The sequence below is a fragment of the Mesorhizobium sp. f-mel genome, assembly GCF_053850215.1.
Map to the genome: position 1 here is coordinate 54,334 of NZ_JBSPTO010000011.1, position 54,587 is coordinate 108,920.

Annotated in this window: 57 protein-coding genes and 2 pseudogenes (2 of these 59 only partly in view); 20 read left to right on the plus strand and 39 right to left on the minus strand. The window is 63.4% G+C overall.

Going from position 1 to position 54,587, the window contains the following annotated elements:
• On the plus strand, positions 1 to 311 hold the 3' portion of the coding sequence (locus ACWUKX_RS15860; protein WP_456007859.1) for a DNA recombination protein RmuC. It extends 964 nt beyond the left edge of the window; only the last 311 of its 1,275 coding nucleotides appear in the window; its start codon lies off the left edge, out of view; its stop codon occupies positions 309 to 311.
• Positions 312 to 315: 4 nt separating this feature from the next.
• On the opposite strand, the gene ACWUKX_RS15865 is transcribed toward ACWUKX_RS15860, so the two are convergent.
• Entirely contained in the window at positions 316 to 720 is a 405-nt protein-coding gene (locus tag ACWUKX_RS15865; protein WP_029347257.1) for a GFA family protein, read from the minus strand.
• A 611-nt stretch (positions 721 to 1,331) separates the two neighbouring features.
• Between ACWUKX_RS15865 and ACWUKX_RS15870 the strand changes: the two genes are divergently transcribed.
• Complete coding sequence (locus tag ACWUKX_RS15870) at positions 1,332 to 2,918, plus strand: adenylate/guanylate cyclase domain-containing protein (RefSeq protein WP_287337254.1); 1,587 nt, start codon at positions 1,332 to 1,334, stop codon at positions 2,916 to 2,918.
• A gap of 71 nt (positions 2,919 to 2,989) precedes the next feature.
• Positions 2,990 to 3,109, plus strand: a pseudogene (locus tag ACWUKX_RS15875) (IS5/IS1182 family transposase); the annotation flags it as partial.
• A 13-nt stretch (positions 3,110 to 3,122) separates the two neighbouring features.
• Here the strand turns inward: ACWUKX_RS15875 and ACWUKX_RS15880 are convergent.
• Complete coding sequence (locus ACWUKX_RS15880) at positions 3,123 to 3,932, minus strand: transglutaminase-like domain-containing protein (RefSeq protein WP_456007860.1); 810 nt, start codon at positions 3,930 to 3,932, stop codon at positions 3,123 to 3,125.
• 210 nt (positions 3,933 to 4,142) lie between these two features.
• On the opposite strand from ACWUKX_RS15880, the gene ACWUKX_RS15885 reads away from it, so the two are divergent.
• Positions 4,143 to 4,268: a hypothetical protein gene (locus tag ACWUKX_RS15885; RefSeq protein ID WP_082982715.1), complete on the plus strand. Its 126-nt coding sequence runs from the start codon at positions 4,143 to 4,145 to the stop codon at positions 4,266 to 4,268.
• 189 nt (positions 4,269 to 4,457) lie between these two features.
• On the plus strand, positions 4,458 to 4,772 hold the full coding sequence (gene sugE, locus ACWUKX_RS15890; protein WP_456007861.1) for a quaternary ammonium compound efflux SMR transporter SugE: 315 nt from the start codon (positions 4,458 to 4,460) through the stop codon (positions 4,770 to 4,772).
• A gap of 191 nt (positions 4,773 to 4,963) precedes the next feature.
• Here sugE and ACWUKX_RS15895 read toward each other — a convergent pair whose 3' ends face one another.
• Positions 4,964 to 5,392 carry a DUF6481 family protein gene (locus ACWUKX_RS15895; RefSeq protein WP_023801556.1) on the minus strand — a complete coding sequence of 143 codons (429 nt, stop codon included), beginning with the start codon at positions 5,390 to 5,392 and terminating at the stop codon, positions 4,964 to 4,966.
• 231 nt (positions 5,393 to 5,623) lie between these two features.
• Here ACWUKX_RS15895 and ACWUKX_RS15900 point away from each other — a divergent pair, with 231 nt between their 5' ends.
• From ACWUKX_RS15900 to ACWUKX_RS15915, 4 genes and pseudogenes are all read left to right on the plus strand, one after another.
• Positions 5,624 to 6,685: an LLM class flavin-dependent oxidoreductase gene (locus ACWUKX_RS15900; protein WP_456007930.1), complete on the plus strand. Its 1,062-nt coding sequence runs from the start codon at positions 5,624 to 5,626 to the stop codon at positions 6,683 to 6,685.
• A 222-nt stretch (positions 6,686 to 6,907) separates the two neighbouring features.
• Entirely contained in the window at positions 6,908 to 8,077 is a 1,170-nt protein-coding gene (locus ACWUKX_RS15905; protein WP_456007862.1) for an AI-2E family transporter, read from the plus strand.
• A gap of 156 nt (positions 8,078 to 8,233) precedes the next feature.
• Complete coding sequence (locus ACWUKX_RS15910) at positions 8,234 to 9,235, plus strand: LLM class flavin-dependent oxidoreductase (protein ID WP_455848694.1); 1,002 nt, start codon at positions 8,234 to 8,236, stop codon at positions 9,233 to 9,235.
• Positions 9,236 to 9,455: 220 nt separating this feature from the next.
• Positions 9,456 to 9,761 (plus strand): annotated as a pseudogene (locus ACWUKX_RS15915) (hypothetical protein); the annotation flags it as partial.
• A gap of 12 nt (positions 9,762 to 9,773) precedes the next feature.
• Here ACWUKX_RS15915 and ACWUKX_RS15920 read toward each other — a convergent pair.
• Genes ACWUKX_RS15920 through ACWUKX_RS15945 form a run of 6 tightly spaced genes read right to left on the minus strand, consistent with a single transcriptional unit; the run spans position 9,774 to position 17,042 of the window.
• Complete coding sequence (locus ACWUKX_RS15920) at positions 9,774 to 10,235, minus strand: MarR family winged helix-turn-helix transcriptional regulator (protein WP_029347245.1); 462 nt, start codon at positions 10,233 to 10,235, stop codon at positions 9,774 to 9,776.
• A complete protein-coding gene (locus ACWUKX_RS15925) occupies positions 10,232 to 10,816 on the minus strand; it encodes an amino acid synthesis family protein (RefSeq protein WP_287337261.1) in 585 nt (194 codons plus the stop codon). Before ACWUKX_RS15925 ends, ACWUKX_RS15920 begins: the two co-directional genes overlap by 4 nt.
• Positions 10,809 to 11,690 carry a UPF0280 family protein gene (locus ACWUKX_RS15930; RefSeq protein WP_456007863.1) on the minus strand — a complete coding sequence of 294 codons (882 nt, stop codon included), beginning with the start codon at positions 11,688 to 11,690 and terminating at the stop codon, positions 10,809 to 10,811. Before ACWUKX_RS15930 ends, ACWUKX_RS15925 begins: the two co-directional genes overlap by 8 nt.
• Positions 11,690 to 13,231 (minus strand): 6-hydroxynicotinate reductase, encoded by a 1,542-nt coding sequence (locus tag ACWUKX_RS15935; protein WP_456007864.1) that lies wholly within the window; start codon positions 13,229 to 13,231, stop codon positions 11,690 to 11,692. The genes ACWUKX_RS15930 and ACWUKX_RS15935 overlap by 1 nt, the downstream gene beginning before the upstream one ends.
• Positions 13,228 to 16,134, minus strand: coding sequence for a molybdopterin-dependent oxidoreductase (locus ACWUKX_RS15940; RefSeq protein WP_456007865.1), 2,907 nt, complete (start codon positions 16,132 to 16,134; stop codon positions 13,228 to 13,230). Before ACWUKX_RS15940 ends, ACWUKX_RS15935 begins: the two co-directional genes overlap by 4 nt.
• Positions 16,135 to 16,178: 44 nt before the next feature.
• Positions 16,179 to 17,042, minus strand: coding sequence for an FAD binding domain-containing protein (locus ACWUKX_RS15945; protein ID WP_456007866.1), 864 nt, complete (start codon positions 17,040 to 17,042; stop codon positions 16,179 to 16,181).
• A gap of 304 nt (positions 17,043 to 17,346) precedes the next feature.
• Between ACWUKX_RS15945 and pncA the strand changes: the two genes are divergently transcribed.
• Entirely contained in the window at positions 17,347 to 17,946 is a 600-nt protein-coding gene (gene pncA, locus ACWUKX_RS15950; protein WP_029347234.1) for a bifunctional nicotinamidase/pyrazinamidase, read from the plus strand.
• A 41-nt stretch (positions 17,947 to 17,987) separates the two neighbouring features.
• Positions 17,988 to 19,418, plus strand: coding sequence for a sodium:proton antiporter (locus tag ACWUKX_RS15955; RefSeq protein WP_456007867.1), 1,431 nt, complete (start codon positions 17,988 to 17,990; stop codon positions 19,416 to 19,418).
• On the opposite strand, the gene ACWUKX_RS15960 is transcribed toward ACWUKX_RS15955, so the two are convergent.
• The 8 genes from ACWUKX_RS15960 to gcvA (ACWUKX_RS15995) form a co-directional block, all read right to left on the minus strand.
• Positions 19,419 to 20,138 carry an ABC transporter ATP-binding protein gene (locus ACWUKX_RS15960; protein WP_455848703.1) on the minus strand — a complete coding sequence of 240 codons (720 nt, stop codon included), beginning with the start codon at positions 20,136 to 20,138 and terminating at the stop codon, positions 19,419 to 19,421.
• Positions 20,135 to 20,860, minus strand: a complete 726-nt coding sequence (locus ACWUKX_RS15965; RefSeq protein ID WP_127209273.1) for an ABC transporter ATP-binding protein — start codon at positions 20,858 to 20,860, stop codon at positions 20,135 to 20,137. Before ACWUKX_RS15965 ends, ACWUKX_RS15960 begins: the two co-directional genes overlap by 4 nt.
• Positions 20,857 to 21,819 carry a branched-chain amino acid ABC transporter permease gene (locus ACWUKX_RS15970; protein ID WP_065011635.1) on the minus strand — a complete coding sequence of 321 codons (963 nt, stop codon included), beginning with the start codon at positions 21,817 to 21,819 and terminating at the stop codon, positions 20,857 to 20,859. Before ACWUKX_RS15970 ends, ACWUKX_RS15965 begins: the two co-directional genes overlap by 4 nt.
• On the minus strand, positions 21,816 to 22,697 hold the full coding sequence (locus tag ACWUKX_RS15975; RefSeq protein WP_029347224.1) for a branched-chain amino acid ABC transporter permease: 882 nt from the start codon (positions 22,695 to 22,697) through the stop codon (positions 21,816 to 21,818). The genes ACWUKX_RS15970 and ACWUKX_RS15975 overlap by 4 nt, the downstream gene beginning before the upstream one ends.
• 100 nt (positions 22,698 to 22,797) lie before the next feature.
• Positions 22,798 to 24,102 (minus strand): ABC transporter substrate-binding protein, encoded by a 1,305-nt coding sequence (locus ACWUKX_RS15980; protein WP_456007868.1) that lies wholly within the window; start codon positions 24,100 to 24,102, stop codon positions 22,798 to 22,800.
• A gap of 165 nt (positions 24,103 to 24,267) precedes the next feature.
• Entirely contained in the window at positions 24,268 to 25,707 is a 1,440-nt protein-coding gene (locus ACWUKX_RS15985) for a hypothetical protein (protein WP_456007869.1), read from the minus strand.
• 24 nt (positions 25,708 to 25,731) lie between these two features.
• Positions 25,732 to 27,036 carry a nicotinate phosphoribosyltransferase gene (gene pncB / locus ACWUKX_RS15990; protein ID WP_287337273.1) on the minus strand — a complete coding sequence of 435 codons (1,305 nt, stop codon included), beginning with the start codon at positions 27,034 to 27,036 and terminating at the stop codon, positions 25,732 to 25,734.
• Between the two features lie 239 nt (positions 27,037 to 27,275).
• The gene (gene gcvA / locus ACWUKX_RS15995; RefSeq protein WP_455838774.1) at positions 27,276 to 28,250 is read right to left on the minus strand and encodes a transcriptional regulator GcvA; all 975 of its coding nucleotides are present in this window, start codon (positions 28,248 to 28,250) and stop codon (positions 27,276 to 27,278) included.
• Positions 28,251 to 28,485: 235 nt separating this feature from the next.
• Here gcvA (ACWUKX_RS15995) and speB point away from each other — a divergent pair, with 235 nt between their 5' ends.
• The 4 genes from speB to ACWUKX_RS16015 all read left to right on the plus strand — a co-directional run bounded on the left by speB (position 28,486) and on the right by ACWUKX_RS16015 (position 31,908).
• Complete coding sequence (gene speB, locus ACWUKX_RS16000) at positions 28,486 to 29,547, plus strand: agmatinase (protein WP_065011701.1); 1,062 nt, start codon at positions 28,486 to 28,488, stop codon at positions 29,545 to 29,547.
• A gap of 149 nt (positions 29,548 to 29,696) precedes the next feature.
• Entirely contained in the window at positions 29,697 to 30,500 is an 804-nt protein-coding gene (locus tag ACWUKX_RS16005; RefSeq protein ID WP_456007870.1) for a transporter substrate-binding domain-containing protein, read from the plus strand.
• A gap of 98 nt (positions 30,501 to 30,598) precedes the next feature.
• Positions 30,599 to 31,267, plus strand: a complete 669-nt coding sequence (locus tag ACWUKX_RS16010; protein WP_029347214.1) for an amino acid ABC transporter permease — start codon at positions 30,599 to 30,601, stop codon at positions 31,265 to 31,267.
• Positions 31,264 to 31,908 (plus strand): amino acid ABC transporter permease, encoded by a 645-nt coding sequence (locus ACWUKX_RS16015; RefSeq protein ID WP_456007871.1) that lies wholly within the window; start codon positions 31,264 to 31,266, stop codon positions 31,906 to 31,908. The genes ACWUKX_RS16010 and ACWUKX_RS16015 overlap by 4 nt, the downstream gene beginning before the upstream one ends.
• A 30-nt stretch (positions 31,909 to 31,938) precedes the next feature.
• Here ACWUKX_RS16015 and ACWUKX_RS16020 read toward each other — a convergent pair whose 3' ends face one another.
• Positions 31,939 to 33,342, minus strand: coding sequence for an MATE family efflux transporter (locus ACWUKX_RS16020; RefSeq protein ID WP_095517539.1), 1,404 nt, complete (start codon positions 33,340 to 33,342; stop codon positions 31,939 to 31,941).
• Positions 33,343 to 33,616: 274 nt separating this feature from the next.
• Here ACWUKX_RS16020 and ACWUKX_RS16025 point away from each other — a divergent pair, with 274 nt between their 5' ends.
• Positions 33,617 to 34,195, plus strand: a complete 579-nt coding sequence (locus tag ACWUKX_RS16025; protein WP_456007872.1) for a histidine phosphatase family protein — start codon at positions 33,617 to 33,619, stop codon at positions 34,193 to 34,195.
• A gap of 26 nt (positions 34,196 to 34,221) precedes the next feature.
• On the opposite strand, the gene ACWUKX_RS16030 is transcribed toward ACWUKX_RS16025, so the two are convergent.
• From ACWUKX_RS16030 to gcvA (ACWUKX_RS16070), 9 genes are all read right to left on the minus strand, one after another.
• On the minus strand, positions 34,222 to 35,808 hold the full coding sequence (locus ACWUKX_RS16030; RefSeq protein WP_456007873.1) for an FGGY-family carbohydrate kinase: 1,587 nt from the start codon (positions 35,806 to 35,808) through the stop codon (positions 34,222 to 34,224).
• Entirely contained in the window at positions 35,805 to 36,488 is a 684-nt protein-coding gene (locus ACWUKX_RS16035; protein ID WP_456007874.1) for an HAD family hydrolase, read from the minus strand. The genes ACWUKX_RS16030 and ACWUKX_RS16035 overlap by 4 nt, the downstream gene beginning before the upstream one ends.
• On the minus strand, positions 36,489 to 37,967 hold the full coding sequence (locus ACWUKX_RS16040; RefSeq protein ID WP_456007875.1) for a mannitol dehydrogenase family protein: 1,479 nt from the start codon (positions 37,965 to 37,967) through the stop codon (positions 36,489 to 36,491).
• A gap of 71 nt (positions 37,968 to 38,038) precedes the next feature.
• Positions 38,039 to 38,809 carry an L-iditol 2-dehydrogenase gene (locus tag ACWUKX_RS16045; protein WP_456007876.1) on the minus strand — a complete coding sequence of 257 codons (771 nt, stop codon included), beginning with the start codon at positions 38,807 to 38,809 and terminating at the stop codon, positions 38,039 to 38,041.
• Positions 38,806 to 39,810 (minus strand): ABC transporter ATP-binding protein, encoded by a 1,005-nt coding sequence (locus tag ACWUKX_RS16050; protein WP_456007877.1) that lies wholly within the window; start codon positions 39,808 to 39,810, stop codon positions 38,806 to 38,808. Before ACWUKX_RS16050 ends, ACWUKX_RS16045 begins: the two co-directional genes overlap by 4 nt.
• A gap of 50 nt (positions 39,811 to 39,860) precedes the next feature.
• A complete protein-coding gene (locus tag ACWUKX_RS16055; RefSeq protein ID WP_023801521.1) occupies positions 39,861 to 40,685 on the minus strand; it encodes a carbohydrate ABC transporter permease in 825 nt (274 codons plus the stop codon).
• 11 nt (positions 40,686 to 40,696) lie between these two features.
• Complete coding sequence (locus ACWUKX_RS16060) at positions 40,697 to 41,569, minus strand: carbohydrate ABC transporter permease (protein ID WP_127207932.1); 873 nt, start codon at positions 41,567 to 41,569, stop codon at positions 40,697 to 40,699.
• Between the two features lie 122 nt (positions 41,570 to 41,691).
• Positions 41,692 to 43,002: an ABC transporter substrate-binding protein gene (locus ACWUKX_RS16065; protein ID WP_456007878.1), complete on the minus strand. Its 1,311-nt coding sequence runs from the start codon at positions 43,000 to 43,002 to the stop codon at positions 41,692 to 41,694.
• Positions 43,003 to 43,221: 219 nt separating this feature from the next.
• Positions 43,222 to 44,130, minus strand: a complete 909-nt coding sequence (gene gcvA, locus ACWUKX_RS16070) for a transcriptional regulator GcvA (RefSeq protein WP_029347193.1) — start codon at positions 44,128 to 44,130, stop codon at positions 43,222 to 43,224.
• A 110-nt stretch (positions 44,131 to 44,240) separates the two neighbouring features.
• Here gcvA (ACWUKX_RS16070) and ACWUKX_RS16075 point away from each other — a divergent pair, with 110 nt between their 5' ends.
• Positions 44,241 to 44,426 (plus strand): hypothetical protein, encoded by a 186-nt coding sequence (locus ACWUKX_RS16075; RefSeq protein WP_287200717.1) that lies wholly within the window; start codon positions 44,241 to 44,243, stop codon positions 44,424 to 44,426.
• 21 nt (positions 44,427 to 44,447) lie between these two features.
• On the opposite strand, the gene ACWUKX_RS16080 is transcribed toward ACWUKX_RS16075, so the two are convergent.
• On the minus strand, positions 44,448 to 45,404 hold the full coding sequence (locus ACWUKX_RS16080) for a sugar-binding transcriptional regulator (protein WP_456007879.1): 957 nt from the start codon (positions 45,402 to 45,404) through the stop codon (positions 44,448 to 44,450).
• A gap of 248 nt (positions 45,405 to 45,652) precedes the next feature.
• On the opposite strand from ACWUKX_RS16080, the gene ACWUKX_RS16085 reads away from it, so the two are divergent.
• Complete coding sequence (locus ACWUKX_RS16085; RefSeq protein ID WP_456007880.1) at positions 45,653 to 46,285, plus strand: HAD family hydrolase; 633 nt, start codon at positions 45,653 to 45,655, stop codon at positions 46,283 to 46,285.
• A 3-nt stretch (positions 46,286 to 46,288) separates the two neighbouring features.
• Here ACWUKX_RS16085 and ACWUKX_RS16090 read toward each other — a convergent pair whose 3' ends face one another.
• The 8 genes from ACWUKX_RS16090 to ureC all read right to left on the minus strand — a co-directional run bounded on the left by ACWUKX_RS16090 (position 46,289) and on the right by ureC (position 52,387).
• Entirely contained in the window at positions 46,289 to 47,056 is a 768-nt protein-coding gene (locus ACWUKX_RS16090; protein WP_029347185.1) for a class II aldolase and adducin N-terminal domain-containing protein, read from the minus strand.
• An 85-nt stretch (positions 47,057 to 47,141) separates the two neighbouring features.
• A complete protein-coding gene (ureG, locus tag ACWUKX_RS16095; protein ID WP_456007881.1) occupies positions 47,142 to 47,783 on the minus strand; it encodes an urease accessory protein UreG in 642 nt (213 codons plus the stop codon).
• Positions 47,780 to 48,220 carry a DUF3995 domain-containing protein gene (locus ACWUKX_RS16100; RefSeq protein WP_456007882.1) on the minus strand — a complete coding sequence of 147 codons (441 nt, stop codon included), beginning with the start codon at positions 48,218 to 48,220 and terminating at the stop codon, positions 47,780 to 47,782. Before ACWUKX_RS16100 ends, ureG begins: the two co-directional genes overlap by 4 nt.
• Positions 48,217 to 48,678 (minus strand): hypothetical protein, encoded by a 462-nt coding sequence (locus ACWUKX_RS16105; protein WP_456007883.1) that lies wholly within the window; start codon positions 48,676 to 48,678, stop codon positions 48,217 to 48,219. The genes ACWUKX_RS16100 and ACWUKX_RS16105 overlap by 4 nt, the downstream gene beginning before the upstream one ends.
• Complete coding sequence (locus tag ACWUKX_RS16110) at positions 48,675 to 49,346, minus strand: urease accessory protein UreF (protein ID WP_456007884.1); 672 nt, start codon at positions 49,344 to 49,346, stop codon at positions 48,675 to 48,677. The genes ACWUKX_RS16105 and ACWUKX_RS16110 overlap by 4 nt, the downstream gene beginning before the upstream one ends.
• Entirely contained in the window at positions 49,339 to 49,917 is a 579-nt protein-coding gene (gene ureE / locus ACWUKX_RS16115) for an urease accessory protein UreE (RefSeq protein WP_456007885.1), read from the minus strand. The genes ACWUKX_RS16110 and ureE overlap by 8 nt, the downstream gene beginning before the upstream one ends.
• A 117-nt stretch (positions 49,918 to 50,034) precedes the next feature.
• On the minus strand, positions 50,035 to 50,628 hold the full coding sequence (locus ACWUKX_RS16120; protein WP_456007886.1) for a hypothetical protein: 594 nt from the start codon (positions 50,626 to 50,628) through the stop codon (positions 50,035 to 50,037).
• A 46-nt stretch (positions 50,629 to 50,674) separates the two neighbouring features.
• Positions 50,675 to 52,387, minus strand: a complete 1,713-nt coding sequence (gene ureC, locus ACWUKX_RS16125; protein ID WP_456007887.1) for an urease subunit alpha — start codon at positions 52,385 to 52,387, stop codon at positions 50,675 to 50,677.
• Positions 52,388 to 52,563: 176 nt separating this feature from the next.
• Between ureC and ACWUKX_RS16130 the strand changes: the two genes are divergently transcribed.
• Positions 52,564 to 52,947: a hypothetical protein gene (locus tag ACWUKX_RS16130; RefSeq protein ID WP_456007888.1), complete on the plus strand. Its 384-nt coding sequence runs from the start codon at positions 52,564 to 52,566 to the stop codon at positions 52,945 to 52,947.
• Between the two features lie 126 nt (positions 52,948 to 53,073).
• Entirely contained in the window at positions 53,074 to 53,568 is a 495-nt protein-coding gene (locus ACWUKX_RS16135) for a hypothetical protein (protein ID WP_456007889.1), read from the plus strand.
• Between the two features lie 26 nt (positions 53,569 to 53,594).
• Here the strand turns inward: ACWUKX_RS16135 and ACWUKX_RS16140 are convergent, their stop codons facing one another.
• The 3 genes in view from ACWUKX_RS16140 to ACWUKX_RS16150 are tightly spaced (at most 31 nt apart) and all read right to left on the minus strand, a layout consistent with a single transcriptional unit that may run on beyond the window.
• The gene (locus ACWUKX_RS16140; RefSeq protein WP_127317537.1) at positions 53,595 to 53,900 is read right to left on the minus strand and encodes an urease subunit beta; all 306 of its coding nucleotides are present in this window, start codon (positions 53,898 to 53,900) and stop codon (positions 53,595 to 53,597) included.
• Positions 53,901 to 53,908: 8 nt separating this feature from the next.
• On the minus strand, positions 53,909 to 54,502 hold the full coding sequence (locus ACWUKX_RS16145; protein ID WP_456007890.1) for a HupE/UreJ family protein: 594 nt from the start codon (positions 54,500 to 54,502) through the stop codon (positions 53,909 to 53,911).
• A 31-nt stretch (positions 54,503 to 54,533) separates the two neighbouring features.
• Positions 54,534 to 54,587 carry the 3' end of a DUF1272 domain-containing protein gene (locus ACWUKX_RS16150; RefSeq protein WP_258121039.1) on the minus strand. 204 nt of this gene lie beyond the right edge of the window, so the window shows 54 of its 258 coding nt (coding positions 205-258); its start codon lies off the right edge, out of view; the stop codon is at positions 54,534 to 54,536.

Here is a 54,587-nt window from a genome sequence, read left to right on the forward strand (position 1 = left end):
CGCATCTGATCCAGGGCGAAGTCATCCGGCTGATGGAGGATGTCTCGCGCCTCGACGAGCGGGTGCGCAAGCTGCAGAGCCATTTCGGCCAGTCGGCGAAGGATATCGACGACATCCTCGTCTCGACGTCGAAGGTGACCAAGCGCGGCCAGAAGATCGAGGCGCTGGAGTTCGGCGCGCAGCCGACGGAGGAAGACGCCGGATCGGCCGGGACGACACATGGGACCGGCGCGAGGGCCGAAGCAGGCGCACGCGTCGCCGACTCCAAGACCGGCCAGCTGAGGCTAAGGGTGGTCGAAGGCGACGACTGAGAGGCTACTGCTCCTCCACGATCGTCGTGCCTGCGAATTCCGGCAGCCAGTGCAGCGCCGAGCGGTGCCAGATCTGTTTTCTCGGGATCAGTTGTTCGCGCTGTCGCGCCGTGCCGACCCTGATGCCGTAGACTTTCGGCCCGTCGCCGACCGACGTGGCATAGAGATGCGAACCGCACTCGCCGCAAAAAGCCTGGGCGCGCCTGGCGCCGCTCGGTGCGGTCTTGATGTAGATCTTCGGCGTGCCCTTGGTGATCCGATAGTGGTCCTCCGGCGCCGGCACGGTCACGCGGAAGGCCGTGCCCGTCAGTTGCTGGCAATCGGTGCAGTGGCAGATACTGGTCTTTTCCGGATCGACTTCCGCCTCGTAAGTGATGGCGCCGCAATGGCACCCGCCGTCGATCTTCATTTTCATTCCTCCCAAAATCCGTTCGGCAATGCTTGAGCGAGGTGCGCCCGTTTGGACACATAGTATGTGGCGAGCGCCGCGTAGATCACTTTCGGGACCCGCCATGCGCCGCCATGGTGTACCGCATCGTTTCCATCCGCTGTGAGCCTATCGATCCATGCGCCGAAGCTCCACACGCAGCACAACGCACGAGCCGTCCAGTCGTTCAAAGCGATGGGCCAAAGCCCTAGAGAGTCGGACAGTGGCTTTGAGCGTTCCTTCTCCAAGCGTGAGAACAGTCCAGTTGGCCGGGCGCCGCAGGATACGCTTCGCGGGACACTTTCTTTTCCGAAGCGCTCTCCGGCCGCAGAAGTCTCAGCCTTGCCGGAGGTGAACTTCTGACCCTGAGCCGTTATCCCGGAGCGCATTCCGGGCCCCAACCGATTTGCGACATCCCCTTCACTGATTCACTGCCCGTCTAGTCCGCTGTGAGGGTGGGGCTTAGCAACAACCGCTCAAGGTCGGTCGGTCGTTGCAGGGCTGACGTGTTTTCATCGAGCCAAGACTGACGCTAGTACCTTGCCGGGAATGAGCTATAATTCAGATGCTAGTGACTGCCGGGCGCTTGCACAATGGCTGGACTGGGTGAACAGATTGCGCGTCAGCAGCGCACCATGGGACCGCTCCTGGTAGCGGCAGTGGTCATCGGCCTTATAGGTCTGCCCGTCGCAGCCTGGCTCGACCTGCGAGACCTATCGGAACGGATGCTGCGCACGCAAGCCAGCGAAATCAGCCGGATCATCGACGAAATGCGCGGATTCTACGGCAGCGAAGTCGTGGGACGCGTGCTGCAAGCAGACGACGCCGTGACCGCGACGCATAACTACCGGGACGTGCCAGGCGCGATCCCTATTCCAGCAACCCTCTCGATCGAACTCGGCAAGCGCATCAGCGCTCACGACGGGTCCGTCAAATATCGGTTCGTCTCGGATCTACCCTTCAAAGGTCGCGACCCCCATCAGCTCGATGCATTCGAGCGGAATGCAATCTTTGCTTTGCGCGCCAACCCGAGGGAGCCGATCATCGAAGTCTCGGGTTCGCTGTTTGACCGGCACGTCCGAGCCGCGGCCCCGGTTGTAATGGGACAAGTCTGTGTGACCTGCCATAACTCACACCCGGACAGCCCCAAGACGGACTGGAAGGTTGGGGATGTCCGAGGGATCCAGGAGATATCAGTCAATCAGCCCATCGCTGCGAACGTCCTCGCTTTCAAATATCTGCTCCTATATTTCGGCTTCGCGGCGGCGGCGGGCCTGACGTTCATTCTCCTGCAGCGTCGTCAGTCCGCCTTGGTTCAGGGCATTAATAAAGAGCTTTCCGAGGCAAACGACTTCCTGGCCGCGATTTCATTGAAGATCGCCAAGTACCTCTCGCCTCAAATTTACAAAAGCATCTTCAGCGGCCAGAAGGACGTCACCATCGCGACCGAGCGCAAGAAGCTCACGATCTTTTTTTCCGACGTCAAGGATTTCACCGCGATCGTGGAACGGCTCCAGCCCGAGGACCTGACGGTTCTCCTCAACGAGTATTTCACCGAGATGTCGACGATCGCGCTCAAACACGGCGCCACCGTCGACAAGTTCATCGGCGACGCGCTTCTTGTGTTCTTCGGAGACCCCGAGACGCAAGGCATCGAGGAAGACGCGAGAGCCTGCTTGCGCATGGCTGTCGACATGCAGCGTCGGCTGGAGCAGTTGAACAGGGTGTGGCGTGACCGCGGAGTTGAACGGCCCTTCCAAGCTCGCATGGGCATCAACACGGGCTATTGCAATGTTGGAAACTTCGGTTCCGATGATCGGATGGACTACACGATCATCGGAGCCGAAGCGAACTTGGCGGCCCGTCTGCAGTCGATTGCCGAGCCCGGCGGCATCTGCCTCAGCTATGAGACTTACGCGCTCGTCCGCGACCTTGTCCGGGCGCGTCCGTTAGCACCGATTGCCATGAAGGGGATCAGCCGGGAGGTTGTCCCCTACGAAGTCGAGGGCCTCCTGGGTGAACTGGCCCAGCGCCCTCAGGTCATCAGCGAGCACGCGACTGGCCTCGACTTGTTCCTCGATGTTGAGGCAATCGACGAGAACGGGGTCGAGCGGGCGAAGAAACGACTTTCGGAGGCGCTCTTGGCCTTAACCATCCGAAGCAAGCCCGCCGCTTCTTAGGTTTTTGAACGTCTGACCGCATTTGAGACTTCAACGAAGTGATCTCCATGCCGTGTGGATTTACAGAGCAGATTGAGTGCTGCTTCTCCAAACTCAAGCAGTTCCGCCGGGTCGCAACCCGCTTCGAGAAACCCGCCCGCAATTACCGCGCCGTTGTCACTCTCGCGGCTATTGTCTTGTGGTTGCGGTAACTGTCCACACGGCCTACTCGACGATCTCGTTCGTCCAGACCTTGAAACCGGCCAGCGTGCCGGGCCCGAAAATATGGGTCAGCGGCACATCGGCTGCATCGCGGCCGGAGGCGATCAGGATGCGGCCGATGCGCGGCGCGTTGTTGCGCGGATCGAAGGCATGCCAGCGGCCGCCGAGATAGACCTCCATCCAGGCGGCGAAGTCCATGTCCGACCACGGTTTCGGCAGGCCGATGTCGCTGATGTAGCCGGTGCAGTAGCGCGTCGGGATGTTCAAGGCGCGGCAGAAGGCGACGGCGAGATGGGCGAAGTCGCGGCAGACCCCGCTCTGCTCGCGATAGGCTTCGGCCGCCGTGCGCGTCGGCCGCGCATTGCCGTAATTGAAGATGATGTGGTTGTGGACGAAGTCGCAGACCGCCTGCACGCGTGGAATGCCGAGCGGCGTGTGGCCGAACAGCCGCCACGCTTCGTTCGCTAGCACGTCGCTCTCGCAATAGCGGCTGGGCAGCAGGAACAGCAGCGTGTCGGACGGCAGGTCGCGCACCTCGTTCTGCCAGGCGATCAGATCGCCCATCTCGAAAGTGCCGGTATCGCGGATCACCGCGTCCGTGCCGAAGCTGAAGCGACCCGGCGGGGCGACAAGACGGTTGCACCAGTTGCCGAAACTGTCCCGGTAGCTCTCGATCGGCACCGGTGGGTTCGAGGTCAGGAAGTCCGGCCGTTCGAGATCCGACGCGCGGGAATAGTGGACATTGAGCATCGCGATCAGCGGCGTTTCCTGCGGAAAATCGAAGCTCATCTCGCAGCCGATATGGATTCGCATTGTCGTCCTGACCGGCCTGCCGGATCATCACCCGGCGAAGGCACGGGCTGTTGCTGCAGTGCAAAAAAGATCATCGCACGGACCAGCGCGGTTTACGAGCGAATTAGGAACGGTTGACGTCAGCCGGCTGGCGCCGGCGCCAGATTATGCCTCTTGCGGTCGGGCGTTTCTCTTGGTTCATTTCGCTTGCCACAATGGAGGAAACGAATCATGGCTAAAGGTGCGATGAAGGCGGGCAAAGAAGCCCGCAAGCCGAAAAAGGACGCGAAGAAACCCGCCGCTGCCCCGACCCTGAAAGCGCCGCCCGTCAAAGCGACCAAACTCAAGGACAGGTAAGCCTGGGCGTTTCGACGCGAGGTCATGACCGGCGGCATTTCAGTGCCAATCGACATTCACCGGTTGGTCCTGAAATGCCGCCGGCGCTGCTGTTGATCGGGCACCCTAAATTTCCATATCAATGCAGCGAAGACGACTTCGCGCTTTGCGAAAAGACCGGGACGACCCGCAATCCAATGGAGCGTTCCGATGTCATGGATTCTTCTCTTCTTCGCTGGTCTGTTCGAGATCGGCTGGGCGATCGGCCTCAAATACACTGATGGCTTTTCGAGGCCGCTGCCGACTGTCCTGACGGTTGTCTCGATGGTCGTCAGTCTCGCTTTGCTCGGATTGGCGCTGAAGACGCTGCCGGTCGGCACGGCCTATGCGGTGTGGACCGGCATCGGCACAGTCGGCACGGCGCTGCTTGGCATCTGGCTGCTCGGCGAGCCTGCAACCGCGATCAGGCTGGCCTGCATCGCACTCATCGTCTGCGGCATCATGGGATTGAAACTCGCGGCCTAAAGCGCGTCGCGTCTGAAGAGATTCATGCGGCGCGCTTTAAGTTCTTGTTTTTATGCATGTCGTCGTCCCAAAACCGCTGCGCACTTTTGGGCGACATGCATTTAGTTTTGCTGCAAGGCCGCAGCACAAACGCCTTCAGGGCCGCTGCAAGGCGGCCCTAAATTGATTGGTGCTATCGCGCTGTAGGAGCGCTAGCGAGCAGAAAAGCCCGGAGGCGTCCTGCCGGTGCGCTGCTTGCGCGCCGCATAGCGCGCGTCGCGCTTGGCCTTGCGCTCGGCCTCGTCGGCAAGCAAACGAGCGATGCGCTCGTTCTCTTCGGCTTCCCGGATCTTCGCTTCCGCCTGCGCCGCTTCTTCCGCAGCAATACGCGCTGCTTCGGCAGCAGCTTCGCGCTCGGCCTTTTCGGCCGCTTCGCGAGCCAGCTTTTCCTGCTTCAGCCTGGCCTTTTCGGCCTCGCGAATCGCACGAGCTTCGAGGATTGCCTTGCGTTCGGCCTGTCGTGCCAGCACCGCTGGATCATCTGCTGCCGGCTTTGCCTTGAAGCGCTCGAGAAGCGCCTTCTTTGCCTCGTTTGCGGCATTGCGCCGCTCGAAAACGTCTTTTTCCCTATAGATAGCCAAGTCCACTTCCCTGGAGTCAATTTGCGAGGCTTACATACGCGTGAAAACCCAGAGTTCAAGCGCCAAAACGGTATGCCAGCCATGAAATTCTGAGCTGTTGCAGTCGGGAGACGCCTTTTCGGCTGAATTCGGCTGAAACGGACATGCACTGTTCACCATCCGCCCCTCTGGTGGCGCGGCGGACTGGTCGCTACCTGTAGCGCGAAAAACAAAACACCAGGATGACACATGATGGAACTCGGTCTCTATACTTTCGCCGACGTCGGCCCGGAACCGGGCCCTGGTGCCATCGGTCCGCATGAGCGGCTGCGAAACCTGATCGAGGAGATCGAGCTGGCCGACCAGGTCGGCCTCGACGTGTTTGGGCTGGGCGAGCATCACCGTCCCGATTATGCGGCTTCAGCGCCGGTCGTAGCCCTGGCCGCGGCGGCCGAACGCACCCGGCGCATAAAGCTGACCAGCGCGGTCACCGTGCTATCCTCCGACGATCCGGTTCGCGTCTTCCAGCAGTTTGCGACACTCGACCTTCTATCCGGCGGTCGGGCCGAGATCATGGCTGGGCGCGGCTCGTTCATCGAATCCTTTCCGCTGTTCGGCTACAATCTCGAAGACTATGACGAGCTCTTTGCCGAAAAGCTCGACCTGCTGCTTGCCATACGCGACAGCGTCAAGGTGACCTGGTCGGGCAGGCTGCGCGCTTCGATCAACGATCGCGGCGTCTACCCCCGCCCGTTCCAAGAGAGATTGCCGATCTGGATCGCGATCGGCGGCACGCCGCAATCCGCCGCGCGGGCCGGCGCGCTCGGCCTGCCGCTGGCGCTGGCCATCATCGGCGGCGCGCCAGCGCGGTTCGCGCCGCTGTTCGACATTTACAGGGAAGCGGCCAAACGGGCGGGCAACGATCCGGCTGATCTCGCTACCAGCCTCAACGTCCACGGCTTCATCGCCGAGACCACCTACCAGGCGGCTGACGATTTTTATGGGCCGCAGGCCGAGGTGATGGACCGCATTGGCCGCGAGCGTGGCTGGGGTCCGACATCGAGGGCACATTTCGACCAGTCGCGCGGCCCGAACGGCGCGCTGTTCGTCGGCAATCCAGAACAGGTGGCCGAAAAGATCGTTGCCCAGCACAGGATATTCGGCAACGATCGCTTCCTACTGCAAATGGCGATCGGCACCATGGCGCATGCCAAGGTCATGAAGGCGATCGAACTCTACGGCACCAAGGTCGCGCCGATCGTGCGCAAGGAAACGGCGAAGGCCATCCCTGCCGTGGCAGCGCCGGCCGCCTGATTCGTCGGCAAGATCGTAGGGCTAAGGTCATCATCAACGCCGGCTAACGCATCGGCCCGAAAATCGGAATCGATTTTCGGAAAGCACGATGCGTAGATTCAAAGTGTCAGAGCGCACTTTGTGCGTCCAAGTGGACGCACGTCGCTCCAACGGAACTTTGAAGCCGCAAAGGCGTTTCCGCCCACGGTCTACGCCAATCGCGGTGTGCCGCCGAGGGCCAGAATGAAAGCCGAACCCGCCGCTTCGGGCGCAGGCGCTGCCGATAGCCCGGATTCGCGCGCCGAGGCGCGTGCAGATACCCATCTGATTCGTTCGCTGCTCGTTGGCATCTTCATGCTTATGGCGATCTTCGCGCTCTACTTCGCCCGTGCCTTCTTCATGCCGGTCATTCTGGCTTTCCTGCTGGCACTGACGCTGACGCCGATCGTCCGCTTTCTGCGCAAGCACGGCTTGCCCGATGCCATGTCGGCGACATTGCTGGTGCTGCTGTCGTTCTGCGTCATCGCTGTCGCAGGGTATTTGCTCAGCGGCCCGGTCATCGACCTCATCAACAACACCTCGTCGATCGGCCAGCAGCTTGCGGAACGTCTGGCGCAACTGCGCCGTCCGTTCGAAAGGATCGTGGAGATTTCGCGTCAGATAGAGGGACTAACGCAGACCTCCCAGGAGCCCGGCGTTCAGAGGGTGGCCATGGCGCCATCGGGCATTCTCTCGCAAGCCGCCGGCAATGTGCTGTCGGCCGGCACCAGCGTCACCATTGTCTTCGTCCTGTCGCTGTTCCTGCTCGCCTCCGGCACGATGTTCTATGAGAAGATTGTCCAGTCCTTCCCCAGTCTCAGCGAAAAGAAGCGGGCGCTGCGCGTCGTCTACGACGTTGAACGTGAAATCTCGCACTATCTGCTCACCGTCACGGTCATCAACGCGGGCCTCGGCACGGTCATCGGGCTCGGCCTGTGGGCCCTCGGCGTGCCCAACGCTCAGGTCTGGGGCGCGGCAGCGGCTCTGCTTAATTTCCTGCCCTATATCGGTGCGCTGATTACGATCACGCTGGTTACCGTCATCTCGCTGATCAGCTTCGAGACGATCTCCTATGCGCTGCTGGCGCCAGCATTCGTCATTTTGTGCGACGTCATCGAAGGCCAGTTTGTGACGCCGACTGTGGTTGGCCGCCGCCTCGAGATCAACGCCGTGGCGATCCTCATCGCCATTGCCTTCTGGTCCTGGTTGTGGGGCTTCGTCGGCGCGCTGATGGCGGTGCCGCTGCTGGTCGTCATCAAGGTGTTCTGCGATCATTTCGACGGCCTCAGCCATGTCGGCAATTTCCTGGCGGCGCAGCATACGGCGGTTGAGGACGAACAGATTTCAGAGACCGAGAAGGCGGCGGGCGTATGATCCGGGAACCGAGATAAGTTCCGGAGGGAATCCCTCGGACCCAAATGCCAGAGCGTCCTTTGCGGCTGCTTGGACGCGCGGCGTCTGTTCAATTTTTTGAATTTGCGGCCTTGGCGGTCGCTTCCTACATCCCTCCCGTCCATAGGATCCCCGCCCATGACCGCTCTTTCCGTTCTCGACCTGTCGCCGATCGTCGAAGGCAGCAACGCTTCGCAATCGCTCGCCAATTCACTCGATCTCGCCCGCCATGCCGAGCGGCTGGGATACAGGCGCTATTGGCTGGCCGAGCATCACAACATGCCTGGCATCGCCAGCGCCGCCACCTCCGTCGTCATTGCCCACGTCGCAGGCGGCACCAGGACGATACGCGTCGGCGCCGGCGGCATCATGCTGCCCAACCATTCGCCGCTGGTCATCGCCGAGCAGTTCGGCACGCTTAACGCATTGCATCCCGGCCGCATCGACCTCGGCCTCGGCCGGGCGCCGGGCACCGACATGGGCACGGCGCGCGCGCTGCGCCGCAATCTCGAGGCCGGCGCCGACAGTTTCCCGCAGGATGTCGTCGAGCTGATGGGCTATTTCCAGGCGGCCGAAGACGGTCAGCGTATCCGCGCCGTACCCGGCGAGGGCGAGCAGGTGCCGATCTGGATCCTGGGCTCAAGCCTCTATGGCGCACAGCTCGCAGCTATGCTCGGCCTGCCCTACGCCTTCGCCTCGCATTTCGCACCGGCCGAACTCGACCACGCACTGGAGATCTACCGCTCGCGCTTCCAGCCATCGAAACAGCTCGACAAGCCCTATGTCATGCTCGGCCTCAACGTGTTCGCGGCGCCCTCCGACGCTGAGGCGCGGCTGCTGTTCACCTCGCTGCAGCAGGCCTTCGTCAATCTGCGCACCGGCCGGCCCGGCCGATTGCCGCCGCCGGTCGAGGGATATGAGCGCGACCTCGATCCGATGGCCAAAACCATGCTTGGCCAGGCGCTGTCCTGCGCCGTCGTCGGCGCCCCGGAAACGGTCAGGCAAGGCATAGAAGCGTTTATCCGTCGCACCGGTGCCGATGAGCTGATGGTCACTGCGCAGATTTTCGACCACGCAGCGCGGGTGCGATCCTTCGAGATCCTGAGCGACGCCCACAAATCGCTGTCGGAAGCGGCCTGACAGCGGCACGGCTGGAAAGCCGTTGTGTAGCGACGCCTCGCGCCCCCCTCTGGCCTGCCGGACACCTCCCCGGTTGGGGATTTGCCGTCATTACGGCTTTCGCCAGTCGCCAACGTCGCGGGAGTGAGTGGGCGCGGTGCTGCCGATCTCCCGGTCCAAACACCCCCAAAGTGGGGGAGATGGCCGGAGCGCCAACGAGGAGTCCTCGTCGACGGTCAAAAGCTACGGCGCTTACCTTGCCGCCAAGGACGCCGGTCGCGAGCAAGACACCAAGTTTTTCGGCATCGACAGCCCCCGATCGAAGGCGCGCAGCTCTTGCCAACGGTGACGTTCGCCTACGTGACGCCGGGTGCCGAAGGGCTGCGGCAAGGCGATCAAGTTCCTGAACGGCGAGACGGTCGAAAAGACCATCACGCTTCCGATGCAGAAGAGGAGAATGGGGTCTGAGACGAAGTCGTCGATGACGAGTACCTCTCCCCGTTCTACGGGGAGAGGATGCCGGCAGGCAGGTGAGGGGCAGCGCTGACCAAGGCCGTGTTCACGCCAGCTTGGCCAACAGCTTCATGAAAATGGCGGCCTCCTTGGCGGAAAGCGGCGCCAGCGTTTCCTGTGTGATATCGCGGGCGATCGGGATCAGCCGCTCGACGGCATTGCGGCCCTCAGCAGTCAGACTGACCAGCAGTCGCCTTTTGTCGACCTCATGCTTGGAAAGCTCGACCAGGCCCCGCGCCTTGAGCCGGTCGATGACGCCTTTCACCGTCGCCGCATCCATGGCGATCAGGCTGCCAAGCTGGTTCTGCGAAGTCTCGCCGACATCGTGCAATTTGGCCAGGGCGGCGAACTGCGGCGGTGTCAGGTCGGCGATGTGCGCGGCGAAGATCGAGACATGGCGCTGGTGCGCCTTGCGCAGGATGAACCCGACCTGCTCCTGCAAGCGGTAATCGTTTTCGTCTGGCTCCTCGGCCTCGACCAGCTTGAGCTTGACGTCCTCGGCGCTCACCGCAGTCCGTCCCAAGCCTTGATGTCTTTTGCCGCAAGGCCGCCCATGCGGTCGTGCACGCGCGGGCCGCAGGTCATGGCGAGGCAGAACAGTATCTCGTCGGGACGAGGCCCGTCGCTGATGCCGACCTCCATGGCATCGAAATGGCTGCGCACATAGGCGGCGTTGATATGGCCGAGCGGCACGTCGAGCCGCGAGCCGAAGGCGCCGACCTTCTTTGCCGATGGCACGATCGCCTTGGCGTCACCGAGCCGTTCGCGCATCGCATAGCCGCCAGGCACATGCCACAGCGCACCATGCTCCAGCTCCCCCGCGATACCGACGATGGCGCCCTTGCCGTAGCCGTCGATCTGCTTCACGTCGCCGCCCAACGCGGCGATCAGCTTGTCGGAAAGCAGCAGCCCGAGCGGCTTCAGATCGTCCATGGCGCTCTGCAGATCCTCCACGTAGCGGCCGGCGAACGGGTTCTTCACCACCGCCATGGCGGCGGCACGGCGGCGCGGCACCTTCGCCACCGGCCCGCCCTCGTGAAATATCTCCTCCGTCAGCACCGCAACCTTGCGGATCGCAAACTCAGACATGGGCAATTTCCTTCCTTGATTTCTCACTGGGCGAAGTGAGCGCCATGGGACCGGCGATCCGTGCCTGACCGGCAAGGAACAGCGCTGAGGCGGCAATCAGGCCGTGTCCCCGAAACTCTTCGGCAACGGCGAGTCCGCTGTCCAGCGCCGCGGCTATTTCGCCTGATGAAAGCACGCCGACGCCCTGGGTGACCCGGCGATCGCCAAGGTCGCTGTCGGGCGCCAGAGCGCGCGCCGGCACGCGCTCGACGGCAGGATGACCGGGCAGGTCGACGGCGTTGGCGATCAGGGTCGCGGCGGCATCGGCTTCAGCACCCGTCCGCGCTAGCACGGTGACGGCGTCGGCGATGCCGAGCGAAAAGGAACGGCCGCGCCAGCCGCTCGTCGCGACGCCGCGGATCCCGTCTTCGGCATGGATCGTGATGCGGTCTGCCAAACCATGGCCTGTCCCGGCAATGGCAAGGGTGATGGACCGGCCGTTGCCGAGATGGATCGCGCTGTCGCCGCCATTGTTCACGTAGGCGCGATCGAGCCGGCGCCCGGCCAGCAGCGCGCCAAGCATTTCGTCGGCTACCGAACCGGCGACGGCGGCCATGGGTGTGATGAATTGTTCCGCCAGCGGATTGACCGCCGCTTCCATGCGCCGCGCCGTCGGGCCAGCGAAAGCACGTGGTCGCAAGGAGGCTGGCCGGCGCAGTTCAGGCAGCTCTTCGACGAGTTCCGACAGGATTGTTTGAAACCGCGCCACCGCCTGGCCATAGGCGGCGCGGCATTCGCTCGCATCGCCGAATGCCTCAATGATCAGGTCGATCGGGCCATGATTGAGATGCAGCCGCCTGCCGTCCTCAAGCCAATGCGCCTGCGGGCCGTTCATCACTTGACCCCGTTGCCCGCTGCGCGCCGCAACTGCGCCAGCGGCGGCCACGGATTGCTGGCCGGCGCAGCCGTGCCGCGGCGCGGATTGAGATATTCGCCGCCTTTGGCGAGAATGTCATCGACGCTGCGGATCTCGGCTTCGTAGCCGCCGAGCCTGACATAGTCGTCGCGGCGCAGGGTGAACTCGATCGGCGCGACCAGCGCCGGTGTCGGCACATAGCCGAAGGCGTTTTCCGGCACGCGGGTGACGTCGACCATCAGCGTGATGCCGCCGCCCGGCCAGACATAGACCGGCGCGCCGCCAACGGTCACATAAGTCGTTAGGCCCTGCACCGAGCGGGTCAGATTGACCGGGTTCTCAGTGACGCCGGCGCGCAGCGAGCCGCCGGCTCCGCCGACGAAAAGCACGGTGCACAGCGCCGGCTCGCAATTGTCCTCGATCAGGCCGACAGACTTCTGCAGCCGCTCCGGGAAAGGTTTCTGCACCGGCTTCAACTCGTCGTCGAGCTCGTAATAGGCGAACTGCTCGCCGGTGGTCGAGACCATCAGCAGCGACAGGCCCGGCCGCGCGCCCTTCTTCGCATTCCATTCGCCTAGGATCGACAGCGGGTCGGAAATGCTGGTGCCGCCCCAGCCGAGGCCGGGTTCGGAGACCTTGAAATAGCGGCCCGGGGTCGAACGGCGGCCGATGATTTTTATCCCCGTCTCCTGCCAGCCGAGCACCTTGCCTGCCTGATGCTCGGAGACGACGCCGGTGATGTGGTCGTCGACCACCACCACCTCGTCGACCAAGCCGCGCCATTGGGTGGCGAACATGCCGATCGTGGCCGAGCCGCAGCCGACGCGCATGCGGTGTTCGAGCTTGCCGTCGATGACCGGCGGCTTGCCGGCTTCGACGATCACCGTGGCACCGCCATCGATAGCAAGTTCGACCGGCTTGCGGTTGCATAGATTAAGCAGCGCATCGCAGGTGGCGCGGCCTTCGGCTTTCGAGCCGCCGGTCAGATGATGCACGCCGCCGAGCGACAGCATCTGCGAACCGTATTCGCCTGTCGTGACATGGCCGATCGCCTCGCCTCCGGCGCGCACCGTCGCCGTTTCGGGGCCGATATGACGGTCGGTATCGATCTTCACCTTGACGCCGCAGTAGGAGAAGATGCCCTCGGTGACTACGGTGACGAGATCGACGCCTTCGACCTGCTGGCCGACGATGAAAGGGGCCGGCTTGTAGTCGGGGTAGGTGGTGCCGGCGCCGATCGCGGTGACGAAGCGGCGGCCCGTGTTGACCAGTTCGCCGTCCCATTCTTCGCCCTCGGCGATAAACGGCACGACCGCGCCACCGGTCTCGGTCGCGTGGTCGAGGATGGTCAGCGGATCCATGCGCACGATCCTGCCGCCGACATTGCCGTAGCGATCACAGGCGCCGGTACGGCCGTCTGATATGTAGCACATCACCGGGCAGGCATCGCAGCGGATCTTCTCCGCCACCTGCTTCTCGCCGGGATCATGCGTTTCGAAGCGTTCGGCCAGCTCGCTCATCGGCGTGCCTCCTTGTCCCGTATCGCCGCGCGGATGCGGCTCGGCGTCGCCGGAATTTTGGTGACCAGGACACCGGTGGCATGACGGATGGCATTGAGTATCGCGGGCGCCGTCGGGATCAGCACGTGTTCGCCCAGACCTTTGGCGCCAAAGGGTCCTTCCGGATCCGGAATTTCGATCAGGATGGTCTCGATCGGCGGTACGTCGCCGATGGTCGGGATGAGATAGTCGTGCAGATTCTCGGTGCGGCTGGGGATGTATTCCTCCATCAGCGCCATGCCGATGCCTTGCGCGATGCCGCCCTCGATCTGGCCTTCGGCGAGCAGCGGATTGATCGCCTTGCCGACATCATGCGCGGCGGTGATCTTGATCAGCTTCACCGTACCGAGCTTGAGGTCGACTTCCAGTTCGGCGATCTGTGCGCCGTAGCCGTAGACCGCGTAAGGCTTGCCCTGGCCCTTGGCGTCGAGCGGCAATGTCGGCGGGTCGTAGCTTTCCTCGGCGCGGAAAACGAAGCCATCGGCATCGGCGTTCAGCGTTGACAAATCGATATGCCGGGTCGCTTCGCCCTCGCGGATGACCAGGCTTGCGCCGTCCAGAGCGATCACCGCCTTCTCCGACACGTTGGCAAAGCGCAGCATGGTCTCGCGCAAGGCGCGGCCGGCCTTTTCGGCGGCCTTGCCGGTCACGAAGGTCTGGCGCGAAGCGGACGTCTTGCCGGCGTCCGGCGTGATTGCCGTGTCGGCGCTTTTCAGCCGGAATTTTTCCAGCGGCAGGCCGAGCGCGTCGGCGCAGATCTGGGCAATGACCGTGTTCGAGCCTTGCCCGATGTCAACCGCACCCTGATGCAGGACGACATCGCCGGAGGCGGAGATGCCGACCCTGATGGTCGACGGATTGGGTAGCGAGGTGTTGCCGCAGCCATACCAGCAAGAGGCGACACCGACGCCGCGTTTTTTTGTGCTGCTGCCGGCGTTGAACAACTCGGCATCGACAAGGGCGCGCATCCAATGCGGCCGCAGCGCTTCAAGGCACTCGGCGATGCCGACGCCCGATTCCAGCCTCTGGCCCGTAACCGTTTCGGAGCCGTTCCGAAGACAGTTTTTCAAGCGAAAATCGAGCCGATCCAGCCCAAGCTTTTCGGCCAGCTCGTCATAGAGCGTCTCCTGCATGATCGTCGCCTGCGGCACGCCAAAACCACGGAAGGCGCCGGAGATCGGGCCGTTTGTGTGGATGGCGCGGCCTTCGGCGCGATAGTTCGGCGTTGCATAGGGACCGGAGGCATGCACCGGCACGCGGTTGGCGACGGTCGGACCCCAGCTGGCATAGGCGCCGGTGTTGAAATCGCCTGCAAAGACCATGCCGATGATGCGGCCATCGGCATCGGCGCCGATCGTCGCCTTCATCTCAGCGGGATGGCGCTTCGTGGTCGAGTTCATCGATTCATTGCGGGTGTAGGCGAGTGCGGCCGGCCGGCCGGTCTTCATGGCGACTAGGCCGATGAGAGGCTGCAACGAGACATCGAGTTTCGAGCCGAAGCCGCCGCCGGTGGCGGTTGGCACGATGCGCACCTTGTCGACGGCAAGGCCAAGCACCTTTGCCACGTCGTCGCGGTCCATGTACGGCGCCTGCGTGCAGGCGACGACGACCAGCGTGTCGCCGTCCATATAGGCATGGCCGGCTTCCGGCTCGATATAGGCGTGCTCGACGTAGGACGTGTCGATGGCGCCGGAAACCGTGAAAGCCGCGCCGGCAAGCGCAGCTTCGGGGTCACCGCGCTCGACAAAGCCGGTGGTGAGCAGGTTTGCCGGCCTATTTTCGTGGATCAGTTGTGCGCCGCCGGCTTGCGCCTCGCAGGGCTGCAGAACGTGCGGCAACTCAGTCCAACGAACAGGGAAATCCGAAAGGTCGAGATCGAGCATGGCCTCGCGCTCACCGGCAACCAGCGCCACCGCCTCGCCGCGAAAGCGCGAAAAAACTTCGGCCAGCGCCGGCTGATCGGCAAAAGGCGCAATGACGCCGAAGCTGTTCTTTCCAGGAATGTCGGCAGCGGTGTAGACGCCGACGATGCCGGGATGAGCTTTTATCCAGGCGTCGAGATCGCCGAAAGCGAAGCGGGCATGATGATGCGGCGAGCGGACCACCAGCACCGCCAGCGCATCGGCCGGAAAGGAATCGCCGCCGAATTTTTCACCGCCGGTGACTTTCGGCAGGCCGTCGAGCCTGATCGGCGACGAACCTACGGCGTGGCCTGAGATTGGCATCCTGCGGTCAAGGTCGAGATCCAGCCGCTTCGGTTGGTGCTGCCCCGCACCCTCACCCCGTGAAAGACGGGGAGAGGGGGACGCCGGCGCTGGAGCTTGTCCCTTCTCCCCGTCACTATACGGGGAGAAGGTGCCGGCAGGCGGATTGGGGGCAGCGCCGTCGGTCGAGAGTTCGCTCGCGAACCGTCCAGCATTCATCACCGCAGCGATGATCTTGCGGTAGCCGGTGCAGCGGCAGAGGACGCCGCCCAGTGCATCCTGTGTTTCAGCCTCGGTTGGGTTGGGCTTGCTGTCGAGAAGTGCGGTCGCCGCGACCAGCAGGCCGGGTGTGCAGATGCCACACTGCGCTGCGCCATGATCGAGGAACGAGGCCTGCAGCGCCGATAATCTGCCGTTGGCGAGACCCTCGACGGTCGTCACCACGGTGCCAGCGGCAGAAGCCGCTGACATGAGGCAGGCGCAGACCGGTTCGCCATCGACAAGCACCGTGCAAGCGCCGCAGTCGCCGGCGTCGCAGCCGACCTTGGTGCCGGTCAGGTGCAATTCGTCGCGCAGCACCGAAGAGAGACGGCGAACCGGCGGCACGCAGACAGAAACGGCGGCGCCGTTGACCTTGAAAGCGATGTTGGCGCGTTCCATGCTCGTGCCAGGCTGAGCTCCGCTGATGCCAGGTTGAGCTTGGTTCATGCCGCCGCCACCCTTGCCGTAGGCATATGGCCAGCGGCATCTAGTACGGCGCGGACGACGATCTCACGCGCGGCGTCCAGCCGGTATTCGGCGCTGCCGCGGACATCGCCGATCGGCGACAGCTCGTCCATCGGTGCGGACTGGATCGCGGTGGCGAGAGCGTGGTCGACCGGGAGCCCCCGCAAGGCTGCTTCGACGCCCAAGAGACGCTTGGCGATAACGGAGCAGGAGCCGACGGCGACGGCAGCATTGCCGACGATGCCGCCCTCAACGGTCAGGCGGGCGGCCGCCATGGCTATGGAAATGACGAGATAGCGACGCGCGCCGAGTTTTACGAAAGCCGACGCCCCGGTGGCCGCGTTTTTCGGCACGCGGATGGCGGTGACCATTTCGCCCGGCTGCAGTTCCGTGCAGCGGTTTCCCAGGATGAACTTTTGCAGCGGCAGATGGCGGACCATCGCCGTCGAGCGCAGTTCGACCTCGGCGTCGAGAATGAGCAGAGCCGGCACGCCATCGGCGGCCGGGGAGGCATTGCAGAGATTGCCGGCGATGGAGGCGACGTTCTGGATCTGCACGGACCCGACTTCACGCGCCGCCTGCTTCAGCGCATCGAAAGCCGCCGGCAGCGGATGACGGACAAGATCAGTCCACGTCGTGCGCGCACCGATGACCCAATGGTCCTCGGTTTCGGCGATACCACGCAGCGCCGCCAGACCGTTGATGTCGAGGACATTCTCGCGGAAAGGCTTGGCCCCTTGTGCCGGGTAGAAATCGGTGCCGCCGGCAAGGATGCGCCACGAAGCCTCGCCAAGCAAAGCGAGAGCCTCGTCGACGGTGGTGGGTTTCGCGTAACGGATCACGCTGTGCCTTCCCAGAAATAGGGATCCTTCCGGCACTCGGGCCGGTCAAATTCATTCGTATGCAAATGATATCAAGCCGGCAAGATTTGTCAAAGCCAGAGTTTGGGGCCGCTCTCCGCCTCGGCGCGGCGGCACGCATTTTGTTATACCGTTGGAGGTTGACGCAGCCGGCCATCTGGTCGAGTTTCTCCATCCGGTCGCGTCAGCGGCATTTTCGGTGGAGCCTGGCTTCGAACACCGGATTCCACGTTTCGGCAGACTTCCGGTTCGGGTCATGCCTCCGGACAAACAAAAGGGAGGCTCCATGGCCGACGAAGCGCTTGTCATCATCGACCTGCAGAACGATTTCTGCCCGGGCGGCGCGCTGGCGGTGGCCGGCGGCGACGAGATCGTGCCGCTGGTCAACGACCTGATCCGGCGGACCGAACATGTCGTGCTGACGCAGGACTGGCATCCCGCCGGCCATTCGAGCTTTGCCTCCAGTCATCCCGGCAAGAAGCCGTTCGAGACGATCGAGATGCCTTACGGCCAGCAGACGCTGTGGCCGGACCACTGCATCCAGGGCAGCCTAGGCTCGGACTTTCACTCCGGCCTCGCCTGGACCAAGGCCGAACTGGTCATCCGCAAGGGCTTCCGGCCGGCGATCGACAGCTATTCGGCCTTCTTCGAGAACGACCATACGACGCCGACCGGTCTTGCCGGCCATCTTAGGGAGCGCGGCATCGACACGCTGACCCTGGTTGGTCTCGCGACCGATTTCTGTGTCGCCTTTTCGGCGCTCGATGCGGTCAAGCAGGGCTTCCACACAACAGTGCGGCTCGACGCCTGCCGCGGCATCAATCTCAACGGGTCCGTCGAGACGATGCTGAATCGGATGCGCGATGCCGGCGTGACGCTGGCTTGAACATCACCAATCGCATCCGACACAATTCCAGAGGGGGCTTTATGCGGTTTGCGGCGGCTTTGACGGCGGGCGCAGTGGTGGCAGTCGCAACCCTGTTTCCGGGAATAGCGCTCGCAGCCGAGGCCCACAAGTTGCCGGGCCAAACAATGTCGCTGTGGTGGGCGCTGCCCTTTGCCGGCCTGCTTCTGTCGATCGCCACCGGACCATTGCTCTTCCACCATGTCTGGGAGCATCACTATGGCAAGATCACCTTCTTCTGGGCGGCGCTCGCGGTCGTGCCGCTGGCGGTGGCGTTCGGCATGCCTTCGGCCACAGAGGCGGTATTGCACGCACTGCTCACCGAATACATGTCGTTCATCATTCTTCTGTTTGCGCTGTTCACCATTTCAGGCGGCATCCTCGTCGCCGGCAACATCCATGGCACGCCGCTGGTGAATGCCGGATTGCTGCTGATCGGGGCAATGCTCGCCTCAGTCATCGGCACGACCGGCGCCTCGATGATCCTGATCCGGCCGATCCTGCGCGCCAATGACAACCGGGCGTTCAATGCCCATGTCGTCATCTTCTTCATTTTCCTGGTGTCCAACATCGGAGGGTCGCTGACGCCGCTCGGGGACCCGCCGCTGTTCGTCGGCTTTCTGCGCGGCGTCGATTTCTTCTGGACTACCACCAACCTCTATCAGGAGACACTGTTCGTCGGCGGCCTGGTGCTGGCCGTCTTCCTGGCCATGGACATCATCCTGCATCGCCGCGAGGCCGGCGCGCCGAAGATCAAGGATCCGACACCGGACACGAAGGTGCGCATCCGCGGCCTGCCCAACGTCCCGCTGCTGGCCGGGGTCATCGGCGCGATCCTGCTTTCCGCGACCTGGAAGCCGGGCGTGGCTTTCTCCGTCCACGGCGTGAGCCTTGAATTGCAGAACCTCGTGCGCGACGCCGTCATCCTGGCGCTTGCCTTCCTTTCGCTCGGCGTCTCGCCCAAGAGCCACAGGCAGGCGAACAACTTCCACTGGGAGCCGATCGCCGAAGTGGCTAAACTATTTGCCGGCATCTTCATCTGCATCGTGCCGGTCATCGCCATTCTCAGGGCAGGCCCCGACGGCGCGCTGGCACCGCTGGTCTCGCTTGTCAGCTCGCCGACGGGCGAGCCAAACGACCTCGCTTATTTCTGGATGACCGGAGCGCTGTCATCCTTCCTCGACAATGCGCCGACCTATCTGGTGTTCTTCGAGCTCGCCGGCGGCGATCCACAGCATCTGATGACCACCTTCGCCTCCACGCTGGCGGCGATCTCGGCCGGCGCGGTGTTCATGGGCGCCAACACCTATATCGGCAATGCGCCGAACTTCATGGTCTACGCGATTGCCAGACATCGCGGCGTCAAGATGCCGGGCTTCTTCGGCTACATGGCATGGTCGGGCGCGGTGCTGATCCCGATATTCCTGATCGCGGGTTTTCTGTTCTTTGGCTGATCAACCCACGCCGACATAGCGGCGGACCGCCGACGGATCGGCGCGGAGCTCCTCGACATCGACGGTCTCGCGGTTGCGACCGTTCTCAATGAACGAGACCCGGTCGGCGACGGATAGCACGGCATCGACCCGCTGCTCGACCAGGATCGTCGAGACGCCAAGATTGCGCAGCTTCGACACCGTCTCACGGATCCTGGCGATCATCGACGGCATCAGCCCTTCGGTCGGCTCGTCGAGTAGAAGCACCTGCGGTTCGAGACACAGGGCCCGCGCCATAGCCAGCATCTGCTGCTCGCCGCCCGACAGCGTGCCGGAGCGCTGTCTGAGCCGCTGGCGCAGCAGCGGAAAAAGGTCGAGCACGTTTTCGCGCGTCGTCTTGCCCTTGCCGCGGACCATCAGGCCGATCTCGATGTTTTCAGCCACCGTCATCTCGGCGAACAGCCGCCGGCCCTGCGGCACATAGGCGACGCCGGCCTTCGGCACGTCATGCGCCAGCAGGCCAGTCAACTCCTTGCCGTCGAGCCTGATCGAGCCGGCGCGTGAGGGAACGAGGCCCATGATCGCCTTCAGCGTGGTCGTCTTGCCGGCGCCGTTGCGGCCAAACAGGCAAAGCACCTCGCCCTTGTTCAACACGAGGTCGAGGCCGTAGAGCACCTGGACCTCGCCGTAGAAGCAGTCGAGCCCGGAGATGGTCAGTGCTTCAGACCGTGTTTCAGTCATGGGGCGGTCCCCAGGTAGGCGTCCTGCACTTCGGCATTGGCACGGACCTGCTCGGGCGTGCCTTCGGCCAGGATCTTGCCGGCGTTGAAGACGGTGATGCGGTCGGCAAGCTGCATGACCACCGGCATGTTGTGTTCGATCAGAAGCACAGTCGCGCTTGTGGCGATCTCGCGCACCAGCCCGATGAAATTGTCGATCTCGCTGTCGGCCAGCCCCTGCGTCGGCTCGTCAAGAATCAGCAGGCGCGGTTTTAGCGCCAGCCCCATCGCCACTTCGAGCAGGCGCTGATGGCCATAGGACAATTGCCCGGCCGGCATGTGCGCGCGGTCGGCAAGGCCGGTGCGCTCCAACGCCGCCATGACGCCGGCATGCACGGCACCTTTCGAGCGGCCACCGGTCAGCGTGCGCTGCACTGGCAGTGCGACGTTGTCGTAAGCGGTGAGGTTGGCAAAGACGCTGGTGATCTGGAAGGTGTAGGCAATGCCAAGGCGGACCCTGGCGTAGGCCGGCAGGCTGGTGATGTCGGCGCCGTCGAAGACGATCATGCCCGAGGACGGCTGGATGCGGCCGCTGACCAGGCTGACGAAGGTGGTCTTGCCGGCGCCATTGGGGCCGATGACGGCGCGAATCTCGCCCGGCATGAGGGCGAATTCGACACCGTCGACGGCGCGCAGGCCGCCGAAATTGCGGGACAGGCCCTTGGTCGTCAGCAGCGGCATCATGGCAGCCATCCAAGCCAGCGCTGGCGGACGGTGCCGAGAATGCCCCTGGGGAAGAACAGCACCAGCAGGATGAGGGCGATGCCGACGATCAGCAGATAGGCCGAGGTGTAGCCGCTGGTGATGTCGACGACATAGTACATGAACAGGGTGCCGATCAGCGGACCGAGCGTGGTCGCAGCACCGCCGAGCAGCACCCAGAGCAGCGGTAGGATGGAATATTGCACCGAGGCGAAGGTCGAGCCGACATAACCGAACAGCAGCGCGTAGGCGGCGCCCGAAGCCGCGCAGATCGTGCCGGAGACTACGACCGCGGCGAGCTTGTTGGAAAACGTGTCGTAGCCGAGCATCTTGGTCCGCTCCTCGTTTTCGCGAATGGCGACCAGCACACGGCCATACCTGGAGCGGACGATAACGAGCGCCACCAGCAGCACGATCGAGAACAGGGCGAGCGCGCTCATGTAGCGCACGGTCGGGTCGGTGAGGCCGAGCGACGTGTCGCCCAAAACAAGCACACGCGCCGACTGCGGCACGACCAGGCCCTGATCGCCGCCGGTCCAGGCCGCGAAATAGAGGATTATGAGATAAAATACCTGCGCGAACATCATGGTGACGATCATGAAGGCAACGCCGGAAGTACGCAGCGCCAGCACCCCGATCACCAGCGCGAGAAGCGCGCCGCATGCAAGGCCGGCGGCGAAGGCGGCCGGCACGCTCCAGCCGAGATGGATGACGGCAAGGCCTGCGCCATAGAGTCCAGCCGAAAAGAACATGGCATGGCCGAGGCTGAGCAGCCCGACATAGCCGAACAGCATGTTGTAGCCGATGGCGAAAACCGCCAGCACCATGATGCGGGCGAGCAGCCCGTGGTGATATTCCGGCAGGACGAAGCTTAGGGCGAAAAACAGCGCGATGACGCCCACATGCAACGCATAGGCTTTTACCGGTGAAGCCTCCTTCATCGCGATGCCGTCCCGAACAGGCCTTGCGGCCGGAACACCAGCACCATGGCAACTAGTAGCGTGGCGATGATCTTGGCCAGAGTCGGCGAGAAAAACACCGAGATGATGCCGTCCGACAAGCCGATGAGCACGGCAGCGACGACGGTGCCGCGCAGCGAGCCGAGCCCGCCGATGATGACGACGATGAAGGACAGCAGCAGCGGGTCCTGTCCCATCAGATAGTGCGCCTGGCTGATCGGCACGATCAGCACGGCGGCCACCGCCGCCAGCATGGCGCCGAGCGCGAAGACGCCGGCATAGACGCGGTCGACCGGAATGCCGAAGGCCTGCGCCGTCTCGCGGTCATATTGCGTGGCGCGCATGACGAGGCCGATTTTCGTACGCGTCAGCACGAACCACGTCGCGACCAGCAGAAGCGCCGATGCGGCGATGATCGACAGCTTGTAGCCGGAGTAGCCGAACCACGGCAAAAGGATGCGATAGCTGAAGGGCGGCTCCACGGGCCGTGCCTCCGGACCGTAGAAGGTCAGCGCCAGTTGCTGGATGATGTAGAGCATGCCGATGGTGGCGACGATGGTGGCCTCCGGATTGTAATTCAGCCGGCGCAGCACCAGCCGTTCGGAGACGAGCGCGATCAGACCGACGATCAGCGGCCCCAGCACGAGGGCGGCCAGGAAGCCGACCGCCGGATGGCCTGATATCGCCGTGGAGATCGCCCAGGCAAGCACCGCGCCGAGCATGAAGAACTCGCCATGGGCGACATTGACGACGCGCATGACGCCGAACACCAGCGACAGGCCAAGCGCCGTCAGCGCCAGCACGGCGGAGGTGACGAGGCCTTCGAGGGCGGCGAGGAGGAGGTGGGGTCCGAAGGCCATTATGCGCTGGCAGGTGCGAGAAGCACCCTCCTCTGTGGGGAGATGTCCGGCAGGACAGAGGGGGGTGGCTCGAAGCGCACTACGGCTAAAACAGCTAAGCTCACAGCGCCTGGGTCGTGTAATCCCCTTCCGGCTCATAGAGGCCGTCCTCGATCTTGGTCTTGTGGACGACGTTCAGCCGGCCGCCTTCGACCTTGGAGATGTTCTGGATGCCAAAACACTGATGGATCTTGCCGTTGAAGGTCTTCGGCCCTTGCGGATGCTCGGGGCCCTCGGCGAACTCGGTCAAGGCCTCGGTCGCTTCGACCAGCTTGGCGCGGTCTTCCGGACCCTTGTAGCCGGCATCCTCCATCGCCTTCTTGACGACATAGAGCGTTTCCCAGCAGCCGAACATGTGCGCGGCGGTGGAGACATCCTTCGGATCGCCGACGGCAGCGCCATTGTCGTCGATGCCCACGGCGGCGCGATAGGCCTTCTGCGCGGCGGAATCATTGGGCTGCGCGTAGCGCGGCGAGCCTTCCCAGAAATGGCTGCCGTCGAGGAATTCGAGGCCGGGGCTGTTGATGTCGGTGGCTTCGAGCGAATCGATGAAGCCGAACAGCTGCGGCCGGTTGGAGCCATAGAACTCGCCGAGTTCCTTGACGAAGGTGAGCACCGCCGGACCGACCATAACGTGGTAGATCACCTCGGTCTCGGCTGGGATCTGCGGGAAGTATTTGGTGAAGGACGATTCCGTCGGCGGGATGGCGATCTGGGCAATGACTTCGGCGCCTTGCGCCTTCAGCGCCGGCGGAAGATAGTCGCGATGGTCGTAGCCGAAGGCGAAATCTGGGAATATCTGCGTCACCTTTTTGCCGGCATTCGCCGCGATCCAGGGCGCCATCGCCTGGATCTGGCTCTTCACGTCGGTGATGCCGGGCTGGAAGACGTAGCGGTTGAGCTTGGTCGAGGCGACGTGGTGGCCTTCGCTGACGACGAAATAGGGCATCTTGGCCTCGCCGGCTGCCGGCGCCGAGCCGATGACGACATGCGAAAACAGCGTGCCGTAGACGATGTCGGTCTTGTGCTGGCTGGCGAATTTGCCGACCACTTCGGCGCCGCGGCCGGGATCGGTGCCGTCATCCTCGATGATCACCTCGACCGGCCGGCCGTTGATGCCGCCGGCTTCGTTGATCGCCTCGACCGCGGCGGCGGTGGTCCTCTCGTACCAGCGACCATAGGCGGCGCCGATGCCGGTGCGGTGGGACTGGAAGCCGATCTTTATCGGCGCCGAGCTCTGCGCCTGGCTATAACGCACGAACCCAGGCGCGACGGCAAGGCCGGCGCCTGCGGTCAACCCCTTTAGCGCCGTGCGGCGGGTGAGACCGGTTTTGGAGAGATCTAAAAACCCATTCTTGTCAGTCACGGCAGTTCCCCTTGTTTTTGAGTTTTGACCAATGGCTGTAGTGAAGCGGGCCACTCTGGTAAGAGCGCCGAAATTGCATGTGTACAAACTAAATCATCAAAGCCCTGGTGTGGCAAGCGGGCTTTCCCCAACGTTCAATCGACGCCATCGAGCCGGGCTTTTGTCTCATCCGACTGAAGGCGTGGCAAGTAACCACAGGCCGAAGACCGTATAGGCGATCATCAGCACGGTGAGCGGAAACTGGCTGAGCGCGGCGCGAGCGGGAACCGGGTGCAATCGCCAGGCGAGGCCATGGGCAACGAGCACGGCGAGCATGTGGCCGGCGATGATGACGCCGGCCTGGAGATTCCACAGCCACCATGCCGAGCCGGCGCCAGCCGCCACGCCGGCTTCGATCTGCATGCCGGCGGTGCCGAGCAGGTTCCAGCCCAGCGCAAACGGGTCGGAAAGAGCGGCGATGGCGTATTGGCCATCGACCAGCAGCGCCGTCAGGTAATGCGCGACATGGTAGGCGAGCGCGATCGGCACGATCGACCAGACCAGCAGCCCTGCGGCCTGACTGAGGGAATGCGGGCTGCCGGCAAGACGCTGGCCAAGGACAATGGCAAGGATGAACGCGGCTGCAAGCAAGACGAACGTCAGCACGAGCCCGAAGGTGCCGATGCCGATCACCGCCGTGCGGCCCGGAAACTCCAGCGGATTGAGGCCGAACAGGCCGAGCCAAAAGAAGGTTTTCGACAGGCCATCGAAGGAGACCGACGACAGCGCAAGCAGCAGGAAAGCAATGCCGCTGAGCGACAGCGGCGCGGCATCGCTGAGCGTGGCGCCCGGCCAGCACAGACTGAGCCGACCGCCTTCACTGCGCTCGACTTCATTGCGCTCAAGGAGGGCGAATCGTGCAATCATGGCGAAGAAGACGGCCAGGAACTCGCCTCGCCGGCTCCAGTCGCGGTAGCCGAACACCAGCATGGCGGCAAAACTCAGCAGCCAATAGAAACCGGCGGCCCAGGCGAGCCGCGCCGGATCGTCGGGCGCCGGGTCGATCAGCTCGAACCAGGCGAAGGCGAAGAACAGCACGACGGCCGGCCAGCAGCCAAGCCACGGAGGCGGGCGCCATGTCTGCCGCTTGCCGAACAGGCGGGAAATGACACGGCAAGGCCCGTACCATGGGTTAAGCCATGACCAGAGATTGCCGAGCAGCCCCTGCAGCAAAACCAGCCCAACCCAGAGCAGCGTCCAGATGGCCAGCGGCAGCGGGTTGGAAAGCGGATCGCGGCTGCCGAACAAGCCGGCCGCAATAAGAATTGCAAAGCCGGCAAAGGATATCAGGCTGACGATTGCCCTTGCGCCGTTGCCGAATGCGAAAAGCGGCAGGCGCCGCCGCCAGAAGCGGGCGGGAAAGTCTGACGGCAGCAGCGCGAGGACGAGAAAGCTGGCGGCAACGGCAAGCGCGCCGCCGGCGACGTAGTAGCCCGTCGGCAGAAGCAGGACGTGGCCGCGATCGGAGGCATGGGCAAAGGCGGGGGTGGGCGCGAGGAGGATCAATGAAGCCGCAAAGGGTATTGCTATTGCCAACCGGCAGCGCACTACGGCGAAGGAACTCATGCTATCCAAGAGTTCCCTCGCCCCTCACACCTTGACCAGCTGCTCCACGCGGTCTTTCTCGCCAAATATACGCAAATAGCGTTCGATCTCTTTCTCGTCGCCGGTGGCCTTGGCTGGATTATCGGACAGCTTGACCGCCGGGCGGCCATTGGCCTCGGTGACCTTGCAGACCAGCGAGATGGCGTCGAGCCGGTTGGTGTTGGTCGGCGCGCAACCTTCGAAATCATTGGTCAGGTTGGTGCCCCAGCCGAAGGACATGCGCACCTTGCCGCGGAAGTGGCGGTAGGTTTCCTCGATGGTCTCGACCTCGAGCCCGTCGGAGAAGATGAGCAGCTTTTGCCTGGGGTCCTTGCCCTTTTCACGCCACCAGGAAAGGATCTTCTCGCCGCCCTCGATCGGCGGCGCGCTGTCGGGCCGAAAGCCGGTCCAGTCGGCGACCCAGTCCGGCGCATCGCGCAGAAACGAAGCGGTGCCGAAAGCATCGGGCAGCACGATCAGCAGATTGCCGCCATAGTAGCGCTGCCAGTCCTGCAGCACCTTGTAGGGCGACTGCTTCAACTCCTTTTCGGAATTGGCGAGGGCGGCGAGCACCATCGGCAATTCATGCGCATTGGTGCCGAGCGCCTCGAGGTCGTTATCCATGGCCAAAAGCACGTTGGAGGTGCCGGTGAAAGCCTCGCCGATGCCTTCCTTCAGCGCTTCGACGCACCAGCGCTGCCACAGGAAGGAATGGCGGCGGCGCGTGCCGAAGTCCGAAATGCGGATATCCGGCAGCGCTTTCAGCCGCTCCGTCTTGGCCCACATTTTGGCCTTGGCGCGGGCATAGAGCACGTCGAGCGCGAACGGACCGAGCGCCCGCATGGCGGCGCGCGAGCGCAATTCGTTGATGATGGCGAGCGCCGGGATCTCCCACAGCGTCGTGTACATCCACGGACCGCTGAAAGTGAGCTCGTACTGGCCATCGCGCTTGGAAAGCACGTATTCCGGCAGCTGGAAATTTTCAAGCCAGGCGAGGAATTCCGGTTCGAAGATCTGCTTGCGGCCATAGAAGGTATTGCCGCCGAGCCAGATCATCTCTTTCTTGGAGAAGCGCAAGGTGCGGGCATGGTCGAGCTGATCGCGCAGTTCCGCCTCGTCGATCTCATCGGCAAGGCGAACCGAAGTGGTGCGGTTGATCAGCGAGAAGGTGGTGTCGATCTCGGGATACATGCCCCAGATCATCTGCAGCATCAGCAGCTTGTAGAAATCGGTGTCGAGCAGGCTGCGGACGATCGGGTCGAGCTTCCAGGTGTGGTTGTAGACGCGCCGCGCTATATCGGTCTTGGTCATGTCTCGATGCCGCCTTCACTGCTCGCTCCTAGACCGGTGCAGTTTCTGGATAGAAACGCTGAACCGCTCTAAATTTGTTTTCACGCAATTCCGAACGGAAAACCGCTGCGCACTTTTCCTGGAATTGCTTTAGCGAAATGCCTCTTAGCATTGAATTTTTGAAAGCGCCTCCCGCTTTGCGGGCTGGCCCGACAAAAAGAAAAGCCGGCGGCAAGCATACGGCTTCGGCAATCGCGGCCTCAGGAAGCGGTCTTGGGGCCGACCACCCGCAGCGCCGGGCGCTTCCGGCGGATGCCGATGCGGCCCGCCACCGGCGCATCGGCGCGGCCGTCGGCCTGTTCTTTCTCGGCAAACAGCCAGTCGATGAACAGCTGCACGATCGGTGCCGACCTCATCTCGTTGCGACAGACGACGTAGAAATCGTCGACCGCCGGCACCGACAGGCTGAACGGCGCGACAAGCAGTCCCCGGGCGAGCAGCCCGCTTGCCGTCACAGTATCGCCAAGCGCCACGCCGTGACCATGAACGGCCGCCTCACTCGCCATGCGCGCGTCGCCGAGATGGTGCCGGCGGCCGCGCTCCAGATCGAGCGCATCGGCGGCGGCCAGCCAGGTGTGCCACTCGCGGCCGTCGTCGCCATGCAGGAAGACGTGGTCGGCGAGATCGCGCACGGTGCGGATCGGACGGTTGTTGATCAGCGTCGGGCTGACCACCGGGAACAGTTCGAGACCCGACCATTTGCGCATCCAGCAATCGGTCCAGCTGCCGTCGCCATAGTGCACGCAGACGTCGATATGTGGCGCGCGGACGTCCTTGGCGTCATTGGACGGGATCAGCGTCAGCCTGATGTCCGGATATTGCGAAGTGAAGCTGCCGAGCCGCGGGATCATCCACAGCAACAGCAGCGCCGGCACGCAGGATACCGAGAGGGCGCCGGTGCTCGCCGGCCTTGTCATGCGCTGCGTGGCGGCGGCGATGCCGTCGAAGGCGGTCGACACCGCCGGCAGCAATTCGGCCCCGTGCGGCGTCAGCTTCACCCGCTGACCGGCGCGCTCGAACAGCTTGACGCCAAGCGACTGTTCGAGCGCCTTGATCTGATGACTGATGGCGCCGTGGGTGACGTTGAGCTCAGCCGCCGCCTTGGTCAGCGAGGCATGGCGCGCCGTTGCCTCGAAGGCGCGCAGCGGATTCAGGGGAGGCAGACGCTTGGCCATCGGAGCCTCAAAGGAGCACGATCCCGAAAAGTGGAACCCGGTCTCCGGATACGACCGTGCTCAACATTAATGTGAGATTTTCTCACAGCAAAGACCCTAACAATATCAATTGATTTTTCAAAGCAGCTGCAAGACACTTTGGGTCGAACAGCATCAAGATGTGAAATCCGCAGGCAGCCGGCAGGACGGCGACCGTCATTTGATGGCCGCTCCGCACCAGCCATGGAGGACCGACATGGGTTATGATCGCGGCAAGCTCGAAGCGTTGCGCCGCAAATATGGCGAAAGCCATGGCGGCGAGATGTTCGACCCCAAATTCCGGCGCGTCGCCGACAAGATCTTCTCCAAGAGCGGCACGCGGCTGGCGCCCTATTCCGGCATCCCGACCTTCCTCGCCGCGCCTTACCGGGAAATTGCCGCCGACAATCCTGATTTCGGCGATCTGCAGGTGGCGATGATCGGCGTGCCGATGGACCTTGGCGTGACCAACCGGCCGGGCGCCCGCTTCGGGCCAAGGGCGCTGCGCGCCATCGAGCGCATCGGTCCCTACAACCACGTGCTGGAATGCGCGCCGACACACGAGCTGAAGGTGGCCGACATCGGCGACGTGCCATTCCAGAGCCGCTACCGGCTGGAAACCAGCCATGACGACATCGAGCGTCGCACGAACCAGATCGTCGATGCCGGCGTCATCCCGCTATCGGTCGGCGGCGATCATTCGATCAGCCATCCGATCCTGAAGGCCGTCGGCAAAAAAGCGCCGGTCGGCATGATCCATATCGACGCCCACTGCGACACCAGCGGCTTGTTCGACATGACCAAGTTCCACCATGGCGGGCCGTTCCGCAACGCGGTGCTGGACGGGGTGCTGGATCCGTCACGGACCATCCAGATCGGCATCCGCGGCTCGGCCGAGTATCTGTGGGAGTTCACCTACGAATCCGGCATGACCGTCGTGCATGCCGAAGAGGTGACCGGCCTCGGCATGCCCGCCATCATCGCGAAGGCGCGCCAGATCGTCGGCGATGGCCCGACCTATGTGTCCTTCGACATCGACAGCATCGACCCGGCATTCGCGCCCGGCACCGGCACGCCGGAAGTCGGCGGGCTGACGACGCGGGAGGTGCTTGAACTGCTGCGCGGCCTGAAGGGCCTCAACATCGTCGGCGGCGACGTCGTCGAGGTGGCGCCGCAATATGACGCGACCACCAACACGGCCCATGCCGGCGCGCAGGTGCTGTTCGAGATCCTCAGCCTGATGGTCTTCAGCCCGGCGATCTCAGGCAAGGGGGCCTGACGCATTCAGACCACGATCCCGACGGCGGACACCGGTTTGTTGCTCCGCAGACCTACAGATCATGGTCCAATCAGAAGTTCCAAGGCGAGCGCCGCGCTGGAGCCGGCGGCCGCTTTCAAAACGAACAAGCTTCCAGCAGGGGAACGACAATGGCACTTCATATGAAGCTCAAATCATCCATCGCCGGCGTGCTGATGCTCGCCGGCTTTGGTCTTGCCACCCAGGCCGCCAATGCCGACGCGGTCGACGACATCACCAAGGCCGGCGCCATCAATGTCGGCATTTTCTCGGACTTCCCGCCCTTCTCCTCGGCCAGCGCCGATATGAGCATCAAGGGGTATGACATCGACGTGGCGCAGTTCATCGCTGACCAGCTCAAGGTCAAGCTCAATTTGGTCAGCGTGACCGGCCAGAACCGCATTCCGTATCTTACCGACAAGCGCGTCGATATCCTGATGAGCGTCGGCTACTCCAAGGAGCGTGAGCAGGTGATCGATTTCGCCGCCGCCTACGCGCCCTACTATATCGCCGTGATCGGCCCCGCCGCGCTCAAGGTCGAAGGCAAGGACGACCTCGCCGACAAGTCGATCGCCGTCAACCGCGGCACGCTGGAAGATACGTCGCTGACCGAGGCAGCACCCGCCTCGGCCGACATCCGCCGTTTCGACAACTATAATTCCGTCATCCAGGCCTTCATCTCGGGCCAGACCCAGCTGATGGTCGTCGGCAACGATGTCGGCGCCCAGGTGCTCGCCCGCCAGGAGGCACTGAAGCCGGAGCAGAAGTTCCAGCTTCTCACCTCGCCGTCGCATATCGGCCTCAACAAGAACGAGGATCGCCTGAAGCAGGCGGTCAACGACGCGGTCGCCAAGATGCTGGCCGACGGCAAGCTGGACGAAAGCTCGAAAGCCTGGCTCAAAACACCGCTCAATCCCGACAACCTCAAGGATTGACCTCCAGAGCGGCTCCGGCTCTCCTGGAACCGGCACCGCTCTACCGTTTGTCTTGCCGCATTTAGCCCCAAAATGCTCAAGGGTCAGGACCTATCCTCATGGGCTATAACCTGGACTTCGGCTGGCTTGCCGGTGCCGCGGGCGCGATCACGCGCGGTGCAGGCACGACGATCCTGCTGATCGTCATCACCACCCTCGCCGGGACGCTGCTTAGCATCCTCGGCGCGGCTGGGCGGCGAAACGGCCCCGTGCTGCTCAAGCGGGCCATCGCCGTCTATGTCGAGGTGATGCGCAACACGCCGTTCCTGGTGCAGCTGTTCTTCATCTTCTTCGGGCTGCCCAGCATCGGCATAAGGCTGGATCCGCTGCTGGCCGCCATGCTGGCAATGACGCTCAACATGGCGGCCTACACGATCGAGATCGTCGGCGCCGGGCTCGACGCGGTGCCGCGCGGGCAGACGGAAGCAGCACTGGCGCTTGGGCTCAGGCCACGTCAGGTGTTCGTCAAGATCGTGCTGCCGCAGGCGCTCAAGGTGATCTATCCGGCGCTGACCAGCCAGATCATCATCATGATGCTGGAGTCCGCCGTGGTGTCGCAGATCGCGGTGCGCGAACTGACCTACGAGGCCGACATGCTGCAGGCGCGCACCTTCCGCGCATTCGAGACGTATTTCGTGGTGACGATCGTCTATCTCCTTCTGTCGATGGGGCTGCGCCGGCTGCTGGTCAGCGGCGGCCGCCGCGCTCTGGGAGCCGGCGTGTCATGATCGAATTCACCTTCTGGGATATTGTCCGAAACCTTGTGCTCGCCGCGCGCTGGACGGTGCTTCTGTCGCTGGCGGCTTTCGTCGGCGGCGGCGTGGTCGGGATGCTCGTGCTGTTCTTCCGGATCGCCAAGAATAAATGGGCGCAGCGGCTTGCATCGGGATACATCGCGCTTTTTCAGGGAACGCCGCTGCTCATGCAGCTCTTCCTGATGTTCTTCGGCCTGCCGATGCTGGGCTTGCGCATCGAACCGTGGACCGCCGCAGCGCTTGGCCTCACCTTTTTCGCCAGCGCCTATCTCGCCGAGATCTGGCGCGGCGGCGTCGATGCGCTGCCGCGCGGCCAGTGGGATGCCGGCGCCAGTCTCGGCTTCCACTATCTGCAGGAACTCCGGCTGATCATCCTGCCGCAGGCGTTCTCGATCACCCGTGCGCCGACTGTCGGTTTCCTGGTGCAGCTGATCAAGTCGACCGCGCTGACCTCGATCATCGGTTTCGAGGAACTGGTCAGGACATCCAACGCGATCAACAATGCGACCTTCGAACCCTTCACCGTCTATGGGCTGGTGGCGCTGATTTTCTTCGTCATGTGTTTTCCGCTGACGCAATATGCACGCAGGCTTGAACGCGCCGCGGCCCGCTGAGCCGCACCGGTCGACCGTCGGGATTCTGCTTCAATGCCCAAAGGAGAGCGGCGGCGCGATCCTGTCGCGCCGCAGCCAGCGGGCCAGAAGCAGCGCCGCCACCACCGCCAACCCCAACGACAGGCCGATCCAGATGCCGACGCCGTCGAGCCCGGAATAGAAGGCCAGCAGCACGCCGAGCGGCAGGCCGATACCCCAATAGCCGATCGCTGCATAGATCATCGGCACCTTGGTGTCGTGCAGGCCGCGCAACATGCCGGCGGCAACCGCCTGCGCGCCGTCGAAAATCTGGAACAGCGCGGCAAAGGCCAGGAACGACACGGCAAGCCCGATCACCCTGGCATTGGCCGGTTCACCAAGATCGATGAAGGCGCTGATCAGCAGTTGCGGCCACAGGATCATCACCAGCCCCATCAGCGCCATGAACGAGACGCCGATGACAAAGGCGGTCCAGCCGGCGCGGGAAACCCCTTCCGGATTGCCGGCGCCATGGGCGAGCCCGACACGCACCGTCGCCGCCTGGTTGAGGCCGAGCGGCACCATGAAGCTGATCGAGGCGATCTGGATGGCGATGGCATGCGCTGCAAGCGAGGCAGCGTCGATCAGCCCCATGAGAAGGGCTGCCGCGTTGAAGATCGTCACCTCGAAGGCGAGCAGGCCGGCGATCGGCAGGCCGAGCCGCAGCAGGCCCTTGAAGCGCGGCCAGTCGGCCCGCCAGAAGCGCCCGAACAGCTGGTAGCGGCGAAACTTCGGCTCAAGCATCACCACCGCCGCCATGCCGACGAACATCAGCGTGCTGGACAGCGTGGTGGCGAGGCCGGAGCCGGCGATGCCCATCGAAGGAGCGCCGAGATTGCCGAACATGAACACCCAGTTGAAGAAGACATTGCACGCGACGGCAACGAAGACGATGACCAGCGCCCAACCCGGCCGCTCCAGCGCTGAGATAAACGAGCGCAGGACGATATAGCCGTAGAAGGGCAGCACCGCCCATTCGAGCCAGCGCAGATAGATGCCGGCCTGATGTGCCAGCGCCGGTTCCTGACCCATGGCCAGCAACACGGCCTCGCCGTACCAGAGAAATATCCAGATCGGGATTGAGATGAGGATCGCCAGCCACAGGCCCTGCCGCACGGTGCGGCGCAGATCGCGCACGGAATGGCGACGGCGGCCGAGTTCCGTGGCGATCATCGGCGAGGTCGCCAGCATCAGGCCGAGCCCGAAGATCAGCGGCATGAAATAGAGGTTGGCGCCGAGCGCACCGCTGGCCAGCGTGTCCGGACCCAGCCGCCCCATCATCATGACGTCGGTGGCGGTCATCGCGGTCTGGCCGAGATTGGTGAGCACCATCGGCCAGGCGAGCGCCAGCGTCGCCCTGATTTCCTGACGCCAAAGATTTTCCGGCGCGCGAGCGCCGGCTTCGATCGCAGACATTTTTCGCCTATCCGATTGCGGCGCGTCGGCAAAAAGGCCGGAAGCCGCGTCTCAGCGCGGAAAAGAGCCGTGATCGGCCCGGATTCCGCATTAACAGCCCGGCTTGTCTACGAAATGGGCAGCTATGGCAAGAGGCTGACTCAGAGGAAGAGTTGAGCCAGCGCGTACGGTCTCATTCCCGCTTGTTTGGAGAGAGCGCAGAAGCCGCTATGGTTGCGTCGCTGACTGACCTGAAGAGCAGGCATGATATCAGATTCCATCGAAAGGCATGCGGATGAGCGCGTTTCCCGAAATCTATCTGGTTCGGCATGGCGAGACGGAATGGAGCGCCTCCGGAAAGCACACCGGCCTGACCGACATACCGCTGACGCCTGCCGGCGAGGAGGCCGCCGGGCGGGTCGCTGAGCGGTTGCAGGGCCTTTCGTTCCAGGCTGTCTGGTCGAGCCCGTCGCAGCGCGCTTTCAAGACTTGTACGCTGGCCGGCTTCGGTTCGGCCGGCGTGAAGAAGGCCGATCTGGCGGAATGGGATTACGGCGCTTACGAGGGGCTGACCACAAAGCAGATCCTCATCGAACGCCCCGGCTGGCGTCTGTTTCGCGACGGCTGCCCTGATGGCGAGGCGGCAGAGGACGTCGGCGCAAGGGCGGATCGGATCATCGACGAGCTGCGTGGCGTCAACGGCAATGTCCTGGTGTTTTCAAGCTCTCATTTCCTGCGGGTGCTGGCTACGCGCTGGCTCGGCCTGCCGCCGCAAAATGGAGCTCTGTTCGTGCTGGATACCGCCAGCACAAGCGTACTCGGCTATGAGCACGACATTAGCGAACCAATTATCCGGAGCTGGAACCAGAGATAGCAGACGCTTTAAAGGCTTGTTCGCGTCTATCTGATTGCGTCCAGCGCCTGCCTCTGCCGGTGCATCTCCAAAAACACACGATAGTCGCGGTCGAACCGGCCGGCGGCCGCCGAGTTGGGCTCTCGCGTCTTGCCGCCTTGCTGCATGGCGACGCAGGCGGCGTTCAAATCGGGAAAAAGGCCGGCGGCGGTGGCGGCGATCATGCCGGTGCCGAGCAGCACCGCCTCGTCGGCCAGCGGCTCGACGACCGTGCAGCCGGTGGCGTCGGCATAAAGCTCCATCAGCAGCGGGTTCTTGGTGTGGCCGCCGGTGACATGCAGCGTGTCGATCAGATAGCCGTTCTCGTTCAGGGCTTCCAGCACATGGCGCACGCCTAGCGCAATGCTTACGGCGGTACGCCAATAGAGCTTGCACAAGCTGTCGAAGGAGGAATCCAGCGTCAGCCCGCTGATGACGCCGACGGCATGCGGGTCGGCGAGCGGCGAGCGGTTGCCGTGGAAATCCGGAAGCACATACAGCCTTCCGGCAAGGTTCTCGCCCTCGACGGTGCGCAGTTCGGCAACGCGCCGAGCGATCCTGGCGTGCATGGCGGCATCCGGCTCACCGCCGGCGCCGTGCCAGCGGATGATGTGATCGAGCAGCGCGCCGGTGGCCGACTGGCCGCCTTCCGACAGCCAAAGGCTCGGCAGTGCTGCGCCATAATACGGGCCCCAGACGCCGGCAAAGGGTTGCGGGTCGGGCGACATCGCCATGACGCAGCTCGAGGTGCCGGCGATCAGCGCCAGATGCCGGCCGATGTTGGTTTCATCGCCGGCAAAGCCGCCGAGCACGCCGAGCGCGCCGGCGTAGGCGTCGATGACGCCGGCGCCGACCCGGCATTTTTCGGTCAGGCCAAGCTCAGCCGCAGCTTCCGCACTCAGCCGGCCGAGATCGGCGCCCACCGGGCTGGCCTTGTCAGGCAGATTGCCATGCTCGAAGAGATCGCCGAGCCCGACCGCTTCGAAGAAGTCGTGCCGCCAGCCGGTCTCTTCATGCGCCAGATAGGTCCATTTGGCGGTCAGCGTACATTGCGAGCGGGCGAGCGAACCGGTCGCCTTCCAACTGAGAAAGTCGGCTAGGTCGAATAGATAGCCGGCTTCGTTCCATGTTTCGGGCAGGTTGCGCTTCAGCCACATCAGCTTCGGCGTCTCCATTTCGGGCGACATGACGCCGCCGATATAGTCGAGCACGGCATGGCGGCTTTCGGTGCATTCATCGGCCTCGGCAATGGCGCGGTGATCGAGCCAGACGATGGTGTCCCAGCGCCCGTCGCCCGACACCGAGACGCTGAGCTGGCCACCATCCTTGCCCCGCACCACCAGCGAGCAGGTCGCGTCGAAGGAGATGCCGAGAATGTCCTCCGCTGCCACGCCGGCTTTTTCGCGGGCGACGCGCACGGCAATGCAGACCGCCGACCAGATATCCTGCGAATCGTGCTCGGCGTGATCGGCCTTCGGCCGGTTCATGACGATCGGGTGCTCGGCGCGGCCGAGCAAGGTGCCTCCGGTGTCGAGAATGCCCGCACGGGCGCTCCCGGTGCCGACATCGACCGCGCAAACGAAACTTTTCGTCAAGGTGTTCTTGCTCTCGCTCCCAGGCCTGCAATCAGATCGGGCAATTGCAGCATGTCAGCGAATATAAAGTCCGGTTCACTCGACGCAAGCCGCGCTTTCAGTGCCGGGTTGCCGGCGTGCGAGCCGCCGGTGAAGGCAAGGACGCGCATGCCCGCCGCCCGTGCCGCCCTCACGCCGGCGGGGCTGTCCTCGACGACGAGACAATTTTGCGGGATCGCTCCCATGTTGGTGGCTGCATGGAGAAAAAGGTCCGGCGCCGGCTTGCCCCGCGCCACCATGGCGGCGCTGAACAGATGCGGCTCGAGCAGCCCGAGCAGCCCGGTGACGTCGAGCGCATAGCGGATGCGGTCCAGCGTGCCGGAGGAAGCAACGCAGCATGGCATGGCGAGCCTCGGCAGAACCTGCCCGATCCCGGGAATCGGTTTCAGCTCCTCGCGAAATTTGCGCATCAGCTCGACGCGCATCTCGCTCAGGTGCTGGTCGGTGATATCAAGTCCGAAGTCGCGGCCGAGGATTTCGCGGACGTTTTTCATGCTCTTGCCGAGGAAATGCTCATAGGCGGCGTCCTCGCTGACACTGCCGCCGGCGAGCGTGATCATGCTAAGCAGCGCCGAAACGGACAGCCCCTCGCTATCAACCAGCACGCCGTCGCAGTCGAAAATGACCAGTTCAGGCGCCATTCAGAGATTGCCGGCGAGGTAACGCGTCAGTGTCGCACGCGCACCGTCGGCCCAGAGCGCCTTGAGCGCATTGGCAAAGGCATCGACAAACGGCGCCGAGCGGCCAACATCGCCATAGATGTCTTCCATGGCCAGCCAGGCGCCAGGCGCATCCTTTGCCGCCCTGGCTGTCGTCTGCAGCCGGTCCCAGCTCGGATCATTGGGTTGGATGACGACGCCGCTATCTGTGGTGCCGAAGCAGTAGCGGCACCACAGCGCCGATTCCAGCGCCAGGCCGGCGACGCCCTTGCCGGCCTTCAACCGGTCGGCGATGGTCGGGATGATGAATTTCGGCTGCCGGTTGGAGCCGTCGAGGCAGAGCCTGCGGATGGTGTCGCCGATCTTCGGATTGGAGAAGCGGTGCTCAATGAGTTGATAATAGTCTTCCAGCACGGTGTCCGGCACCGGCGGCACGGTCGGGATGATCTCGTCGTGCTCCAGCCTGTCGAGAAAGCCGCGCACCAGCGGCTCCTGCATTGCCTCGTGGACGAAATGGATGTCCATCAGCCCGGCCGGATAGGCGATGGTCGCATGACCGCCATTGAGGATGCGGATCTTCATCAACTCGTAGGGCGCGACATCACTGACGAACTGTACGCCGACCTTTTCCAGCGGCGGGCGGCCGTTGGTGAAACGATCCTCGAGCACCCATTGCCTGAACGGTTCGCAGAATACCGGCCAGTTGTCGTCGAGCCCGAATTCGCTCGAGAGAATGCCACGCTCGCGGTCAGTGGTGGCCGGCGTGATGCGGTCGACCATGCCGTTGGGAAAGGCAACGTTATCGCTCACCCAGGTCGCCAGGTTCTCGTCAATCAGCCGGGCGAGGCCGATGACGCCATCAGCGGTGACATGGCCGTTGTGAGGGATGTTGTCGCAGGACATGATTGTGAAGGGCACGATGCCGTCGTCGCGGCGGCGCATCAGCCCGGCAAGAATGATGCCGAAGACAGTTTTCGGCGTTGCTTCCGGCTGCGCATCGGCGACGATGTCGGGATGGGTCGGGTTGAACACGCCCGACGCCGGGTCGATGAAGTAGCCACCCTCGGTGATGGTCAGTGAAACGATCCTTATCGCCGGATCGGCAAGCCGTTCTATGATCGCGGCCGCGGCGCCCGGCATCAGGAAGTCGATCATGACACCGGTGACGCGGACGCTCATGTGGCCAGCATCCTGCTCAACCACGGTGGTCAGCCAGTCCTGTTCCTGCAACTTGCCGCGGCCGACCTTTTCGCCCTCGAAGACGCCGGCGCCGACAATTGCCCAGTCGTGGCCGAGGCCCGCATTGAACAGGTCGTCGAGATAGACGGCCTGATGCGAGCGATGGAAGTTGCCGACCCCGAAATGGACGATACCGGCCTTGAGCGCCGCGCGATCATATTTCGGGCCGGCGACCTCAGGCGGAAGCTTGGCGAGGATGGAAGAAGAGAGTTTCACGGTCATCTGCTTTACCCTTTAGCGGGACGGCTCTTCCCCCCGGTGGAGGAAACGGGGAGAAGAGCGCCTTCGCCCCCTCAACTCATCCACTGGCCGCCATCGACATTGTAGGTCTGGGCAACGATGTATTCGGCCTCGTCGCTGGCCAGGAACACCGCCATGCCGGTGAGGTCTTGCGCAGTGCCCATGCGGCCATAGGGCACGGCTTCGCCGACCAGCCTCTTCTTCTCGCCCTTCGGCCGGTTCTCGTATTTGGCGAACAGGGCATCGACATGGTCCCAGTGCTCGCCGTCGACGACGCCCGGCGCGATGGCGTTGACGTTGATGCGGTGCTTGATCAGGTCGAGTCCCGCCGACTGAGTGAGCGAGATAACGGCGGCCTTGGTAGCGCAATAGACGGCAACCAGCGCCTCGCCGCGGCGCCCGGCCTGGCTCGCCATGTTGATGATCTTGCCGCCCTGGCCAGCCGCGATCATCGAGCGGGCGCCGGCCTGCAGCATGAACAGCGTGCCGGCGACATTGACGGAAAACAATCTGTCGTAGCTCGCCTTGCTGATCTCGACGATCGGCGCCAGGTCGAACAGAGCTGCGTTGTTGATCAGAATGTCCAGCCCGCCGGCCCTTGTCTCGACCGCCTTGACCGCCGCCTCGATCGAAGCGAGGTCGGTGACGTCCAGTTTCACGGCGTAAGCGTTGCCGCCGATCTCCGAAGCGGTCTTTTCGGCGGCTTCGAGATTGATGTCGCCGATGGCGACCGTGGCGCCCTCGCGAACATAGGCTTCGGCGAACGCCCTGCCGATGCCGCGCGCCGATCCGGTGATCAGCGCCGATTTACCCTCGAGCCTCATTGCATCATCGCCTTTCCGTCGGCGCCGAAGCGGTGCAGCTTGGTCTTGTCCGCCGTCAGATAGATCGTGTCGCCGTGATGGGCGGCCAGTTCGCCGTCGGCGCGCACCGTCAGCGGCCCGACACCGTCGGCCTGCACGTGCAAAAACGTGTCGGAGCCGAGATGCTCGGCGACGCCGACCGTGGCTTTCCATTCGCCTGAAGTCTTCGAGATGTTCATATGCTCGGGACGGATGCCGACGGTCTTGGCGCCATGTTTGGCCGCCGGCGCGCCTTCGATCAGGTTCATCTTGGGCGAACCGATGAAGCCGGCGACGAACAGGTTCTTCGGCGTCTTGTAGAGCTCCATCGGCGAGCCGACCTGTTCGATGTTGCCGGCATTGAGCACGACGATCTTGTCGGCCATGGTCATCGCCTCGACCTGGTCGTGGGTGACGTAGATCATCGTCGTCTTGAGCTGATGATGCAGCTCGCTGATCTCCAGCCGCATGGTGCCGCGCAGTGCTGCGTCGAGGTTGGACAAAGGTTCGTCGAACAGGAAAGCCGATGGCTGCCGTACGATGGCGCGGCCGATGGCGACGCGCTGGCGCTGACCGCCGGAGAGCTGGCCGGGGCGGCGATCGAGATAGTTGGTGAGGTTCAGGATGCGCGCCGCGTCCTTCACCTTCCGATCGATGGTCGCCTGGTCCTCTCCCGCCATCTTCAGCGGGAAGGCGATGTTCTTGGCCACCGTCATGTGCGGGTAGAGCGCATAGGACTGGAACACCATGGCCAGCTTGCGCTTGGCCGGCGCCTCGCCGGTGACGTCGCGGCCGTCGATGTTGATGGTGCCGGCGGTGGTATCCTCCAACCCGGCGATCAGTCGCAGCAGCGTGGACTTGCCGCAGCCTGACGGGCCGACGAAGACGACGAACTCGCCGTTCTCGATGACCAGGTCGATGCCCGGAATGATGATCGTCGACCCGAACGACTTGGAGACGTGCTTGAGCGTGATGTTTCCCATGGTTTCCTCCCCGAGGGGTTATTTTTCGCCAGATGCTTCGAGCAACGTCGCTACTTCACGGCACCAAATGTCAGGCCGCGCACCAGCTGCTTCTGGCTGAACCAGCCCATGATCAGGATCGGCGCGATCGCCAGCGTCGAGGCCGCCGACAGCTTGGCCCAGAACAACCCTTGAGGGCTTGAGAAGGAACTGATGAAGGCGGTGAGCGGGGCGGCCTCGGTGGTGGTCAGCCGGATCGTCCAGAACGCCTCGTTCCATGCCAGGATGATGTTGAGCAGCATTGTCGAGGCGATGCCCGGCACAGCCATCGGCGTCAGCACATAGACGATCTCGTTCCAGAGCGATGCGCCATCCATGCGCGCCGCTTCCAGGATCTCGCCCGGGATTTCGCGGAAGTAAGTGTAGAGCATCCACACCACGATCGGCAGGTTGATCAGCATCAGCATGATCATCAGACCGATGCGGCTGTCGAGCAATCCGGTATCGCGGAAGATCAGGTAGATCGGGAACAGCACGGCAACGGCCGGCATCATTTTGGTGGAAAGCATCCACATCAGGATGTCCTTGGTCCACTTGCCCGGCGAGAACGCCATCGACCAGGCCGCCGGTATAGCGACGAGCAAAGCCAGGATAGTCGAGCCGACCGACAGGAACACGGAGTTGAGGAAGAACTTGAAGTAGCCGCTCTGCGCCTCGACCGCGGTATAGCTCTCCGTGGTTCCCGACGGAAACAGGTTGAAGCCCTGGATGGCCTCCTGCTCCGACTTGAACGAGGTGATGATCGTATAGAGGATCGGGAAGAAGATCAGCAGGGCGACGATCCAGGCGGCCGCGGTCGCAATCGTCTTGTGTTGGGTGCTGACTGCACGTGCCATCGTTTCCTCCCTTATTTGTCCAGGTTCTTGCCGACCGCGCGCATGGCGAAGAAGGCGACGATGTTGGCGAGAATGACCGCGAGGATGCCGCCGGCGGATGCCTGGCCGATTTTGAACTCCAGCAACGCCTTCTGGTAGACGAGGAAGGGCAGGTTGGTGGAGGCGTAGCCCGGGCCGCCATTGGTGGTGACGAGGATCTCGGCATAGACCGACAGAAGGAAGATCGTCTGGATCAGGATGACGACGGTGATGGCGCGCGACATATGCGGCAGCGTCAAATAGATGAAGCGGCTGATGAAGCCGGCCCCGTCCATCTCGGCGGCTTCCTTCTGCTCGCCGTCGAGCGACTGCAGGGACGTCAAGAGGATCAATGTCGCAAACGGCAGCCACTGCCAGGCGACGATGATGATGATCGCTAGCATGGGATACTGCCCAAACCAGTCGATCGGCTGCCCGCCGAAGAAGCGCGCAATGTCGGCAAAGACGCCGTATTGCGGATGCATGATCATGTTCTTCCAGACCAGTGCGGCCACGGGCGGCATGACGAAGAACGGCGAGATGACGAGGATGCGGACGATGCCCTGTCCCCACATCGGCTGATCGATCAGCAGCGCCAGCAGGATGCCGCCGATCACCGTGATCAAAAGCACGCTGGCCACGAGAATTAGCGTGTTGAGGATCGACTGCAGGAATGCCGGATTGGAATAGAAAAGGGCGTAGTTCGAGAAGCCGACGAACCCGTCGCGGATCGGATTGAGCGGGTTGTACTGCTGGAAGGAGAACCACAGGGTGAATGCCAGCGGAACGATCATCCAGACGAACAGCAGCACCACGGATGGCGCCATCATGAAGCGGGCAAGCGAACGGGTCTGCTGAGTAGCCATGACGGTCACCCTTCAAAGGTCAGCCAAATTTTCAGAGTTTGAAGGTGGCCGCCCGAACTGGGATTCGGGCGGCCCCTGCTGCCGGCCATGATGGGCAACCGGCGTTCGGCACCGGGAGGAGCCTACTGGATATAACCGCCCTCGGTCATCGTTGCGGTGGCAGCGTCCTGGGCCTGCTTCAAGGCGTCGTCGACGCTCGTCTGGCCGGCGAGTGCCGCCGAGAACAGCTGGCCGACGGTGGTGCCAAGGCCCTGGAACTCAGGGATGGCGACGAACTGGACACCGACATAGGGCACCGGCTTGACGGTCGGATGCGTCGGATCGGCGGCGTTGATCGAGTCCAGCGTCATCTTGGCGAAGGGCGCCGCCTTCTGGTATTCGGGGTTGGCGTAGAGCGAGGAGCGCGTTCCGGGCGGAACATTGGCCCAGCCTTCCTTCGATGCGACGAGCTCGAGATAGTCCTTGCTGGTTGCCCAGGACACGAACTTCTGAGCCGCGTCAGCCTTCTGCGTGCCGGCGGGAATGGCCAGCGACCAGGCCCACAGCCAGTTGCCGCGCTTGCCCAAGCCATTGTCGGGCGCCAGCGCATAGCCGACCTTATCGGCGACCGTGGAGTTCTTCGGGTCTGAGACGAAGGAGGCAGCGACGGTGGCGTCTATCCACATGCCGCACTTGCCCTGCTGGAACAGCGCCAGGTTTTCGTTGAAGCCGTTCGAAGATGCGCCCTCGGGGCCATTGGCCTTCATCAGGTCGACATAGAACTGCAGCGTGTTCTTCCACTCGGGCTGGTCGAATTGCGGCTTCCAGTTCTCATCGAACCAGCGTGCGCCGAAGGAGTTCGACATGGCGGTCAGGAAGGCCATGTTCTCGCCCCAGCCGGCCTTGCCCCGCAAGCAGACGCCGTTCACGCCGTTGGCGCGATCGGTCATCTTCTCGGCGGCCTGCTTGATGAAGTCCCAGGTCGGCGCGTCGGGCATGGTCAGCCCGGCCTTCGCCATCAGGTCCTTGCGGTACATGACGAAGGAGCTTTCGCCGTAGAACGGTGCCGCATAAAGCTTGCCGTCGACCGACAGGCCGTTGGCGATGGCCGGGATGATGTCCTTGACGTCATAGTCGTCGCCGAGTTTGTCGAGCGGCAGCAGCCAACTCTGCTTGGCCCAGATCGGAACTTCGTAGGTGCCGATGGTCATCACGTCGTACTGGCCGCCCTTGGTGGCGATGTCGGTGGTGACGCGCTCGCGCAGCACGTTCTCCTCGAGCGTGACCCATTGGAGCTGGATATCGGGGTTCTTGGCGGTGAAGTCGTCGGTCAGCGTCTGCATGCGGACCATATCGCCATTGTTGACGGTGGCGATGGTGATGGATTCGGCATGCGCGGCGAACGCAAGGGTGCTGGCCGACAACAGACCCAGGGTGAGCGTGCGAAGTTTCATCAAATTCCTCCCATAGACCAAGCTGAGCATTTGCCTTGGCTGTGAGCAATTACTCATTTTGCATGATTTATGTCAAGCCGGATTCGTTGCTGCAGCGCAGCACGAGCGCTCGTGCGGCATCCGGTTCGAGACGCGTTCGGGGGTATTTGAAGAACAGCGGGATGGCTATCGGCGCACGCGAAATGCCGGATTTCCCACTTGATTGGACAAATTGCCGACCTACTGGCCCGCAATCTCAGCCAGGATCCATTCGCGAAAAGCGCGGATCTTCGGCACGTTGCGCCGCGCCTGGGGATAGACCAGCCAGTAGGCGTGGCCGTCGTCGCCGACCAGATCGAAAGGCTGGATCAGGCGGCCATCGGCAAGCTCGGCCTTGAAGAGAGCGGCCGTCACAATCGCCACGCCCTGCCCGGCAATCGCGGCGTTTGCCTCATAGGCCTGCGCCCCCATGCTGGAGCCGGGGCGCTTGGCCAGTTCCTCGACCGGCAGGCCGGCGGCGATAAACCAGTCCCGCCACCAGATGTCGCCGGGATCGAGGATCGGCAGGCGCAACAGGTCGGCCGGCTCCTTCACCCCGCCGATGGTCGCCGCGAGTTTCGGGCTCAGCATCGGCGTGAAGTCCGCATTGAAAAGCTTGTGCACCTCCACGCCCGGCCAGTTTCCGCCGCCCGAACGGATGGCGATGTCGATGTCCTCGCGGGCGAAATCGACGAGGCGGTTCGATGTATCGAGACGCACCGCCAGCGACGGATGCGCGACCTGGAACGAGCCGAGATGCTGCGCCAGCCAGTTCGAGGCAAAGGTCAGCAGCGTCGAGACGCAGAGCATCCCATCGGCGCCGCTGCGCGCCGCGGCATAGGCTCCACCCAACAGGGCGAACGCCTCGCTGACCGCAGGCGCCATGCGTTGCCCGGCCTCGGTCAACACGATCTGCCTTGGCCGGCGCAGGAACAAAGGCGCCCCGACGCGCTCCTCCAGAAGCTTGATCTGATAGCTCGCCGCCGCCTGCGTCATGCCGAGCTCGCCGGCTGCCTTGGTGAAGGAAAGATGCCGCGCCACCGCCTCGAACACCCGGATCGCCTGAAGCGGAGGGAGCTGGGAGACCTGCCGTGACTTGAGTTCAGGCATAAGCCCTCCTTATGGGCCGTGATCGACGTTTGATTGGCAGCAAGGCCCGATCCAGCCGATATTTGAGGTCGACGATCACTCTCGTCCAGAAATAACAAAGGCTGACGATCATGACCACGGTACAGGAAAAGCTATTTCTGACGCCAGGCCGAGACTGGTTTTTGCGGCTGGCGCGGGGATTGGCACGGCACGGACCCAGGAAACGGGCCTATCTCGACATCAGGGAATTGCCGCCGCATCTACAGCGCGACATGGGTTTTCTTGACGGCAACGATCCTTACGGCCGGCGCAAATAGCCTTGCTGGACTTATCGCAAATCAGCTGGTGGCCAGCAAGGCGGCGGCGGTCCGCTCGTCGGTGATGAGACCGTTGACCAGCCGCCGGTTTACAGCCGCAAGGATGCCCGGCAGTTTCCGCTCGCCCATGGCGAGCGCGATCACCAGCGATTTTTCACGCGACGGCAAAGATGCCGAGGACACTCTGTCATTAGTGATGCCCTCGATCATCCGGCCTTCGCGATCGAACACCCAGCCGACGATCTCAGCGACGCCGCCCGCTTTTTGCAGCGCCCTCAGTTCACTTTCCGAAATGAAGCCGTCCTCGTAAAGCGGCGCCTTGGGGCCGAGATCGCCGATGCCGACGAAGGTGACGTCGGCTTCCGCGGCAAGTGCCAGCGTCGGTTGGATCATCGGTTGGCTGAGCAGCATCTCGCGCTCCTGTGGCGAGGAGGCGATGACCGGCAACGGCATTGGGAAGGAGCGCGCCTTGACCCTGTCGGCCATGGTGAAGATGACGTTGTAGAAAGCGGCCGAACCGTCGGGCGAGATGTTACCAGTCAGCGACACCACCTTGTGCTGCGGACATTCCATCGGCGGCAGCTGCTCGATCGCTGCCTTCAGCGTGCGGCCGGTGCCGATCGCCATGACGATCGGCGTCGGCGAGCGCAACCGTCTTTCGATTTCGGCAGCCGCCGCCACGGCGACGCCGATGGTGGAGGAGGAAGCGGGATCGCTCGGCACCACCTCGACCAGATCGAGCGCGAAGCGCGATTTCAGCCGGGCCGCGAGGTCGAGGCAATTGGCGATCGGGTGGTCGACACGGACCTTGATAAGCCCTTCCGACACCGCCAGCGACACCAGCCGCTGCGCCGTCTGTCGTGAGATGCCGAGCGTCGAGGCGATCTGGTCTTGCGTGTTACCTGCGACATAATAGAGCCAGCCGGCGCGCGCCGCATCGTCCAGCCTGTTGCTGCCGCTGTCCTGTCGGGAATTCAACTTGCTGCCTCCCTGCCCCGACAATCGAGACGGAGCGCCTTACTTTTACGGCGAAATGCGCGTGGGCGCAATTGCCTACCGCCAGAGCAATTGCTTAGGTAGGTACTCAAGGTGCCTGTAGTGTTTCCAGGGGATGATCGTAGCCAAGCAGTTTTTGAAGTCCGGCAATTCATGAGTCCGGCAATGTCGGCGCGGCGGTTTATCTCCCGACGCAAAGCCTTTAAGGGATTCGGACAAAGGAGCCTCGCATGATGCCGAAAGCGGTTTTCTGGGACATGGACGGCACGCTGGTCGACAGCGAGCCATTGCACGAGGCGGCGCTGATTGCGGCGCTGCACAGCGTCGGCATCGCCGCGCCGCCCGACCTGCATGAGCGGGTGCTCGGCATTGCCGCATGGCCGGTCTACGAAATGCTGCGCGACGAGTTCGGCCTCGACCTGCCCTTCGATGACTGGATCGTGCGTAAATACGACCACTATTTGCCGATGGCCGAGACGCTGAAGCCGCGCCCCGGCGCGATCGAGATCTTCAACGAGCTGCGCGCGCTTGGCGTGGCGCAAGCGGTGGTGTCCAATTCCGACCGGCTGGTCGTCGACGCCAATCTGCGCATGGTCGGTCTTTTCTATCCCGGCATGAAGACGGTCAGCCGCAACGACGTGCGCGAAGGCAAGCCGCATGCCGAGCCGTTCCTGCGCGCCGCATGGCTGGCCGATGTCGATCCGGCCGATGCCGTGGCCGTCGACGACAGCGTGACCGGCGTCACGGCGGGATTGGCGGCGGGGATGAGGACGATCTTCTGGCCGGAAGCGCCTATGGAAGGGCCGCCCGGCGCGATCGTCATCAACAGCGCCGACGAGTTGCGGGCTGAGCTGGGCCTTTAGGCATCAGTTCCGGTAAACCGGCTCCTGCTCGTCGAGGATCGCCTTCAGTTCGGAAAGGTGCCGCTCGGCCTGGCCGGGATAATCTTCCTGCTCCGTTGCTGCCTTCTCCGCGATTTCGTCCGACAGGACCCGCAGCGGTCGGCCGGTCCACAGCGCCTTGATGTAGGTCTCGGCGGCGCGTTCGAAATAGAACATGCGGTTGAAGGTGTCGGCGACGCTATCGCCGATGACCAGCACGCCATGGTTGCCCATGACCATTACCTTGACCTTCGGATCGGTAAGCAGCTGTGAGCAGCGTTCGCCCTCTTCCTCGAAGGCGAGCCCGCCATAATGGCCATCGACGACGTGACGGTTGAAGAAGATCGCCGAGTTCTGGTCGATCGGCGGCAACGTCGAGTCGGCGAGCGAAGCGAGCACCGTGGCGTGGATCGAGTGCACATGCATGACGCAGCGCGCATGACGCACATTACGGTGGATGGCGCCATGCAGGCCCCATGCCGTCGGGTCGGGTGCATTCGGGCCGGAGAGCGTATCGGGATCGTTGGCGTCGATCAGCAGCAGGTCGCTCGCCTTGATGCGTGAGAAATGCACCTGGTTGGGATTCATCAGGAATTGCGAGCCGTCATCGTTGACGGCCAGCGAGAAATGATTGGCCACGGCTTCATGCATGTTGAGCCGCGCCGTCCAGCGGAAGGCGCAAGCCAGATCGACGCGCTCCTCGTAGAAGGGCAGGTTGGTCAGCATTTCCTTCTGCAAGCGGGCGATGCTCATCGAAAACCTCCGTGAAAGAAACAAGGATGCCGCGCGCCGCGGATGCGCGCAACCGGTTTCGTTTGGTGCAGACGAGCGCTTTGCCTCACGCCGCAGTGCTTCTGGCGGCACCGACGCGCAGCCCGCCATGCTCGACGATGAAATCGATCACCTCCTGCAGACCCCTGCCGCGCGACAGATCGGTGAAACCGAACGGCCGCTTGCCGCGCATGTGGGCGGCATCGCTCTCCATGACATCGAGGTTGACGTTCACATAAGGGGCGAGATCGCTCTTGTTGATGACCAGGAAATCGGACCGGGTGATCGCCGGCCCGCCCTTGCGCGGGATTTCCTCGCCTTGGCAGACGGAGATGACATAGAGCGTCAGATCAGCGAGGTCGGGGGAAAACGTGGCGGCAAGATTGTCGCCGCCCGATTCGATGAAGACGATATCGAGATCCGGGAATTTTTTTGTCATCTCGGCGATCGCCTGCAGATTGATCGAGGCGTCCTCGCGGATGGCGGTGTGCGGGCAGCCGCCGGTCTCGACCCCAATGATGCGATCCTCCGGCAGCGCCTGAAGCCGGGCCAGCATCATGGCATCTTCCTTGGTATAGATATCGTTGGTGACCACGGCGATGGAGAACTCGTCGCGCAGCGCCTTGCAGAGCTTTTCGGTGAGCGTCGTCTTGCCGGAGCCGACGGGGCCGCCGATGCCGATGCGAAGAGGACCATTGGCTTGTGTCATCTAGCGAACTCCGTGATGGCAAGGACGGCGAAGCCGAGCCCGATCAAAAGGCAGAGCGGCGAATAATAGCTGACATCGAGCCGGGCGAAAGGCTGTTCGGGCGCCAGCCGGCGCCACCACGGTGTAAAGCCGGCAATGCCGCGCGCCAGGAAGACCAGCGCGATGAGCAGCGCTGTCGCGGCGAGCCCAGCCTTGGGAAAGGGCGTGGCAAACACGCCTTCGAGTGCCATCGGCCACAGAGTCGCCAGGCCGAGACAGGTAGCAACGGCAAAGCTGGCGAAGGGCGCTGGCATTTCGTCGACGCCACGGAAGCCGACCACCGCGCGGGCGCAGGAGGCAGCGTCCCTGCCCGGCCAGATGCCGCCAATGCCCCAATAGACATGCAGCGCGGTGATCAGCAGCAGCACCAGCGAGAGGGCGAAAGCGAGGACGATCATGAGCGGCCTGCAGCAGACAGATGGCGTTTGCCAATGTTCAAATTCCAACCTCCACCATCTTCGTCGCGGTCAGGCCAGAACCGCAGTGTCTCGCCATTGGCAAACCGAATTTCCGCCTGTTTCCGCAATCCGCGCAGCGACACGCTGATGACCGTCTTGCCGACCGACAGTTCGATTTCCTTGGCAATCCGGCGCGGATTGTCAGACCAACGCAGACAGTAACCGTTGGTTTTGCGTAGCTCCCAACAGGCGGAGACAAGAAAGAGATTCCATTCTGCACGTCTGAAATGGCCAACTCGACGCTTGCCGCTTAGGCGTTTTGCATAGCGGTGCGGCGTTGTCGCGCCGAAGCCGATGTTGATTGTCGATCCGATCGAGTGCCCGACCACGCTGATGGGCGACAGACGAATGCCGTTAAATGTCTTGATGAGGCAGAGCCTGTTTGCACTAAGGCTCATGACCGGAACAGCCGCGAATATTGCGTCTCGTGCTTCATCGCCATGACGTCCGAGACGAACGCGCAGCCGCCGAGATCATCCAGCGTCGAGCCGGCAGCACGGGCGGCGACGCCAAGCGCCAGCGGTTCGAAGCCGGCGAGCAGCGCGGTGGCGCCGGTCTGGCCGACGACGCCGAGCCGGATCGCGGCCTGGACGAGGTTGGAGAAGAAAGTCTGCAGGAAGGCGGCTAGCGCGTCTTGCAGGGCAATGGCGTTGCCGCCAGAAACGGCGCCGACGGCGACGCAATAGGCGCACTCGGCCGGCAGACGGTCCGGCACCTGACACGGCCAGGCCGATGCCGCCTTCAGGAAGGCGGCACCCTGCAGCATGGTCTCGGCATGGCGCTCGCGCGAGCCGGCCAAAGCCTCGGCGAGTGCGGCGATTTCGGCGAGATCGCCAGCCTGGCGGGCGCGCCGCCAGCTTTCGGCAAACAGCACGGCATCGTTCCAGCCCGAGCCCATCTCGACCAGCGTCTCCAGCCATGCGGCGAGGTCTTTGCTATTGGCAACCAGCCCGGCATGCACGGCTTGCTCGAGACCATGGCTGTAGGAAAAACTGCCGACCGGGAATGCAGGCGACAGCCAGGCCATCAGCCGCAACAAAGCGACGTTGGAAGGCTGGTCAGTCATGGTCGTGCGAGTGGCTGTGGGAATGCGACTCGCCATGGGCGTGGGAATGCGCTTCAGCATGGCTGTGCGCATGCGCCTCGGCATGAGCATGGCCATGGCCGCCATGCCCGGAATAGGCGCCGCGCACCGGCTTGAACGGCTCGGAAACGTCGCTCACGGTCGCACCCAGCCCTTCCAGCATCGTCTTGATGACATGGTCGCGCAGGATCAGGATGCGGTTAGCCTCGATGGCGGCAGCCAGGTGGCGGTTGCCGATATGCCAGGCAAGCTCGGCCAGATGGACAGGGCCGCTGGCACGGATATCGTAGAGCGGTTCCTCGGCCGCAATGATCTCGATTTGGCGGCCATCCTCCAGCACCAGCCGGTCGCCATCGTTCAAGGCAACCGGCTCGGGCAGGTCGACCAGCACCTTGTCGCTACGGGCCGTTTCGATGGCGCGGCGGCGCAGATGCCGCTCGTCATGGGCCAGCACGGCACGATCATATGGGGTGACCGGTCCCGCCTCGTCGGCGGCGAGCACCGAGACGGCACGCGGGAATTTGGTGAAATCTGTGCGGATGTCGAGCTTCATGTAAAAACTGCCTTTCCAAAAAGCCTAGACCATCCCGAACATCGGCCTAATACCGGCGCATGCCCCGAATTCAAGTTTCTACAGCGTCCTTTGCGCGTCCGAAAGGACCCGCTGTGGTCAAACGATCGTGTCGAAGAGCCGCAGGATAAACGATATCTGGTAGATGAGGGCGGCGGCGACAAAGGCGATGTGGAAGCGGCGATCGCTGACCAGCATCGCGATGACGCAAAGCGCGACGAACACCGGCGTGCGGAACAAATATTCAACACCGAAGCGGGCGAAATGCTCGGGCCCCTTCAGCAGCGTATCGATCACGTCGAGCAGATAGGTCGCCGCCAGCAGGCCGAAGAACCAGGCGCGGCGCGAATAGAAAAAATCCTCGTAGCTGGTGTAGTCTAGCATCGAGTCCGGAAACAGCAGCGCGCAGAGCAGGAACAGCGTGACCGCGTAGAAGATGATGAACAGGTACTTGCCGAAGGTCCAGCTCTCGATCTGGAACAGGCCGAACTCCCACCACCAGAAATGCACCAGCATCAAGAGCACCGACACAACCCAGGCCAGATGCACCGGATAGAGCCGGTATTGGCCGGGATGCTGGACGATGCGGGCCAGCCCCGACAGCAGCCGCGTGACGCCAAGGCCGATCACCATGCCCATGACGATGCGGATGTGCGGGAAGATGTCGTGGGCGTAAGGGAGTTGCTGGTTCATTAGCGCCCGGCGCGGCATGTTCTGCGTCAGCTATAGCGCCGATGGATCAGAACAAAAAGTACCTCTGCGCCATCGGCAGCACGGTGGCCGGTTCGCAGGTGAGCAATTCGCCGTCAGCGCGGACCTCGTAGGTTTCGGGGTCGACTTCGACATGCGGGGTGGCGTCGTTGAGCACCATCGAATGCTTGCCGATGCCGCCGCGGGTGTTCTCGACGGCGACCATCTGCTTGTCGACGCCGAGCCGGCCGCGCAGGCCGGCATCGAGCGCCGCCCTGGAAACGAAGGTCACCGACGAATTGGTCATCGCCTTGCCATAGGCGCCGAACATCGGCCGGTAGTGCATCGGCTGCGGTGTCGGGATCGAGGCGTTGGGGTCGCCCATCGGGGCGGCGGCGATCATGCCGCCGATCAGCACCATATCCGGCTTGACGCCGAAGAAAGCCGGGTTCCACAGCACCAGATCGGCGCGCTTGCCGACCGCCACCGAGCCGATCTCGTTCGACAGGCCATGCGCGATGGCCGGGTTGATCGTGTATTTGGCGATGTAGCGGCGGACGCGGAAATTGTCGTTGTCGCCGGTTTCCTGCGGCAGCGAACCGCGCTGGCGCTTCATCTTGTCGGCGGTCTGCCAAGTGCGGATCGCCACTTCGCCGACGCGGCCCATCGCCTGGCTGTCGGACGAGATGATCGAGAAGGCACCAATGTCGTGCAAAATGTCTTCGGCGGCGATGGTCTCCTTGCGGATGCGGCTTTCGGCAAAGGCAATGTCTTCGGGGATCGACGGCGACAGATGATGGCAGACCATCAGCATGTCGAGATGCTCGGCCAGCGTGTTGACGGTGTAGGGCCGGGTCGGATTGGTCGAGGACGGGATGACATTGGGCAGGCCGCAAACCTTGATGATATCGGGCGCATGGCCGCCGCCGGCGCCTTCGGTGTGGAAGGCGTGGATGGTGCGGCCCTTGACCGCCGCCACCGTGTTTTCGACAAAGCCGGATTCGTTCAGCGTGTCGGTGTGGATCATCACCTGGACGTCGTAGTCGTCGGCGACCGACAGGCAGCAGTCGATTGCCGCGGGCGTCGTGCCCCAGTCCTCGTGCAACTTCAGCGAGCAGGCACCGCCCAGCACCATCTCTTCAAGCGCGGCCGGCAAGGACGCGTTGCCCTTGCCCGACAGGCCGATGTTCATCGGGAAGGCGTCGAAGGATTGAATCATGCGCGCCAGATGCCACGGTCCAGGCGTGCAGGTCGTCGCCAGCGTGCCATGCGCCGGTCCGGTGCCGCCGCCGAGCATGGTGGTGATGCCTGACATCAGCGCCTCCTCGATCTGCTGCGGGCAGATGAAGTGGATATGCGCGTCGAAGCCGCCGGCGGTGAGGATCTTGCCTTCGCCGGCGATGATCTCGGTGCCGGGGCCGATGATGATGGTGACGCCGTTTTGCATGTCCGGATTGCCGGCTTTACCGATCGCGGCGATGCGTCCGTCCTTGAGGCCGATATCGGCCTTGAAGACGCCGTCTGATGCATCGACGACCAGTGCATTGGTGATCACGGTGTCGACCGCGCCTTGGGCGCGGGATACCTGGCTCTGGCCCATGCCGTCGCGGATGACCTTGCCGCCGCCGAATTTCACCTCTTCGCCGTGAAGGGTGAAATCCTTCTCGACCTCGATGAACAGCTCGGTATCGGCAAGCCGCACCTTGTCGCCGACGGTCGGGCCGTACATCTGCGCATAGGCGGCGCGGGTAATTCTAGCCATCAGCAATTGCTCCCGAAATACGTCCCAATACAGCCGGTCGAAGCCCGGCCGCACATTGTCGCCATCCTATGGTCACGCAATGACCCGCTGAGCGACACCTTCCGATCCCATTTAACGTTTGAGGTGGCCGGGTCACCCCAAAACGACCGTTCGCCAATCGATGGAAAGGAAGATCCATGCGCAAAACGATAAGTCTCGCAGCCGCCGCCACCCTCCTGCTCGCGACCGCTGCCAGCGCCCAGCAACAGCCTGCGCCGCAACCCGGCGAGCCGCCGGCTTCGCCCGCTCCGGCGGCGCCCGGCGCTCAGCCGGAAGCGCCGGCGATTCAGACCGTGAACGTCATCGACATCGAGGAACTGCCCAAGGAAACGCAGACGAAGGTCAACGAAGTGATCGCCAAGCGCGGCGAGGACGGCCTGCAGAAATTGCGCAGCTCGATCGACGCGACCCCGCAAGTCAAATCCGCGCTCGAAGCCAAAGGACTCACCTCGGCGCAAGTGATCGCCGCCAGCATGGACACCAATGGCGCGCTGACCTTGATCACCAAGAAAGCGAGCTGACGATACGCTGTGGCGGGCCGGCACAAGGCCGGCCTGCCGCATCGGGGAGGGAACCTTCGCAGGGCAGAATACGTTTCGACTTTTTGGCGTAAAAGCGAGTCTCGAAAGAGGCTCTGAGAGCGAGCCATGGCGATCACCACCTCCCCCGACACCAGATGGCTGCATATGGTTGCCGCAACTGCCTTTCTCGCGGCGAGCGTTCCCCAGGCCGCGCTGAATGCACAGGGTCTGGAAGCCCCGGATACGGTCAACAAGATCATCGGCTCGGAGGTTGGCCAGGAAGAGACCAACACGGCTGTGGAAGCCGGCAAAGTCGCCACGGCGATCGACCGGACGCGTGAAAACATCGGTACGGTGCGCAAGACATCCAAGCTCGACAAAGTCGATATCGTGTTCCTCACCGACGCAGCGCGCACGGAAGGCGGTCTGCCGCCGGCGATAGAAAGCAAGGTCGAGCAGCATCAGGACGACATTGCGGAACTGCGCGAGGAGATCGAGGCGAACGCATTGCTGTTCAACGCCATCGACTCTCGACGCGTGCAGACCGAAGACGTTCTCGCCGTGGAATTCGATGATCCTGGAAAGGTCGTCATCTACGCGGCGGCCAAGCCGCCCAGCTGAGCCGAAACTGCTCGACGCCTTCGATCTCACAGCGCGCCCATGATCTTCTGCTGGAACCCGTAGACCTCGCGCTTGCCGCCGAGCGGCACCAAAGTGACGTCGCGCTCCTGGCCGGGCTCGAAGCGCATCGCCGTGCCGGCGGCGATGTCGAGGCGCATGCCGCGCGCCTTGTCGCGATCGAATTTCAGCCCCTCATTGGTCTCGAAGAAGTGATAGTGGCTGCCGACCTGGACCGGCCGGTCGCCGCTGTTGGCCACTTTCAAGGTGACGGTCGGCTGGCCCTTGTTGAGTTCGATCTCGCCGCCTGCCGTGATGATTTCGCCCGGGATCATCGCCAGCCTCACAAGACGCCGAAGGCGAGGCCGGCACCGATGGCAGCACAGGCGCCGCCAGCGGCGCGGGCAAGGCCCGGAAATCTGATGCCGAGGCCAAGACCGGCAGCGAGGCCGGCGGCATGGAGCAGCGCGGTGGCGACAGCAAAGCCGGCCATATAGCCGAGCCCGCCGGCGTTTTCAGGCACCTCGGTGCCATGGGCATGACCGTGGAACAGCGCGAACAGGCCGATGATGGCGACGCCGGCCGTGACCGGAAGATCGACCGCGAGCGCGACCAGCAGTCCCAGCGCCACCACGGACGCCAGTATGCCCGGCTCGACGAACGGCACCGGCACCTGCAGCGTGCCGAGCGTACTGCCCGCCAGCATGACGCCGACGAAGGCGAGCGGCCAGGCGACAACCGCCTTGCCGCCGTTGAGCGCCGCCCACAACCCGACCGCGATCATGACCGCCATGTGGTCGAGGCCGGAGAGCGGATGCATGAAGCCGGCTGACAAGGACGCGGTCGTGCCGATGCCGACATGAGCATGGGCGGGCATCGCGGCGGCGAGAAGCAGGATCGCCGAGAGCGACGTGCGTTTGATCGTTGCGGGAACCATCGATATGCCTTCCGTTATCAGGATCGTGCCGTCACGCTGCCTTGCGGGCCGGGCCGCAGCCTTCGGCCTTGAGGACGCGCTTTGT

Coding starts and splice junctions, on each gene's coding strand:
- ACWUKX_RS16090 (WP_029347185.1), bottom strand. CDS start 47,056: ATGAGCATCGCCCGCTTGCAGAAGGAAATGCTGACCAACCTGCCCTTC.
- ureG (WP_456007881.1), bottom strand. CDS start 47,783: ATGACACAAGCCAATGGTCCTCTTCGCATCGGCATCGGCGGCCCCGTC.
- ACWUKX_RS16045 (WP_456007876.1), bottom strand. CDS start 38,809: ATGAGGCTCGAGGGTAAATCGGCGCTGATCACCGGATCGGCGCGCGGC.
- ACWUKX_RS16075 (WP_287200717.1), top strand. CDS start 44,241: ATGACCACGGTACAGGAAAAGCTATTTCTGACGCCAGGCCGAGACTGG.
- ACWUKX_RS16105 (WP_456007883.1), bottom strand. CDS start 48,678: ATGAGCCTTAGTGCAAACAGGCTCTGCCTCATCAAGACATTTAACGGC.
- ACWUKX_RS16020 (WP_095517539.1), bottom strand. CDS start 33,342: ATGTCTGCGATCGAAGCCGGCGCTCGCGCGCCGGAAAATCTTTGGCGT.
- ACWUKX_RS15880 (WP_456007860.1), bottom strand. CDS start 3,932: ATGCGAATCCATATCGGCTGCGAGATGAGCTTCGATTTTCCGCAGGAA.
- ACWUKX_RS15965 (WP_127209273.1), bottom strand. CDS start 20,860: ATGATGCCGCTGCTGACGACCAAGGGCCTGTCCCGCAATTTCGGCGGC.
- ACWUKX_RS16100 (WP_456007882.1), bottom strand. CDS start 48,220: ATGATCGTCCTCGCTTTCGCCCTCTCGCTGGTGCTGCTGCTGATCACC.
- ACWUKX_RS16015 (WP_456007871.1), top strand. CDS start 31,264: ATGATCGAATTCACCTTCTGGGATATTGTCCGAAACCTTGTGCTCGCC.
- ACWUKX_RS15955 (WP_456007867.1), top strand. CDS start 17,988: ATGCGGTTTGCGGCGGCTTTGACGGCGGGCGCAGTGGTGGCAGTCGCA.
- ACWUKX_RS16055 (WP_023801521.1), bottom strand. CDS start 40,685: ATGGCACGTGCAGTCAGCACCCAACACAAGACGATTGCGACCGCGGCC.
- ACWUKX_RS16065 (WP_456007878.1), bottom strand. CDS start 43,002: ATGAAACTTCGCACGCTCACCCTGGGTCTGTTGTCGGCCAGCACCCTT.
- ACWUKX_RS15985 (WP_456007869.1), bottom strand. CDS start 25,707: ATGAGTTCCTTCGCCGTAGTGCGCTGCCGGTTGGCAATAGCAATACCC.
- ACWUKX_RS16120 (WP_456007886.1), bottom strand. CDS start 50,628: ATGAACCAGCAACTCCCTTACGCCCACGACATCTTCCCGCACATCCGC.
- ACWUKX_RS15865 (WP_029347257.1), bottom strand. CDS start 720: ATGAAGATCGACGGCGGGTGCCATTGCGGCGCCATCACTTACGAGGCG.
- ureC (WP_456007887.1), bottom strand. CDS start 52,387: ATGGCTAGAATTACCCGCGCCGCCTATGCGCAGATGTACGGCCCGACC.
- ACWUKX_RS16145 (WP_456007890.1), bottom strand. CDS start 54,502: ATGGTTCCCGCAACGATCAAACGCACGTCGCTCTCGGCGATCCTGCTT.
- ACWUKX_RS16025 (WP_456007872.1), top strand. CDS start 33,617: ATGAGCGCGTTTCCCGAAATCTATCTGGTTCGGCATGGCGAGACGGAA.
- ACWUKX_RS15940 (WP_456007865.1), bottom strand. CDS start 16,134: ATGGAACGCGCCAACATCGCTTTCAAGGTCAACGGCGCCGCCGTTTCT.
- ACWUKX_RS16005 (WP_456007870.1), top strand. CDS start 29,697: ATGGCACTTCATATGAAGCTCAAATCATCCATCGCCGGCGTGCTGATG.
- ACWUKX_RS15975 (WP_029347224.1), bottom strand. CDS start 22,697: ATGGCCTTCGGACCCCACCTCCTCCTCGCCGCCCTCGAAGGCCTCGTC.
- ACWUKX_RS16130 (WP_456007888.1), top strand. CDS start 52,564: ATGCGCAAAACGATAAGTCTCGCAGCCGCCGCCACCCTCCTGCTCGCG.
- ACWUKX_RS15900 (WP_456007930.1), top strand. CDS start 5,624: ATGGAACTCGGTCTCTATACTTTCGCCGACGTCGGCCCGGAACCGGGC.
- pncA (WP_029347234.1), top strand. CDS start 17,347: ATGGCCGACGAAGCGCTTGTCATCATCGACCTGCAGAACGATTTCTGC.
- ACWUKX_RS15935 (WP_456007864.1), bottom strand. CDS start 13,231: ATGAGCGAGCTGGCCGAACGCTTCGAAACGCATGATCCCGGCGAGAAG.
- ACWUKX_RS16050 (WP_456007877.1), bottom strand. CDS start 39,810: ATGGGAAACATCACGCTCAAGCACGTCTCCAAGTCGTTCGGGTCGACG.
- sugE (WP_456007861.1), top strand. CDS start 4,458: ATGTCATGGATTCTTCTCTTCTTCGCTGGTCTGTTCGAGATCGGCTGG.
- ACWUKX_RS16140 (WP_127317537.1), bottom strand. CDS start 53,900: ATGATCCCGGGCGAAATCATCACGGCAGGCGGCGAGATCGAACTCAAC.
- ACWUKX_RS15910 (WP_455848694.1), top strand. CDS start 8,234: ATGACCGCTCTTTCCGTTCTCGACCTGTCGCCGATCGTCGAAGGCAGC.
- ACWUKX_RS16010 (WP_029347214.1), top strand. CDS start 30,599: ATGGGCTATAACCTGGACTTCGGCTGGCTTGCCGGTGCCGCGGGCGCG.
- gcvA (WP_455838774.1), bottom strand. CDS start 28,250: ATGGCCAAGCGTCTGCCTCCCCTGAATCCGCTGCGCGCCTTCGAGGCA.
- ACWUKX_RS15905 (WP_456007862.1), top strand. CDS start 6,908: ATGAAAGCCGAACCCGCCGCTTCGGGCGCAGGCGCTGCCGATAGCCCG.
- ACWUKX_RS16110 (WP_456007884.1), bottom strand. CDS start 49,346: ATGACTGACCAGCCTTCCAACGTCGCTTTGTTGCGGCTGATGGCCTGG.
- ACWUKX_RS15870 (WP_287337254.1), top strand. CDS start 1,332: ATGGCTGGACTGGGTGAACAGATTGCGCGTCAGCAGCGCACCATGGGA.
- ACWUKX_RS15970 (WP_065011635.1), bottom strand. CDS start 21,819: ATGAAGGAGGCTTCACCGGTAAAAGCCTATGCGTTGCATGTGGGCGTC.
- ACWUKX_RS16085 (WP_456007880.1), top strand. CDS start 45,653: ATGATGCCGAAAGCGGTTTTCTGGGACATGGACGGCACGCTGGTCGAC.
- ACWUKX_RS16035 (WP_456007874.1), bottom strand. CDS start 36,488: ATGGCGCCTGAACTGGTCATTTTCGACTGCGACGGCGTGCTGGTTGAT.
- ACWUKX_RS16135 (WP_456007889.1), top strand. CDS start 53,074: ATGGCGATCACCACCTCCCCCGACACCAGATGGCTGCATATGGTTGCC.
- ACWUKX_RS15925 (WP_287337261.1), bottom strand. CDS start 10,816: ATGTCTGAGTTTGCGATCCGCAAGGTTGCGGTGCTGACGGAGGAGATA.
- ureE (WP_456007885.1), bottom strand. CDS start 49,917: ATGAAGCTCGACATCCGCACAGATTTCACCAAATTCCCGCGTGCCGTC.
- ACWUKX_RS16040 (WP_456007875.1), bottom strand. CDS start 37,967: ATGACCGTGAAACTCTCTTCTTCCATCCTCGCCAAGCTTCCGCCTGAG.
- speB (WP_065011701.1), top strand. CDS start 28,486: ATGGGTTATGATCGCGGCAAGCTCGAAGCGTTGCGCCGCAAATATGGC.
- gcvA (WP_029347193.1), bottom strand. CDS start 44,130: ATGCCTGAACTCAAGTCACGGCAGGTCTCCCAGCTCCCTCCGCTTCAG.
- ACWUKX_RS15930 (WP_456007863.1), bottom strand. CDS start 11,690: ATGAACGGCCCGCAGGCGCATTGGCTTGAGGACGGCAGGCGGCTGCAT.
- ACWUKX_RS15885 (WP_082982715.1), top strand. CDS start 4,143: ATGGCTAAAGGTGCGATGAAGGCGGGCAAAGAAGCCCGCAAGCCGAAA.
- pncB (WP_287337273.1), bottom strand. CDS start 27,036: ATGACCAAGACCGATATAGCGCGGCGCGTCTACAACCACACCTGGAAG.
- ACWUKX_RS16060 (WP_127207932.1), bottom strand. CDS start 41,569: ATGGCTACTCAGCAGACCCGTTCGCTTGCCCGCTTCATGATGGCGCCA.
- ACWUKX_RS15960 (WP_455848703.1), bottom strand. CDS start 20,138: ATGACTGAAACACGGTCTGAAGCACTGACCATCTCCGGGCTCGACTGC.